The sequence below is a fragment of the Mycobacterium sp. NGS51 genome (assembly GCF_059812525.1).
In genome coordinates this window covers 1-57,386 of sequence record NZ_JCALCV010000027.1, presented here as the reverse complement: position 1 = coordinate 57,386, position 57,386 = coordinate 1, and the positions used below count along the sequence as shown (strand labels likewise).

44 protein-coding genes are annotated in these 57,386 nt (G+C 65.7%); 25 read left to right on the top strand and 19 right to left on the bottom strand.

Features of this window, described 5'->3' with window-relative positions; all coding sequences use genetic code 11:
* Positions 1–36 precede the first annotated feature (36 nt).
* The gene (locus tag AC5Y5W_RS23820; protein WP_500013485.1) at positions 37–1,434 is read right to left on the bottom strand and encodes an acyl-CoA synthetase; all 1,398 of its coding nucleotides are present in this window, start codon (positions 1,432–1,434) and stop codon (positions 37–39) included.
* A gap of 24 nt (positions 1,435–1,458) precedes the next feature.
* Complete coding sequence (locus AC5Y5W_RS23815) at positions 1,459–2,256, bottom strand: aminoglycoside phosphotransferase family protein (RefSeq protein ID WP_500013487.1); 798 nt, start codon at positions 2,254–2,256, stop codon at positions 1,459–1,461.
* Positions 2,257–2,356: 100 nt separating this feature from the next.
* Between AC5Y5W_RS23815 and AC5Y5W_RS23810 the strand changes: the two genes are divergently transcribed.
* The 3 genes from AC5Y5W_RS23810 to AC5Y5W_RS23800 all read left to right on the top strand — a co-directional run bounded on the left by AC5Y5W_RS23810 (position 2,357) and on the right by AC5Y5W_RS23800 (position 4,594).
* On the top strand, positions 2,357–3,031 hold the full coding sequence (locus tag AC5Y5W_RS23810; RefSeq protein WP_500013489.1) for a helix-turn-helix transcriptional regulator: 675 nt from the start codon (positions 2,357–2,359) through the stop codon (positions 3,029–3,031).
* Complete coding sequence (locus AC5Y5W_RS23805; protein ID WP_500013491.1) at positions 3,024–3,461, top strand: group III truncated hemoglobin; 438 nt, start codon at positions 3,024–3,026, stop codon at positions 3,459–3,461. Before AC5Y5W_RS23810 ends, AC5Y5W_RS23805 begins: the two co-directional genes overlap by 8 nt.
* Before the next feature lie 131 nt (positions 3,462–3,592).
* Positions 3,593–4,594: an Acg family FMN-binding oxidoreductase gene (locus tag AC5Y5W_RS23800; RefSeq protein WP_500013493.1), complete on the top strand. Its 1,002-nt coding sequence runs from the start codon at positions 3,593–3,595 to the stop codon at positions 4,592–4,594.
* Positions 4,595–4,624: 30 nt separating this feature from the next.
* Here AC5Y5W_RS23800 and AC5Y5W_RS23795 read toward each other — a convergent pair whose 3' ends face one another.
* Positions 4,625–5,422, bottom strand: a complete 798-nt coding sequence (locus AC5Y5W_RS23795) for a universal stress protein (RefSeq protein ID WP_500013495.1) — start codon at positions 5,420–5,422, stop codon at positions 4,625–4,627.
* Positions 5,423–5,663: 241 nt separating this feature from the next.
* Here AC5Y5W_RS23795 and AC5Y5W_RS23790 point away from each other — a divergent pair, with 241 nt between their 5' ends.
* The 8 genes from AC5Y5W_RS23790 to AC5Y5W_RS23755 all read left to right on the top strand — a co-directional run bounded on the left by AC5Y5W_RS23790 (position 5,664) and on the right by AC5Y5W_RS23755 (position 15,886).
* Positions 5,664–8,003, top strand: coding sequence for a nitric-oxide reductase large subunit (locus tag AC5Y5W_RS23790; protein ID WP_500013497.1), 2,340 nt, complete (start codon positions 5,664–5,666; stop codon positions 8,001–8,003).
* 2 nt (positions 8,004–8,005) lie between these two features.
* Positions 8,006–8,635 carry a hypothetical protein gene (locus AC5Y5W_RS23785; protein WP_500013499.1) on the top strand — a complete coding sequence of 210 codons (630 nt, stop codon included), beginning with the start codon at positions 8,006–8,008 and terminating at the stop codon, positions 8,633–8,635.
* Positions 8,632–9,429 carry a slipin family protein gene (locus AC5Y5W_RS23780; RefSeq protein WP_500013501.1) on the top strand — a complete coding sequence of 266 codons (798 nt, stop codon included), beginning with the start codon at positions 8,632–8,634 and terminating at the stop codon, positions 9,427–9,429. The genes AC5Y5W_RS23785 and AC5Y5W_RS23780 overlap by 4 nt, the downstream gene beginning before the upstream one ends.
* Before the next feature lie 98 nt (positions 9,430–9,527).
* On the top strand, positions 9,528–10,508 hold the full coding sequence (locus AC5Y5W_RS23775; protein ID WP_500013503.1) for an Acg family FMN-binding oxidoreductase: 981 nt from the start codon (positions 9,528–9,530) through the stop codon (positions 10,506–10,508).
* 59 nt (positions 10,509–10,567) lie between these two features.
* A complete protein-coding gene (dosR, locus tag AC5Y5W_RS23770) occupies positions 10,568–11,254 on the top strand; it encodes a hypoxia response regulator transcription factor DosR/DevR (protein WP_500013505.1) in 687 nt (228 codons plus the stop codon).
* A complete protein-coding gene (locus AC5Y5W_RS23765) occupies positions 11,247–12,935 on the top strand; it encodes a sensor histidine kinase (protein WP_500013507.1) in 1,689 nt (562 codons plus the stop codon). Before dosR ends, AC5Y5W_RS23765 begins: the two co-directional genes overlap by 8 nt.
* Before the next feature lie 120 nt (positions 12,936–13,055).
* Entirely contained in the window at positions 13,056–15,560 is a 2,505-nt protein-coding gene (locus AC5Y5W_RS23760; RefSeq protein WP_500013509.1) for a SpoIIE family protein phosphatase, read from the top strand.
* Positions 15,560–15,886 carry an STAS domain-containing protein gene (locus AC5Y5W_RS23755; protein ID WP_500013510.1) on the top strand — a complete coding sequence of 109 codons (327 nt, stop codon included), beginning with the start codon at positions 15,560–15,562 and terminating at the stop codon, positions 15,884–15,886. The genes AC5Y5W_RS23760 and AC5Y5W_RS23755 overlap by 1 nt, the downstream gene beginning before the upstream one ends.
* Before the next feature lie 27 nt (positions 15,887–15,913).
* On the opposite strand, the gene AC5Y5W_RS23750 is transcribed toward AC5Y5W_RS23755, so the two are convergent.
* The 4 genes from AC5Y5W_RS23750 to AC5Y5W_RS23735 form a co-directional block, all read right to left on the bottom strand.
* Positions 15,914–16,249, bottom strand: a complete 336-nt coding sequence (locus AC5Y5W_RS23750) for a cupin domain-containing protein (protein WP_500013512.1) — start codon at positions 16,247–16,249, stop codon at positions 15,914–15,916.
* A gap of 83 nt (positions 16,250–16,332) precedes the next feature.
* Entirely contained in the window at positions 16,333–19,131 is a 2,799-nt protein-coding gene (locus tag AC5Y5W_RS23745) for an aconitate hydratase (protein WP_500013514.1), read from the bottom strand.
* Between the two features lie 16 nt (positions 19,132–19,147).
* The gene (locus AC5Y5W_RS23740) at positions 19,148–20,563 is read right to left on the bottom strand and encodes a WS/DGAT/MGAT family O-acyltransferase (protein ID WP_500013516.1); all 1,416 of its coding nucleotides are present in this window, start codon (positions 20,561–20,563) and stop codon (positions 19,148–19,150) included.
* An 83-nt stretch (positions 20,564–20,646) separates the two neighbouring features.
* Positions 20,647–21,504, bottom strand: a complete 858-nt coding sequence (locus AC5Y5W_RS23735; protein WP_500013518.1) for a hotdog family protein — start codon at positions 21,502–21,504, stop codon at positions 20,647–20,649.
* A gap of 419 nt (positions 21,505–21,923) precedes the next feature.
* Between AC5Y5W_RS23735 and AC5Y5W_RS23730 the strand changes: the two genes are divergently transcribed.
* The gene (locus AC5Y5W_RS23730; RefSeq protein WP_500013519.1) at positions 21,924–22,379 is read left to right on the top strand and encodes a hypothetical protein; all 456 of its coding nucleotides are present in this window, start codon (positions 21,924–21,926) and stop codon (positions 22,377–22,379) included.
* Between the two features lie 175 nt (positions 22,380–22,554).
* Positions 22,555–23,817, top strand: coding sequence for a glycosyltransferase 87 family protein (locus tag AC5Y5W_RS23725; RefSeq protein WP_500013520.1), 1,263 nt, complete (start codon positions 22,555–22,557; stop codon positions 23,815–23,817).
* Positions 23,818–23,900: 83 nt separating this feature from the next.
* On the opposite strand, the gene AC5Y5W_RS23720 is transcribed toward AC5Y5W_RS23725, so the two are convergent.
* Positions 23,901–25,346, bottom strand: a complete 1,446-nt coding sequence (locus AC5Y5W_RS23720) for an aldehyde dehydrogenase family protein (protein WP_500013521.1) — start codon at positions 25,344–25,346, stop codon at positions 23,901–23,903.
* A gap of 27 nt (positions 25,347–25,373) precedes the next feature.
* A complete protein-coding gene (locus AC5Y5W_RS23715) occupies positions 25,374–26,219 on the bottom strand; it encodes an esterase/lipase family protein (RefSeq protein WP_500013522.1) in 846 nt (281 codons plus the stop codon).
* Between the two features lie 171 nt (positions 26,220–26,390).
* Here AC5Y5W_RS23715 and AC5Y5W_RS23710 point away from each other — a divergent pair, with 171 nt between their 5' ends.
* Positions 26,391–27,839, top strand: coding sequence for an MFS transporter (locus tag AC5Y5W_RS23710; protein WP_500013523.1), 1,449 nt, complete (start codon positions 26,391–26,393; stop codon positions 27,837–27,839).
* A gap of 239 nt (positions 27,840–28,078) precedes the next feature.
* Here the strand turns inward: AC5Y5W_RS23710 and AC5Y5W_RS23705 are convergent, their stop codons facing one another.
* Positions 28,079–29,089 (bottom strand): proline dehydrogenase family protein, encoded by a 1,011-nt coding sequence (locus AC5Y5W_RS23705; RefSeq protein WP_500013525.1) that lies wholly within the window; start codon positions 29,087–29,089, stop codon positions 28,079–28,081.
* Positions 29,089–30,717 carry an L-glutamate gamma-semialdehyde dehydrogenase gene (gene pruA, locus AC5Y5W_RS23700; RefSeq protein ID WP_500013526.1) on the bottom strand — a complete coding sequence of 543 codons (1,629 nt, stop codon included), beginning with the start codon at positions 30,715–30,717 and terminating at the stop codon, positions 29,089–29,091. Before pruA ends, AC5Y5W_RS23705 begins: the two co-directional genes overlap by 1 nt.
* Positions 30,718–30,800: 83 nt before the next feature.
* Here pruA and AC5Y5W_RS23695 point away from each other — a divergent pair, with 83 nt between their 5' ends.
* Positions 30,801–32,396, top strand: coding sequence for a PucR family transcriptional regulator (locus AC5Y5W_RS23695; RefSeq protein ID WP_500013527.1), 1,596 nt, complete (start codon positions 30,801–30,803; stop codon positions 32,394–32,396).
* 9 nt (positions 32,397–32,405) lie between these two features.
* Here the strand turns inward: AC5Y5W_RS23695 and AC5Y5W_RS23690 are convergent, their stop codons facing one another.
* Positions 32,406–33,332: a DMT family transporter gene (locus tag AC5Y5W_RS23690; RefSeq protein ID WP_500013529.1), complete on the bottom strand. Its 927-nt coding sequence runs from the start codon at positions 33,330–33,332 to the stop codon at positions 32,406–32,408.
* Between the two features lie 159 nt (positions 33,333–33,491).
* Positions 33,492–34,361 carry an oxidoreductase gene (locus tag AC5Y5W_RS23685; RefSeq protein WP_500013531.1) on the bottom strand — a complete coding sequence of 290 codons (870 nt, stop codon included), beginning with the start codon at positions 34,359–34,361 and terminating at the stop codon, positions 33,492–33,494.
* Between the two features lie 134 nt (positions 34,362–34,495).
* Here AC5Y5W_RS23685 and AC5Y5W_RS23680 point away from each other — a divergent pair, with 134 nt between their 5' ends.
* On the top strand, positions 34,496–35,497 hold the full coding sequence (locus AC5Y5W_RS23680; protein WP_500013559.1) for a diacylglycerol kinase family protein: 1,002 nt from the start codon (positions 34,496–34,498) through the stop codon (positions 35,495–35,497).
* A 21-nt stretch (positions 35,498–35,518) separates the two neighbouring features.
* Here the strand turns inward: AC5Y5W_RS23680 and AC5Y5W_RS23675 are convergent, their stop codons facing one another.
* Positions 35,519–35,809, bottom strand: a complete 291-nt coding sequence (locus AC5Y5W_RS23675; RefSeq protein ID WP_500013533.1) for a hypothetical protein — start codon at positions 35,807–35,809, stop codon at positions 35,519–35,521.
* A 701-nt stretch (positions 35,810–36,510) separates the two neighbouring features.
* Here AC5Y5W_RS23675 and AC5Y5W_RS23670 point away from each other — a divergent pair.
* The 4 genes from AC5Y5W_RS23670 to AC5Y5W_RS23655 are packed head-to-tail and all read left to right on the top strand — an operon-like array spanning position 36,511 to position 43,551.
* Complete coding sequence (locus AC5Y5W_RS23670; protein ID WP_500013535.1) at positions 36,511–39,750, top strand: thioester reductase domain-containing protein; 3,240 nt, start codon at positions 36,511–36,513, stop codon at positions 39,748–39,750.
* Between the two features lie 47 nt (positions 39,751–39,797).
* Entirely contained in the window at positions 39,798–40,718 is a 921-nt protein-coding gene (locus AC5Y5W_RS23665; protein WP_500013537.1) for a metal-dependent hydrolase, read from the top strand.
* Positions 40,718–42,466: an SDR family oxidoreductase gene (locus tag AC5Y5W_RS23660; protein WP_500013539.1), complete on the top strand. Its 1,749-nt coding sequence runs from the start codon at positions 40,718–40,720 to the stop codon at positions 42,464–42,466. Before AC5Y5W_RS23665 ends, AC5Y5W_RS23660 begins: the two co-directional genes overlap by 1 nt.
* The gene (locus AC5Y5W_RS23655) at positions 42,463–43,551 is read left to right on the top strand and encodes a PDR/VanB family oxidoreductase (RefSeq protein ID WP_500013541.1); all 1,089 of its coding nucleotides are present in this window, start codon (positions 42,463–42,465) and stop codon (positions 43,549–43,551) included. The genes AC5Y5W_RS23660 and AC5Y5W_RS23655 overlap by 4 nt, the downstream gene beginning before the upstream one ends.
* A 110-nt stretch (positions 43,552–43,661) precedes the next feature.
* Here AC5Y5W_RS23655 and AC5Y5W_RS23650 read toward each other — a convergent pair whose 3' ends face one another.
* The gene (locus tag AC5Y5W_RS23650; protein WP_500013561.1) at positions 43,662–44,912 is read right to left on the bottom strand and encodes an alpha/beta hydrolase fold domain-containing protein; all 1,251 of its coding nucleotides are present in this window, start codon (positions 44,910–44,912) and stop codon (positions 43,662–43,664) included.
* Positions 44,913–45,154: 242 nt separating this feature from the next.
* Here AC5Y5W_RS23650 and AC5Y5W_RS23645 point away from each other — a divergent pair, with 242 nt between their 5' ends.
* The gene (locus tag AC5Y5W_RS23645) at positions 45,155–46,519 is read left to right on the top strand and encodes an HNH endonuclease signature motif containing protein (RefSeq protein WP_500013543.1); all 1,365 of its coding nucleotides are present in this window, start codon (positions 45,155–45,157) and stop codon (positions 46,517–46,519) included.
* A gap of 95 nt (positions 46,520–46,614) precedes the next feature.
* A complete protein-coding gene (locus AC5Y5W_RS23640; RefSeq protein WP_500013545.1) occupies positions 46,615–48,072 on the top strand; it encodes a flavin-containing monooxygenase in 1,458 nt (485 codons plus the stop codon).
* A 6-nt stretch (positions 48,073–48,078) separates the two neighbouring features.
* On the opposite strand, the gene AC5Y5W_RS23635 is transcribed toward AC5Y5W_RS23640, so the two are convergent.
* Both AC5Y5W_RS23635 and AC5Y5W_RS23630 read right to left on the bottom strand, forming a co-directional pair.
* A complete protein-coding gene (locus tag AC5Y5W_RS23635; protein WP_500013547.1) occupies positions 48,079–50,409 on the bottom strand; it encodes an APC family permease in 2,331 nt (776 codons plus the stop codon).
* Positions 50,406–52,178, bottom strand: a complete 1,773-nt coding sequence (locus AC5Y5W_RS23630) for an acyl-CoA dehydrogenase family protein (protein ID WP_500013549.1) — start codon at positions 52,176–52,178, stop codon at positions 50,406–50,408. The genes AC5Y5W_RS23635 and AC5Y5W_RS23630 overlap by 4 nt, the downstream gene beginning before the upstream one ends.
* Positions 52,179–52,344: 166 nt before the next feature.
* Here AC5Y5W_RS23630 and AC5Y5W_RS23625 point away from each other — a divergent pair, with 166 nt between their 5' ends.
* Positions 52,345–53,187, top strand: a complete 843-nt coding sequence (locus AC5Y5W_RS23625) for a GmrSD restriction endonuclease domain-containing protein (protein WP_500013563.1) — start codon at positions 52,345–52,347, stop codon at positions 53,185–53,187.
* Between the two features lie 10 nt (positions 53,188–53,197).
* On the opposite strand, the gene dapC is transcribed toward AC5Y5W_RS23625, so the two are convergent.
* Both dapC and fdxA read right to left on the bottom strand, forming a co-directional pair.
* Complete coding sequence (dapC, locus tag AC5Y5W_RS23620) at positions 53,198–54,283, bottom strand: succinyldiaminopimelate transaminase (protein ID WP_500013551.1); 1,086 nt, start codon at positions 54,281–54,283, stop codon at positions 53,198–53,200.
* A gap of 23 nt (positions 54,284–54,306) precedes the next feature.
* Complete coding sequence (gene fdxA, locus AC5Y5W_RS23615; protein WP_500013553.1) at positions 54,307–54,633, bottom strand: ferredoxin; 327 nt, start codon at positions 54,631–54,633, stop codon at positions 54,307–54,309.
* A gap of 153 nt (positions 54,634–54,786) precedes the next feature.
* Between fdxA and AC5Y5W_RS23610 the strand changes: the two genes are divergently transcribed.
* Both AC5Y5W_RS23610 and AC5Y5W_RS23605 read left to right on the top strand, forming a co-directional pair.
* Complete coding sequence (locus AC5Y5W_RS23610; RefSeq protein WP_500013555.1) at positions 54,787–55,332, top strand: PadR family transcriptional regulator; 546 nt, start codon at positions 54,787–54,789, stop codon at positions 55,330–55,332.
* A complete protein-coding gene (locus AC5Y5W_RS23605) occupies positions 55,329–57,347 on the top strand; it encodes an oxidoreductase (protein WP_500013557.1) in 2,019 nt (672 codons plus the stop codon). The genes AC5Y5W_RS23610 and AC5Y5W_RS23605 overlap by 4 nt, the downstream gene beginning before the upstream one ends.
* Positions 57,348–57,386: the final 39 nt, after the last annotated feature.

Here is a 57,386-nt window from a genome sequence, read left to right as displayed (position 1 = left end):
GACGCATACCCGGTTTTGCGCACGCTCGCCGAGACGTCAGCCCCGGTTCAGCAGCTCCTTCTTGAGTACCTTGCCCATCGCATTGCGCGGCAGGCTGTCGACGACGCGGACCTCGCGCGGCCGCTTGTGCACCGAAAGTTGCTGGGCCACATAGTCGGTCAGCTCACCGGTGTCGGCGTCACCGACGACGAACGCGACGATACGCTGACCCAGGTCCTCATCGGGCAGCCCGACGACGGCCGCCTCACTCACACCGGGATGGCCCAGCAGCGCGGTCTCAATTTCGCCGGCCCCGACCCGGTATCCGCCCGACTTGATCAGATCGACCGACTCGCGGCCCACGATGCGATGCATCCCGTCGCCGTCGATCACCGCGGCGTCACCGGTGCGATACCAGCCGTCGGCGTCGAACGCCTCGGCGGTGGCGTCCGGCCGGTTCAGGTAGCCGCCGAACACTGTCGGACCGCGAACCTGAAGCCGCCCAATGGTTTCCCCGTCGCACGCCACCGAGCCGCCGGCGTCGTCGACCAGCCGGGTCTGCACGCCGGGCAACGGCAGGCCCACCCAGCCGGGGCGGCGTTCCCCGTCGGCGCGGGTGGACACCGTGATCAGCGATTCGGTAGCACCGTAGCGTTCGACGGGCGCGTGTCCGGTGAGTCCGACCAGTTGTTCGAACACCGGCACCGGCAACCCCGCGCTGCCCGACACCAGCAGCCGCGCCGGCCGTAGTGCCTCGGCTGCGGCGGTATCGGAAACGACCCGCGACCACACCGTCGGCACACCGAAATACAGCGTGCCTCCCGCTGCGGCGTAGCCCTCGGGTGTGGGTTTTCCGGTGTGCACGAAGCGGTTTCCGACCCGGAGCGAACCGAGCAGACCCAGCACCAGGCCGTGCACGTGAAACAGCGGCAATCCGTGCACCAAGACGTCGTCGGCGGTCCACTGCCAGGCCTGCGCCAACGCGTCCAGATCCGCGGCGATGGCGCGCCGGCTCAGCGGCACCCCCTTGGGCGGACCGGTGGTGCCCGAGGTGTAGATGATCAGCGCAGTGGCCTCGGGCGCCGGCTCGGGATAGCGGTGCCATGAGCGGGCGTGCAACCGCACCGGAATGTGTGGCAGGCCCTCGGGTTCATCCGGCGGCGGACCCAGCCAGGCCTGGGCACCGGAATCGGTCAGGATGTGGCGTCGCTCGGCCTGGCCGACGTCGGCGGGCACCGGCACCACCGGGACGCCGGCGAGCAGGCAGCCGGTGACCGCCAGCACCGTCGCCGCGGTCGGGGTGGCCAACACCGCAACGCGGCCGGCGCCGCCGACTCGCTCGGCCACCGACGTGGCGGCGCCGACCAGGTCGCTGCGGCTCAACGTCACGGCGCCGATGTGCACGGCGTCACCGATATCCGTGGCCGCTGCGGGGTTCAGCGAGGTCAGCAGCACGTGTGCGAGATTACCGGGCGCAACTCATGCCCGGTCCAGTCGCTCGAGGGCAAGGTCGGTGATGGAGTGCGGGAATGCCGCGAGCATGTCGTCACCGTCCTCGAGATGCCAGATGCCCGAGAGTGCAGACCACGACGCGATCCAGCGCAACAGGTCATCGCGGTCGATGTCGGCGGTGCCGGCCACGATATGCAGGCGCACGTCGAAGTTCGGGACGGCGTCCTCGGGCGTGAAGTTGGTGAAGATGTTGCAGTAGTCGAACTCTCGGGGGCCCACGATTCCCTTTGGGTCGATGGCCAACCACCCGCGATGCGCGCCGTCGAGCACGTTTTCGTGGTGTAGATCGCCGTGCAGGAGCACCGGCCTGGCGTCGCGTTTTAAGAGCTGGTGCGCAATCCGCCTGACCTGGTCGAACCGGGGGCTGGTATCGGCGAACAAGGACGCGAACCAACCACGCAGGGACGGGAATTCAGTCAAGCTCTCGGGAGTGTGGCTGTGGAGCCGGGCTGCTACCGCGCACAGCGCCCGTGTGGCAGCGATGTCGTCGATCACCCGCGAACGCAGCGTCGCCCCCACCCGTTCCAGCACCATCGCGTTGCCGTCGCGTGCGAGTAGCCGGACAGCGCCGCGCCCATCCCATTCCTCCAGTGCTCGCGCGCCGGCCAGTTCCTCCGGTTCGTTTGTCACCTTCAACAATGCCGGTCGTCCCTCGAAGGTGACCGGTGCGACCACCGATGCAAGAGATGGCCACGGCGGCCCGTCGGGACGTACCCCAAGTCGGATCAGCGCATCGTCGACCTCCGCGGTCGACGGCTTCGGCATCAGCGGCACCCGACCATGATTCCAAGTCGCGGCTACTGGCGTGGCGACTAATATTAATGAATAATATCCGTTAAATAGTCCCCGACGGAGAGGCACCGAGGTGAACGACGAGCGGCGGAGCCGCGGGCCACGTAACCGGCAGCGTGAGCGCGTGCTTCAGCTGGTCCGTGACCACGACGGACCGGTCGACGCGGCTGAACTCGCCGCGCAGCTGGAGTTGCACGTGACCACCGCGCGCTTTCACCTCGACGCGCTGTGCGACCAGGGCGTCGTCGAGCGCACCCGCATCGCCCCGACCGGCGTCGGCCGTCCCCGTACCGGCTACATCGCGGTGCAGGGCCAGCTGGACTACCAGATCCTCGCCGAAGTCCTCGCACTGGAGCTCGGCGACACGGCCGACAAACGCCGGCGCCGCGCCCAGCGCGCCGGGCGGCGCTGGGCCGAGGGCATCACCGCCCGCTCCGCGGCGGATCCACCAGCAGCACAAGCGGGTGATGTGCTCGATCGCCGGGCACAGCGAACGACAGAGGTTTTCCAGCGGATGGGTTTCGGGCCGGAGCTGATCTCTACCGCAAGCACCCATCGGCGCACGATCCGGTTGCACGGCTGTCCGGTGCGCGAACTGGCCGCCGCACACCCGGAGGTCGGCTGCGCGCTGCACCTGGGACTGCTCGAGGGTCTCGTCGCCGACCGGCAAAGTTCAAGGCTGCAGGCCGAACTGCAACCGTTTGTCGAACCGGAACTGTGCATCGCGCACGTGATCGCCAATGACTGACCTGCAGGTATTACCGGAGCAGGACTGCGCGGACCTGACGAATCGCGCCGATGTCGAGGCATTGCTGCGACGATTCTATGGCCGCGTGCTCGACGACGACGTTCTGGCTGAGCCCTTCAGCGAGGTGCGCGCCCGGGGTCTGGACACGCACATACCGAGGATGTGCGACTTCTGGGAGACGGTGCTATTCCGCGCCGGTCTCTACAAAGGCAGTGCGCTGCACGCGCACCGCCACGTCCACGACAGGACTGAGTTGTCCGGCGGCCACTTCGTCCGCTGGCTGACGACGTGGCAGAACACCGTCGACGAGATGTACAGCGGGCCGGTCGCCGAGCAGGCGAAGGTCCAGGCCACCCGGATCGCCTGGGCCATGCATCGGCGACTGACCGGCGCTGACGCACCGGACCTCGACGCCCTGCTGAAGCGTTGACGGAGCCGCCCGCACTGGGGTGGCCAAAAGTCCTTTCGACCTGAGGTCTTCCTGCTCTGGGCCGGCCGGTGAGCGCACGGCAGCCTAAGAGTGACACCAGTTTCTGCACTGCACCGAAGGTGGCACGGCCGATGAATGCGCACTTTCCCGATAGCGAGGCGATCCGGACAGTCCTCACGCTGGCCGGCCGGGCGCCGTCGATCTACAACTCGCAACCCTGGCGTTGGCAGGTCAGCGACGACGCGCTGGACTTGTTTGTCGACCCGGATTTGCAGTTGCCCGGCGCCGACCCGGACGGCCGGGAGCTGATTCTGAGTTGCGGTGCGGTGCTGAATCATTGCGTGATCGCGCTTGCCGCGCTGGGCTGGCGCGCCCGCGTGCACCGACTGCCAGACCCGGAGAACCCCGATCATCTGGCGCGGATCGAAGTGTGTTGCTGTGACGTCGATCAGGTCGATGTCATGCTGGCGGCGGCAATCCCGCGGCGGCGAACCGATCGGCGAATCTACAGCTCCTGGCCGGTGCCCGACGGCGACATCGCGCTGATGGGAGCGCGCGCCGCCCGGACCGGCGTGATGTTGCGCCGCGTCGACCCGGTGGACAAGCTCAACAAGATTGTCGCGCAGGCGGTCTGGCGCCACGTCAGCGACCATGACTATCTCGCCGAACTCACCGCGTGGAGCGGGCGGTACGGCTCGGTGGCCGGCGTGCCGGCACGCAACATACCGACGCCCACCTCGGCTGCGGTGATACCCGGGCGGCTGTTCGCCGGTCCTGCACTGGCGCAGCCGCCCGGCGTCTCCCCCGCCGAGGACAACGCGATCATTCTGGCGTTGGGCACCCAAGCAGACGACCGGTTGGCCCGCCTGCGCGCCGGCGAAGCCACCAGCGTCGTGCTGTTGACCGCCACATCGATAGGTTTGGCCAGTTGCCCGGTCACCGAGCCGCTGGAGATCGCCGAAACCCGCAACGCGATCCGCGCAGATGTGTTCGGCGCCAGCGGATATCCGCAAATGTTGCTTCGGGTCGGCTGGGCGCCGGTCAACGCCGATCCGTTGCCGTCGACGCCGCGTCGCGCAGTCAGCGACGTCGTCGAGTGGCGAAACGTGTGTGAGCAACCTGCTTTCGCATAGCAAGCCTCTTGGCATCGTGGTCGGCGCCGGCTACAGATGGCTTGCCCGCACGGTCAGCACTGGGCAGTCGACCGGCCTATCTGAATCGCAGCCCCGCATGCCGGTCACGAATACCTCTATCGAATCCGCGTTTTGGGCAAGGTAGCGGCGAAGGCTGCCACGCACGACGGTCGGTTCGATCGCCACGTCGGGGTACAGCCGTGTCCAGCGGGCGATTTGACGGCTCAGATGCGCTCGCGCCAAATGTTTTCCGTCGCCGATGTCTTCGGGTACCTCTGGACGCCATGCCGCGACCGCGCGCAGCGGCACTCCCCGTAGCTGCGCCTCTTCGAAGGCATGGTGCAGCGCTACCCCGTTGTCCACCTCGACCAGGATGCTGCGCTGCTCGAGGTTGACCGCCGGGCCGCGGGGCACACCGATGACGGCCACCGGGCATTGGGCCAGCGCGGGCAGGACCGCTGCGACGGAACCGGCACCGCGGCATGCGTGTTTAGTGCCGATTGAGCCGACGCAGACCATCGCAGCAGACCGCGACTCTTCGGCCAACTTGGCGAGCGGTTTGCCGGTCAGCGTCGCGGTTTCGATCTTGACCGGTTTTCCGGTGGCCTCAACGGCGCGCTGCGCGCGGTACAACACCGTACGCGCAGAAGCGAATTGACTGTGACCGGAACCAGCGGCAGACAAACCCGCCGGATCGACGACGTACACCAGACGCAGCGCGATATCCCGGCCGACGGCCTCGTCGACCGCCCAGAGCGCCGCCTGGATCGCGGCCCTGGATCCGTCGACGCCTACCACAACTGCAGGAGCTGAACAAGAGTCACACATCGCGATCACCTTTGGCCCGAAGGCTCAACGTATTTCCTGATGATCACGTTAGGGGCGCAGGGCGGGGCCGTTGAGGGCCGTTTGTCACTTCACGGTCGGCATTGGTCCTTCTTGCGAGGTTTGCTGTAGCGCAACCGACGTCGCAACGGCATGATCGGGCGAAACGAGAATCCGGCGCGGCGCAGGGCCGCAACTAGTTAAATACAGGGCATTCCGTCCACCGACCAGAAGGGTCTTCGGTATGGCAACCGAACCGGCAGAGGCGCAGCGCTCAACCGCGGCCACGTCAGAGCCGTTGATCGGCAAGGGCTGGGTCCAGGGTGTGGCCCTGGTGATGATCTTCGGCTTTCTGGTGATGGGCATCCTAGCCTACCGCACCTACACCGCCTCGATGCCGATGCCCGACAAGGTGGTCAGCGAATCCGGTCAGCCGCTGTTCACCGGTGCCGACATCACCCGCGGGCAGGAGCTGTTTCAGGCCCGCGGCCTGATGGAGTACGGGTCGGTGCTTGGGCATGGCGCCTACCTGGGACCCGACCGCACCGCCGAGTACCTGCGCATGGCGACCGATAAGGTCGCTGACCAGTGGCGGGCGCAAGGTATCACCGACCCGCACGACCGGGTGGTGACCGAGTTCCGGACCAATCGCTATAACCCCGACACCAAGACGCTGGTGTTCACCGACCGGCAGGCACGGGCATTCGACGACATTCAGCAGCACTACGCGACGTACTTCGGTGAGGACTCCACGAAGTACGGCTTTCTGCCGCACATGATCACCGACAAGGCTCAGATCCATGACCTCACCGCATTTTTCGCATGGACGGCATGGGCCGCGGCGGCCGAACGGCCAGGCCACAGCTACACCTACACCAACAACTGGCCGGCGGAGAAGCGCGTCGACAACGGCCCGACCGCTCAGGTCATCGTATGGTCGGCGCTGTCACTGGTCGCGCTGCTCGGCGGGATCGGGATCATGTTCGCGGTCTACGGACGCTGGAGCCAGAAGATCGGTTGGCACGGCGACGCAACCTCGTCCACGCTGTCGTTCCGCGAGCCGGGCGAGGTGAGCCTGACGCCGGCACAGCGCGCCACGATCTGGTTCTTCGCCATCGTGTCGGTGCTGTTCTTGGCGCAGACACTGGTCGGCGCCGCCGCCCAGCACTACCGGGCCGACCTGTCGACCTTCTTCGGTCTGGATCTGGCCCGGGTGCTGCCGTACAACCTGGCGCGGACCTGGCATGTGCAGCTGTCGCTGTTCTGGACCGCGGCGGCGTTTCTGGCCGGCGGCATTTTCCTGGTGCCGTTCATCGCCCGCCGCGAACCGCGACGACAGAGCTGGCTGGCTTACGGGCTGCTGGGTGCGGTCGCGGTCGTGGTGTTCGGGTCGCTGATCAGCGAGGCACTGTCGATCTACGGCGTGATCCCTCCTGGCGGCCTGCTCTCCCAACAGTGGGAGTACCTCGACCTGCCGCGGCTGTGGCAGATCCTGCTGTGCGTCGGCATGTTCCTGTGGATCGTGATCATCTGGCGCGGCATGCGAACCCGGCTGCGCACCGAATCGAAGATGAACCTGCCGTGGCTGTTTTTCTTCGCCGGCCTGGCCATCCCGGTCTTCTACACGGTCGGCCTGCTGGCCGGCAGCGCAACTCACTTCTCGGTCGCCGATTTCTGGCGGTTCTGGGTGGTGCACCTGTGGGTGGAGGATTTTCTCGAGCTGTTCACCACCGTGATGGTGGCCTACATCTTCGTGCTGCTCGGGGTGGTACGCGAACGGATCGCGCTCGGGGTGATCTTCCTCGACGTCATCCTGTACTCCGCCGGCGGTGTGATCGGCACGATGCACCACCTGTACTTCTCCGGCACCCCGGTCGAGCACATGGCCTTGGGTGCCTTCTTCTCGGCGGCCGAAGTCATTCCGCTGACCTTTTTGACGGTAGAAGCGTGGGCGTTCCTGCAATTGGGATCCCGTCAGCAGGCCGGTGATGCCAAGCCGTTCCCGCACCGCTGGGCAGTGCTGTTCCTGGTTGCCGTCGGGTTCTGGAACTTCGTGGGCGCCGGGATTTTCGGGTTCCTGATCAACCTGCCGATCGTGTCTTATTACCAGATCGGCACTGCGTTGACGGCCAACCACGGTCACGCGGCCATGATGGGCGTCTACGGCATGTTGGCCGTCGGTTTGGCGATGTTCGCGTTCCGATACGTGATTCCGGCCGACAAATGGCCGGAAAAGTGGGCTCGGATCTCGTTCTGGGGAATGAACCTCGGGTTGGCGTGGATGGTGTTCGCGACGCTGTTGCCCCTCGGGGTGCTGCAGCTGTACCACTCGGTCAACGACGGCTATTTCGAAGCGCGCTCGCTGGGTTTCATCGCCCAGCCCGGCAACGCGCTGCTGGAATGGCTGCGGCTGCCCGGTGACGTCATCCTCATCGTCGGTGGGGTGCTGCCGTTCGTCTACATCGCATTGCTGGCGTTGCGCCATTTCCGGTCCGGCTCGGTCGCCGACGAGTTGCCCGAGCATCCGCTCTACACCGAATTGACCACCGCGGCCAAAGAGCCCGCGGCACCGGCGAAGGAGTGACGATGACAACGCCGACGGGATCGGTGTGGCTGGTCGCCGGCTACGCGCTGGTGCTGGTGGCGATCGCCTGGGGCTTCGACACCATGGCGAAGCGGGTGTCGAAGCAGGCCGCGCGCTGGCGCACCGGGAACTTCGTGTACCGCCCCGACCACGACGCCTGGGTCTGCCCGCAGGATCACTGGCTGTGGCCGACGTCGTTCGATCCGCAACACCGGGTGATGCGGTATCGGGCGCTGCCCGTGGTGTGCAACAGCTGTCCGGTGAAGTCCACGTGTACAACGTCGGATCATGGCCGGGAAATCAACCGTGACATCGACCCGTGGCCGCACTCGGATGCCGGCCGCTTCCATCGTGGAATCGCCTGTTTTGTGGCCGCACTCGGGGTGATCATGCCGCTGGCGATGCTGATCGGCCGGCACAGCGCCTTCGATCTGCTGGTGCTGGGTGGCGCCGCTGCACTGGTGGTGACCGCTGGGCTGCCGCTGGCCCGACATTTGTGGAACTCGCCGTCAAACGCCCCGGAATACCTGCCGCACCGAACGGGCCTGGAAGATCAGGTGGCTGTCGCAATCGACCGGTATTCCACCCGGTGGGGCAGCGATTGGGCGCAGAAGGAGGACAGTCCCCAGTGACTGGTGTGGTGATCGTCGTGGTGTTGGCCGCGCTGGCAGCGCTGGTGGTGCTGGCGTTCTTTTCGCTGGTGGTGCTGCGCGAGTACGAGCGCGGCGTGGTGTTCCGGATGGGTCATGCCCGTCCGCTGTATCAACCCGGATTGAAGTTTCTGATCCCGTTGGCGGACAGGATGATCCGGGTGGATCAACGGGTCGTGACGCTGACGATCCCGCCGCAGGAGGTGATCACCCGGGATAACGTGCCGGCCCGAGTGAACGCAGTGGTGATGTTTCAGGTCGTCGACCCGTTGAAAGCCATCCTGGCGGTGGAGAACTTCGCGGTGGCGACCTCGCAGATCGCCCAGACCACACTGCGCTCACTGCTCGGCCGCGCCGATCTGGACACGCTGCTGGCCCATCGCGAAGACCTCAACAGCGACCTGCGCACGATCATCGAAAAGCAAACCGAGCCCTGGGGTGTCAAAGTGCGGGTCGTCGAGATCAAAGATGTCGAGATTCCCGAGTCCATGCAGCGAGCGATGGCGCGCGAAGCCGAGGCGGAACGTGAGCGTCGCGCCAAAGTCATCAACGCGCGCGGTGAGCTGCAGGCCTCCGAGGAGTTGCGCGAGGCGGCCGAAACGCTGTCGAAAAGCCCAGCGTCACTTCAACTGCGCTACCTGCAAACCCTGCTGGAATTGGGCGCCGACCAGAACTCGACGGTGGTCTTCCCGCTGCCGGTTGACATCATCACCCCATTCTTGAAACACCCAGAGGTGTTGTCGGACATCGCAGACTCCCTGGGCGAGCGTCACTGACCGGTCGGGCCTAATGGCTCCACTGGAAGGACCAATGGCCCTTACCTCGGCCGGATTTGCAGGGAATGCTTGAAGGCAGGTAGAGATCGGAGGTCCAGATGCCTGCCACGATGGTAGAAACCGAAGTCATCAAAGATGCGGTGCGCTTAGCCTGCCGCGCCCCGTCGCTGCACAATACTCAGCCATGGCAGTGGGTCGTCGACACTGACGAACTGCAGCTGTTCCTCGATCCGCGCCGGGTCATGCTCTCGGATCGCTCGGGGCGAGAAGCACTGATCGGCTGCGGGGCTGCGCTCGACCACCTTCGGGTGGCCATGGCTGCCGCCGGGTGGCAGGCGCATGTCGAGCGGTTCCCAAACCCCAACGACCCCAACCATCTGGCGTCTGTTCACTTCACCCCGATGGAATTCGTGACCGACGCACATCGTCGCCGCGCCGACGCCATCCTGCTGCGGCGCACCGACCGACTTCCGTTCCTCGGGGCAATCCGATGGGAATCGTTTGAGCCAGTGCTGCGCAACGCCGTCGACGGCGATGCCGTGTACCTCGACGTCGTGCCCGACGAACTGCATTCGTGCCTGGCGGAGGCTTCCCAGCTTGCCGAGTCACTGCGCCTCTATGATTCGCGGTATCACGCCGAACTGGGCTGGTGGACAGCGCCATTCGAGGCATCGGAGGGCATACCCTACAGTGCGCTGGTCTCCGCGGCCGAGGGCGACCGGGTCGACGTCGCTCGGGCCTTCCCGGTCACGCACCAAAGCGAACGGCGGACGGGAATCCCGGAAGACGAAGCGACGATTCTGCTGGTGTCCACCGATGACGACAGTCGGGCCGCCGCACTGGCATCCGGCGAGGCGCTCTCCGCGATCCTGCTGGAATGCACGATGGCCGGTTTGGCTACCTGCACGGTGACTCACATCACCGAAGTCCGGGCCACCCGCGAGATGGTCGGCGCGTGCATGGAACGCGAGGCGGTGCCGCAAATCCTGCTGCGGGCCGGCATCGCGCCCGCGATGGAAGAGGTACCACCGCCCACGCCGCGACGACCGCTCAACGAAGTCTTGCGGGTAGATGCCTGAGCAGAGCTTGCTATGAGCGGTCCTTGCGCCGGCCTGGTTTCCGACCCACAGTGTTGGATATGAGCCCGAGTAACCCAGATCAGCCGGCCGCCGCTGCCGCGGTCAAGATCTTTCTGGTCGACGACCACGAAGTTGTTCGGCGCGGCCTTATCGACCTGCTCAGCTCCGATCCGCAACTGGAGGTGGTGGGCGAGGCCGGATCGGTTGATGAGGCGCTGGCCCGAATTCCCGCGGCACAACCTGATGTCGCGGTTCTCGACGTGCGATTGCCCGACGGCAACGGCATCGAACTGTGTCGCGATCTGCTGTCCCGGATGCCTGATCTGCGCTGTCTGATGCTGACCTCATACAGCTCGGACGAGGCGATGCTCGACGCGATTCTGGCCGGCGCCAGTGGATACGTCGTCAAAGACATCAAGGGCATGGAGTTGGCCCGCGCCATCAAAGATGTCGGCGCCGGGCATTCGTTGCTCGACAATCGCGCCGCGGCGGCGCTGATGGCCAAGCTTCGCGGCGAAGCCGAGCGACCCGATCCACTGTCCGGGCTCACCCAACAGGAGCGCGTGCTGCTTGATCACCTGGCGGAGGGGCTGACGAACAAACAGATCGCGGACCGGATGTTTCTGGCCGAGAAGACGGTGAAGAACTACGTGTCCCGGTTGCTGGCCAAGCTGGGCATGCAACGGCGGACCCAGGCGGCGGTCTTCGCCTCCAAGCTCGAACGGCCGCGGCGTAGCGATGGATAGCACTCCCCCACTGCGCGACACCCTTTCTCAGCTACGGCTGCGGGAACTGCTGACCGAAGTGCAAGACCGCGTCGAACAGATCGCTGCCAGTGGTGACCGCCTCGACGGGCTGATCGAGGCAATGCTGGTGGTCACCGCCGGCCTGGAACTGGATGCCACCCTGCGCTCGATTGTGCAAACCGCCACCCATCTCGTCGACGCGCAATACGGCGCCCTCGAGGTGCACGACCAGTCCAAGCGCGTGTTGCAGTTCGTCTACGAGGGTATCGACGAGGAAACCTTCCGCAGCATCGGTCAATTACCCCAGGGCCGTGGCGTCGTGGGCCTGCTCATCGACGAGCCCAAACCTCTTCGCCTGGACAACATCGCCGATCACCCTGCGTCCGTGGGCTTTCCGGAGAACCACCCGCCCATGCGGACCTTTCTTGGTGTGCCCATCCGCATCCGCGACACCGTGTTCGGCAATCTGTATCTGACTGAGAAGGCCAACCGGCAACCATTCACCGAGGATGACGAGGTCTTGGTGCGGGCCTTGGCGGCGGCCGCTGGCATCGCGATCGCCAATGCCCGCCTCTACCAGCAGGCCAAGGCCCGTCAAGCCTGGATCGAATCGACCCGCGACATTGCCACCGACTTGTTGTCGGGCACCGAGCCGGCGGCGGTCTTCCGGCGCGTGGCCGAAGAGGCGCTCAAGCTGACCGGCGCCGACGCGGCGATGATCGCCGTTCCCGCCGACGACCACACCGCCGGCGACAGCGTGGCAGAGCTAGTGGTCGTCGAAACCGTGGGCGACGCCGTCGCAGCTACCGCAGGAGAGGCGATTCCGCTGGCGCACAATGCGGTCGGCGACGCTTTCATCAAGCGTGATCCGCAGCGCGTCGAACGGATCGAGTTCGACGGTGTCGACGGCGCGAGGCCGGCGCTGGTGCTGCCGCTGCGAGCCTCCGATACCGTAGCCGGTGTTGTCGTGGTGCTGCGCGAGGTCAAATCGACACCGTTCACCGAGGAACAACTCGACATGATGGCCGCGTTCACCGACCAAGCTGCGTTGGCGTGGCAGTTGGCTACCACCCAGCGCCGGATGCGTGAACTCGATGTACTGACCGATCGAGACCGCATAGCCCGCGATTTACACGACCACGTCATCCAACGGCTCTTCGCGGTCGGCCTGGCGTTGCAGGGCACCATACCCCGGACCCGCGATTCCGCAGTCCAACAACGCCTCTCGAGTGCCGTCGATGATCTGCAAGCGACCATCCAAGAGATTCGGGTTGCCATCTTCGACCTGCACGGTGGCCCGCCCGGAGCGACTCGGCTACGGCAGCGTCTCGACAACGCCATCACTCAGTTCGCGGATGCGGGCGTGCGCACCACAATCCAGTTCGTCGGGCCGCTTTCGGTTGTCGACGCCGGACTGGCCGATCACGCGGAAGCCGTTGTGCGCGAGGCGGTCAGCAATGCCGTCCGCCATGGCAGCGCTTCCGAGGTGTCCGTCGATGTCAAGGTCGAGGACGAGTTGGCGATCGACGTCGTCGACAACGGGAGCGGCCTGGCCGGGCCGGTCACCGAAAGCGGCCTGGCGAACCTGCGTCGTCGTGCCGAGGACGCCGGCGGCGCGTTTGCCGTTGACAACGCCGAAGGCGGCGGGGTCGCGCTGCATTGGTCGGCGCCGTTGCCGTGAGCACCTTCGTCCGGCCGGCTGGCCCAGACCGCAGCGGTCGCAGACCCGACCGATTAGGTTGACGTATGTGAACAGCGACCGACGTGGTTCCGCGTTCGCCGACCCGGCCGGTGTCGGCCGGTGACCGCAGAGCATTCGCAACTTGACGAGCTGCGGGCAGCTCGAGACCAGCTGGAACAGCTGGAGCAAATCATCGTCGAGATCGGTTCCGATCTGGACTTGGCCGCGACATTGCACCGAATCGTCAATACGGCGATGGAGTTGACCGGCGTTCGCTACGGAGCGCTGGGCATCCGCGGGTCCGACGGCGGCTTGTCGTTCATGCACGTGGGCATTGACAATGACACAGCGCGGCGGCTCGGGGACCTGCCGGTAGGCGACGGTCTTCGCGTCGATGATGTGGGTGGTCATCCGCAGACCGCCCGGCTGCACGCACACAATCCGCAGCTGCGGGCGCTGCTCGGAATCCCGATCACCGTCCGGTCAACTGACTTCGGAAACCTCTACCTGGCCGACGATCGGCCCGGCCGGGTGTTTTCCGCGTTCCAGGAGGGCGCCGTACGGGTATTGGCCTCGGCGGCAGCCGTCGCGATCGACAATGTGCGGCTCTTCGAGCGCGAACGCGAATCGGCGAAATGGACGAAGGCCAGTCGCGAGATCACCAGCGCGCTGCTGTCTGGCGATCCGCAGACGGGACCATTGCAGCTGATCGTGAGCCGAGCGCTGGAGTTGGCTGACGCCGAGCAGGCGATCTTGCTGGTTCCCAGCGAGCCCGATCTGCCGGCCTACGAAGTCGACACCCTGGTCGTGGCCGCTACGGCCGGCCGGTATTCCTCCGAGGTGATCGGTCGGCAAGTTCCGATGGACGGCTCCACCACGGGTGGTGTGGCGCGCCGGGGCATCCCGCTGATCACTGATTCGTTCCAATACCCGATCCAGGGATTCACCGATGTCGGTGAACGCCCGGCCGTTGTCATTCCGCTGATCGCGGACGAAGCGGTGCTCGGTGTCATCGCTGTGGCGCGCAACCCGCAGCAGCCGGGGTTCGGCAACGACTACCTGGAGCTCGTCAGTGACTTCGCCCGGCACGCGGCTATTGCGCTGGCATTGACGGCAAGTCGCGAACATGCGCTCAATCAGCAACTCGCCCAAGCCGACACCGTCGATGACGCAGTGCACGCCGCGGTCGATGAACTGCGTCGACTGTGGCGGGCCCGCCGGGTCCTGGCCGTCGCCTTCGGCACCCACACCACCGCCCCGGAAACCGCACCGGACGTGGTGTCCGTCGGCGAGCCCGCGCGTTGGGACGATCTGCCGTCACAGACAAGAGAGCTGCTCAGCTCGTTGTGCGACGGCGACCTACTCGCCCCCTACACCGCAACGCCGGGGGCTGCGGGTATCGCGCTGCAGCATCCCGAAGGTGTGCTCGTCGTGTGGATCGACCTGGCCGAAAACCGGCCGTTCACCCTCGAGGACCAGACCCTGCTCACAGTGCTGGCAGGCCGCCTGGGCCAGGCTCTGCACCGGCTCCACCAGGTTGACCAACAGCGCGAAACCGCGCTGGCGTTGCAACATGCGATCCTCGGCCCCGCCGATCTACCCGGCGGGTTCTCGGTGCGCTACCAGGCGGCCAGCCGGCCCTTACAGGTCGGGGGCGACTGGTACGACGTCGTCGATTTGGAGGACGGGCGCATCGCGTTGGTTGTCGGCGACTGCGTCGGCCATGGCCTTGCCGCGGCCACCGTGATGGGGCAGTTGCGCAGCGCCTGCCGCGCCCTCCTGCTCGACCAACCCAGCCCTGGTGCCGTTCTCGCGAAGCTGGACCGCTTCGCCGCGCGGCTACCCGGTGCCCAATGCACCACCGCCGTCTGCGCGGTGCTCAAACCCGACACCGGCGAACTGGTGTACTCCAACGCCGGGCATCCGCCGCCCATTTTGGTCCACGCCGATGGCACGAGCCGGGTGCTCGACGACGGCCACACCATCCCGTTGGGAATACGACCCGACCGGCCCCGCCCGGAAGCGCACATCACCATCCCCCCGCGTGCGACGCTGTTGCTGTACACCGACGGTCTGGTCGAACGTCGCCGCAGTTCCCTGGACGTCGGCATCGGCCGCGCCGCCACCCTCGTTCAAGACGGCCGCGCCGCCACGCTGGAAGAGTTGGCCAACCAGATCATGTCGCGTCTCGCGCCGAACGGCGGCTATCAGGACGACGTTGTGTTGCTGCTGTACCGCCAACCTGCCCCGCTGGAGATGAACTTCCCCGCGCACGTCAGCCACCTCGCGCATTCCCGCGCCGCCTTGCGCAGCTGGTTGACCCGAGCCCAGGTGGACCCGGACCAGGTTTATGACCTGCTCGTCGCCGCCGGCGAAGCCGTCGCCAACGCCATCGAGCACGGTCACCGCAATAGTCCGGAGGGCGAGATCAGCCTGCGCGCGACCGCACTGGTCGATCAGGTGCAGTTGACCATTACCGACACCGGCTCGTGGAAGACGCCACAGCCGGAGAAGAATCCCCACCGCGGCCGGGGCATCACGCTGATGCGAGCGCTTACACACGACGTCACCATCGTCCCCGACAGCGCCGGAACAACGGTTCACTTATCCGCGAGGATCACCTGATGCCCACATCGCTGACACTCGATACCGCGCGCGACAACGACGGCCGACTCGTGCTGGTTGCGGTGGGAGAAATCGACCTGAGCAACGTCGAGACATTCACTAGGGCGCTCACCACGGCCATCACCGAAACTGCCGGCAGCGCCGAGAAGCTGACTGTCGACCTCAGTGCGGTCGAGTATCTCGACAGCGCCGCGATCAACGTTCTGTTCAATTACGCCGAGCACATCCATCTGATCGTCCGGCCCCTGCTGATCCGGGTCCTCACCGTCAGTGGCCTCACCGAACTGACCACCGTGGAACCCGCTTCGCCGAAAGCAGAGCGCTGACGTCGGCGACTGTGACAGGGATGCCAGTCAGCGGTTCTTCTTGGCAACCGTGAGCAGGATCGACGAATCCTCCATTGCACTGAGTCCATGCACGGCATTCGGCAGGACGAGCAGGTCACCGGTGCGGCCGATCCAGTCACTTTGGTCGCTAGCGAGGCGGACCCGGCCACTCAGCACATAAATCGTCGCTTCGTCGAGGTTGTGGTGCTCGTCGAGCGCATGACCTTGCCGCAGCGCGATAACGGTCTGCCGCAAGACTTGTTCGTGGCCGCCGACCACGGTGGCCGCACTGCGCCCGCTGTTTTCGGACTTGGCGCGGTCCAGTTGATCACGAGCCAGCGCAGTCAGCGAGAATTTCATCATCTGGTGACACCCATCATCAGCGGGGCGCAGCTTCGGCACTGACCACTGTAAGGGCTACCGGCGACCAAGCGGAACGAAGTGACCTAGGCGCTGGGCTCGGCGGCCAACAGCGTGCGCAGCACGTACTGCATGATGCCGCCGTGCCGGTAATAGTCAGCTTCGCCCGGGGTGTCGATGCGGACCACCGCATCGAACTCGACACCGCCGGCTTTGACGTGCATGGTCTGCGGGATCGAGTCGTTGAGCGCACCGACGCCGGTGATCTCGAAGGTCTCTTCGCCGGTGAGGCCGAACGTGTCCGCGTTCTGGCCGTCGGGAAACTGTAATGGCAGCACTCCCATTCCGATCAGGTTCGAGCGGTGGATGCGTTCGTAGGACACCGCGACCACCGCGCGTACGCCGAGCAGTAACGTGCCCTTCGCCGCCCAGTCCCGCGACGAACCCGATCCGTACTCCTTGCCGGCCAGAATCACCAGCGGCGTTCTCGCGCCGGCGTAATGAACTGACGCGTCGTAGATAGTGGTCACTGGGCCGTCAGGTCGAGTGAAGTCGCGGGTCCACCCGCCTTCGGTGTCGGGGGCGAGTTGATTGCGCAACCGGATGTTGGCGAAGGTGCCGCGGATCATCACCTCGTGGTTGCCGCGTCGCGACCCGTAGGAGTTGAAGTTTTTGCGTTCAATCCCGTTTTCGGACAAATACTTTCCGGCCGGCGAGTCGACGCGGATGGACCCGGCCGGGCTGATGTGGTCGGTGGTGACGGAGTCGCCCAGTTTGGCCAGCACCCGCGCGCCGGTGATGTCGGACACCGGTTGCGGCTCAGGGTTCATCCCGTCGAAGTAGGGCGGTCGGCGCACGTACGTCGAATCGGGATTCCACTCGAAGGTGCCAGTTTCGGGTACCGGCAAAGAGCGCCAATTTTCGTCGCCGGCGAACACGTCGGCGTAACTGGCGGTGAACATCTCGGCCTGCAGATGGTTGTCGACAACCTCGGCGATGTCGGCTGTTGTCGGCCAGATGTCGCGCAGGTACACCGGTTCGCCGTCGCTGCTTACCCCCAGCGGCTGTGACGTCACGTTGATGCGCATGGTGCCGGCCAGTGCATAGGCGACCACCAGCGGCGGGGAAGCAAGGAAATTCATCTTGGTCTCGGGGTGGATGCGGCCTTCGAAATTCCGGTTGCCCGACAGCATCGAGCAAACCGTCAAATCGTTATCGGTCACCGCTGTGCTGACCTCTGGGATCAGCGGGCCGGAATTTCCGATGCAGGTGGTGCAGCCGTAGCCGACCAGGTTGAAGCCCAGTTTGTCCAGATACGGTGTCAGGCCGGCCTTTTCGTAGTAGTCGGTCACCACCCGCGAGCCTGGGGCCAGCGAGGTCTTGACCCACGGCTTGCGGCTCAGACCTCTTTCGACTGCGTTCTTCGCCAGTAGGGCCGCGCCCACCATCACCGACGGGTTGGAGGTATTCGTGCACGAAGTGATCGCGGCGATCACCACATGCCCGTTGTCCAACTCGACCGCGCTGCCATCGGCGAGTGTGACGTGCACCGGCGCCGAGGGCCAGTCGCCGTCCTGCGAGACAGCGGGTGGGTGCGGCTTGTCGTGCGGCCCATCGGCGCTGATCGCAATCGGGTCGCTGGCCGGGAAGGACTCCGCCGAGGCCTCGTCGAGGCCGTCCAGCGCTTCCTCGGTGGTTTGCGCGCCGGCAAGCAGCGCGCTCACCGCCTGTGGTGCGACGCGCAGCGGGATGCGGTCCTGCGGACGCTTCGGCCCGGCGATCGACGGCTCGACGGTGCTCAGATCCAGTTCGACGGTCTGGGAGAACGTGGGCTCGTGACCGGCCTCGTGCCACAGGCCCTGTTCTTTGGCGTAAGCCTCCACCAACCGGATCCGCTGCTCGGAGCGTCCGGTCAAGCGCAGATAATTCAGCGTCACTTCGTCGATCGGGAAGATCGCGCAGGTGGCCCCGTATTCGGGACTCATGTTGCCGATCGTTGCCCGGTTGGCCAACGGCACGTTGTCCACTCCGGGCCCGTAGAACTCGACGAACTTGCCCACCACGCCGGTGCGGCGCAGTAACTCGGCCACGGTCAGCACCAAGTCGGTGGCGGTGGTGCCGGGTGGGAGTTCACCGGTCAGTTTCAGCCCGAGGACCTGCGGGATCAGCATGCTCATCGGCTGACCCAGCATCGCGGCCTCGGCCTCGATGCCGCCCACGCCCCAGCCCAGCACGCCGAGGCCGTTGACCATCGGCGTGTGCGAGTCGGTGCCGACCAGCGTGTCCGGGTAAGCCTGTGGTCCGCCGGGCCCGTCGCGGGTGAATACGACCCGGGCCAGGTACTCCAGGTTGACTTGGTGGCAGATCCCGGTGTCCGGCGGCACCACGCTGAAGTCCGTGAAAGCCTGCTGGGCCCAACGCAACAGCTGGTAGCGCTCGGCGTTGCGCTCGAACTCCAGATCGGCGTTGACACGGAACGCGTCTGCCCGGCCGAAGACGTCGGCGATGACGGAGTGGTCGATCACCAGCTCGGTCGGGCACAGCGGATTGATCCGGTTGGTGTCGCCGCCGAGGTCGGTGATCGCGTCTCGCATCGCCACCAGGTCGACGACGCACGGCACGCCGGTGAAGTCCTGCATCAACACCCGCGCTGGTGTGTACGCCACCTCCCGCCCGTGCGCGGCCGTCGGATCCCACGCCGCCAGCGCCTCGACCTGTTCGGCGGTCACCAACCGCCCGTCCTCATTGCGCGCCAAGTTCTCCAAGAGCACCTTGAGGCTGTAGGGCAGGCGTTGCGTCCCGTCGATGCGGTCCAACCGATGGATCTGGTAACCGGTGCCGTCGACCGTGAGCCGATCGCGGGTGCCAAAACTGTTCGAGGTCAAGGTAACGTCTCCCGCCTTAGGCCCCCACCACCAGGGACAGACCGCGACGGTCACGAGCTGCCTTGCGTTTGCTGCTGGCCACCAAGCGAGCCACTGCGGTCTCGATACCGCGGGCGAGCTCTTCGACGTCGGGCACCGCGTCGAAGTCGGCAAGAATGCCAAAGAACAGGTCGTCGGCGTAACTGAGCATGGCTACCCCGGTCCGCAGTTGCATCGCGATCGGCGGCACCGGCATCACACCAACCACCGTGCGGCCCATGATCTTCAACGGCTCGCGCGGTCCCGGCACGTTCGTCGCCAGGGTGGTCACCCCGCGCTGCGGTAGCCGGGTCAAAAACCGTATCGCCCACGACGTCAACGCGAACGGAATGACGTTGGCCACCGACACGGCGGCGCTGCCGGCCTGTCGCTGGCCGTTCGACTTGGTGCGGGTCAACCGGGAATGCACCAGCCGCAGCCGACGGATCGGATTTTCCACCTCGACGGGTAGATAGGGCAGCATCACCGAGACGCGGTTATCGGTCTTGCCGAAGGCGTCGGCCGAGCGCATCGACACCGGGACCAGTGCCCGCAGCGAATCGGGTAGTGGCTCCTCGCCGCGCTGGGTCAGCAGCGCCCGGTAGCTCTCGGTCAGTGCGGCCAGCGCGACGTCGTTGATCGTGACGTCGAATGCCTGACACACCTGCCGGATGTCGTGAAGTGAGACGTGTGCCGCGCTGTAGCGGCGCAGGTTGCCCATCGGTCCGTTCAACGACGACGACGTCGGGCGCAACAGACCCGCGGCGATTTCAGTCGCCCCCCGAACGGCGCGGGCGGCAGCCACCGTCATTGCAGCAGACGTGTTCCACAGCCCGTTCATCCAATTCAACGGATTGACCACGCTGGCCAGTGCGGCTGCCCAATCGTCGACGGGCTCAGGCTCTTCCCTGGCGGCACGAATATGGCTGGCGAAGCTTTTGCCCACTCCGCCGTCGGACAGGCCGGCCAGCATGTGTGCGGTGGCGATCCCGTCGGCGATGCAGTGGTGGATCTTCATCAGCATCGCCCACCGATCGTCGGCCAGCCCTTCGATGACCCAGATCTCCCACAGCGGACGACTGCGATCCAGCCGCCTCGCCATCAGGTCGGCGATCAACCGAAACACCTCCGGCTCGTCACCGGGCCGCGGCACTGCAATACGCCGAAGGTGGTGGGCGAGATCGAAGTCGGGATCGTCGACCCATTCGGGCGCGCCGAGGTCGAGCGGCCGCAGTCGCAGCCGCTGCTTGAATCGTGGACAGGCGGCGATGCGCTCGGCCATGGTCGTGGTGAACGATTCTCGATCGGGTGCCGGCCCCTCCAGAACCGCGAGGCCGCCGATCGCCAGACTGACCCGCGGATCGGAATCTTCGGCCTTCAAGAAACCCGCATCGAGTGTTGTCAGTTGCTCCACGGCTCGGCCCTCCACGGCATGTGCTACGCGTAGTACAACTATCTCGCTGTCCATGCCTGCTGAGCAGGGCCATAAGTCCTCAGTTAAGCGGTCTGTGCCGTGCGAAAGACATATGACGCGACGGTGATGAGCTTGCCGTCGGCGCCCTCGTCGTACAGCAACACGCGTACAGCCACAATCCCGGTAGTGCCCGCGATCGGCTGACCTTCGGCCCTGAATGGACCGACCTTGCCGCGAGCGAGAAACATAATGTGCGACGAAAGCCCCTGCAGCCGATCGGTTCCGACGAGCTGTGCAGCACTGTCGAGCGCTGCGGTCTCCAGTGCCACGAACTGCGGCCCCACGTGCAGTGCGGCGTCCGGGGAGGCCACCTCCGCCGACAGTTCGGGTAGTGCCCAAAAGCCGTCCGCTCGCCGGTGCGCACCGAAAACCTGCCAGAGCGGCGGAAGGTCGGGGGAGTCGACGACCTCGATCGGTTCGACAGTCATCTTCCCCAGTCCCTCCGGCGGCACGCCGATACTGACGCCCTGGCCCTCTGTTAGCGCGAGGACCCGGTCGTGGTTGTCCGCGTCGACAATGCGGGAACGGCTGTAGGCCATTCGTTGTCCGCGTTTGAGGTCTTCGGTGATGACTTCGAAGCGCGAGACGTCGCTTCCCGGATCGAGCACCTGGCAGGAATGAATCACCGGGTTGGGCACCGCCTCCATGTCTGTGACAAGGCCACCTTCGGGCGCAGCAATGCCGAGAACGGCAAAGAGTATGCCCCCGGCGGGATTTCGCATGTCGTGTCGCACAGTGACGGTGTCGTCGCCTGGACCGAGGTTCATCGAGGCGTGGCCTCGCCCTATATAGCGATAGCTCAACAGGCCGCCCCAGCGCCGTTGCAGCTCCTGCGCATACGCGGCGGGATCCGAAGCCAGCTCACGGATATCTCGAAGCAAGTGTCCCGTCTCCCTTCAGCATGCCCACACTATCTGCCTTCGCCCGTGTTATCTGAACATCTGCGCTCAGTTCCACACCACGTCGAGGCGAGGCGTCGAACGGAACATCCCGAATCCCATGTGCGACTTGCGCTCCCGGAAGATGTTGCATGCCTCGGGATCCTCCCACCGGGTTTCGCCGAAATGGCTTGAAAACCTCGCGATGATGTGATAGTGGGCCTTAGGTTCAGCTACACCGGCTGCGAGATCAGCCGCTGGTGGGACTCATTGTTTCTCACGAGGAAGGAAACAATCATGAGGTCCCGCGGTTCGCCCGCCAGACCCCTTGGCGGGCACCAACTTACAACCCGCTGCCCAGCATTGCGGACACGCACTAACCATTCACCGCGGAAGGGCATCTGCGGTGCGGAAGGAACATCATGAAAACTATCCTGGCCGGGCTCACGGTAGCCGCCATCGCTCTACAGATGACCCCGGCTCACGCCGCTCCGTACTTCACGCAGAACTCCTTCGATAAGTTCACCGTCAACAACGGCGAGGTCACCGCGCAGGGTGCGGCCCACTGCGAGAACCCCCAAGTCGCGCCCACGTATCTGACCATCACCGCCGCCGACACCACCCCCACCGGGAAGCTCGCGACGGCTGAGCTGGACCCCTCCCGCACCCAGGTAACCAGCGTCGAGATCACCACCCCCCAAGGGCCCAAGTTCTGGCACTACCGGGTCGCCACCCCCGGTGTGGCGGGAACACCGGGCAGCGCCAGCGTCACCAAAGCCGCCAATGGCGGTTTCGCGGTGGTGGGCACCATCGCGGTCCAACAGGGTGCCGCCTCGGTGGGAGCGCCTGTGCCCTTTGAGATCGACGTGATGTGCTGATGAGAATTACTGTGCTGGCGTCACTGGCTGCCGTGACGTTTCTGACTTTCCCGCCGCTTGGCCGAGGGTCCCGGCGCCTGTCGTTACGGCCTTCACGATTTCAGTAGCTGCCCAGTCACGGGATGGTGACGTTCAGTCCGCACGTCAACAGCTCGACTTCCGGTGGTCGACGCTGGTGATCCTCCTCGTCGCGGCGGCCGTTTCCGTGGTACTGCTGACCACCCTCGTGAAGCTGCGAGCCCCCTTCGGCCTGCTGGTAGGTGGGGCGGATTTCTTGGTTTACCGCGACGGCGGTCGCCATCTTCTCCAAGACCTGCCGCTGTATGCCACGCCCCTCGGCTGCTGCAAGCTCTGGTACATCTACCCGCCGTTCTCCGCGCTTATTTTCGTGCCGTTTGGCTGGTTGCCCGATGGCGCAGACATTCAGATCTGGCTGGCCATCAACGTCGTGCTGCTGATTGCGAGCGTGATGCTGTGCTTTCGGATACTGGGCTACCGAATCACCTCGTACCTGGCCGGCGTCTCCGCGCTGCTCGCGCTTGCCTGCGCGTTTCTGGAACCGGTTCGCACCACGCTGTTCTACGGGCAAATCAACCTGCTGTTGATGCTGATGGTGCTCTGGGACGCCTCGCGCGGGGAGCGCAGCCAAGTCAAAGGGATCGGCATCGGCCTCGCGGCGGGCATCAAGCTCACGCCCGCCTACTTTGTGCTGTACTACTTGCTCTTACGCCAGTGGCGAGCCGCCGGGGTCGCCGTCGCCACGTTCGCCGCGACAATCGGGCTGGGATGGCTGGTGTTTCCCAACGACTCGTGGCAGTACTGGAGCGGACAGTTCCTCGACACCAGCTGGCTCGACTGGCTCGACAAGCACCTCTTCGACGCCGGCAACCAATCCGTCCGCGGAGCCATTGCCCGTCTCACCGGAGAGGCCCCCTCACCCTGGTTGTGGGGCCTGGCCAGTGCGTGCGTGGTGGCACTCAGCATGTGGATCGCCGTGCGCCTGTACCGCCGCGGAGAACTCCTGCTCGCGGTCACTGTTGCAGGGTTGAGCTCCTGCGCGGTGGCACCGTTTACCTGGCACCACCACTGGGTGTGGTTGGTACCGATGATCGTTTACCTCGTAAATCGGGCGTTGACCAACTCATGGTGGTGGGTCGGGGTAGCAACATTGCTCGCGGTGATGGGTGCATGGCCGTATTCATTTCCGGGTGACCGATGTCAACTTTGTGTACCTGCCGAGCCGCGCATCGGTCTGTTCCTATTCGCGCCGATGTTGGTTCGATGGCAGCCCCTGGTGAATCTGCACCTGATCGTCTATGCCGCCCTGCTGATCGTTGCGGCCCTCATCGCTAGCCGTCTGAAACGCGCCGGTCGCCACGGCCCGCCGCGGGCGGGAAACATTTCCGACGAGCCAGCCGGCACCGACAGCCCGCCTTGAAAGCTTGTCAGGGACAAGTCAGATCGATCTCGAAGGGTCCGACCCGGGCACCATCGTCACCGCGAGTTTCACGGAGAACGCCGTCAGCCCGGGAGCCCGATAGCTTTGGGCTCCATGTACTGGTGCAGGCCGCGGATTCCGCCGCCCTCGCGACCGAGCCCGCTTTGCTTGAAGCCGCCGAACGGCGCGTCGCCGGGTCCGCTGCCGTTGATTGCGATCTGGCCGGTGCGGATGCGGCGCGCAACGCCGACAGCGCGATCGACATCGGCGCCCCATACCGCACCAGAAAGTCCGTATCGCGAGTTGTTGGCGATCGCGACGGCCTCGTCGTCGTCGCGGTAGCGCAGCACGGTCAGCACCGGCCCGAATACCTCGTCCTGGGCGATGGTTGCGTCGGGGTCCACGTCGGTGAGGATGGTCGGCTCGAAGTAGAAGCCGGTGTCCAAGCCGGCCGGGCGCCGTCCTCCGGTCACAAGTCTGGCCCCGTCGTCGACGGCGGCGGCGACATGTGCAGCTACCCGGTCCAATTGCATACGGCTGATCAGTGGACCCATCTGGACTGCCGGGTCTGCCGGGTCACCCACCGAAACCGCGCGCGCAAGTGCCACCAGCTGCTCGACGACGTCATCGTGGACCTGTTCTGGTAGCAACAGCCGGCTCTGCAGGATGCAGGCCTGCCCGGCGTGAAATGTGCACGCATCGAAGAGGATTCGCTCTAGGGCGGCACGGTCGAGGGTCAGGTCGTCGAGCACGATATTGGCCGATTTCCCGCCGCACTCCAGCAAGATCCGGGTCATGTTGGCACCGGCGGCGGCCATCACCTCGCGGCCCACCGCCGAGCTGCCGGTGAAGCTGAGCATGTCCACCCGTGGGTCGGTGGTCAGCAACTTGCTCGCCTCGATGCCACTTGGCGTGACGACGTTGACCACACCGGGCGGGATGTCGGTGTGCTCGTCGATGATCCGTGCCAGGGCAAGGCCGGCCAGCGGCGTCAGTGGTGACGGCTTGAGCACGACGGTATTGCCCGCGGCCAGTGCCGCGCTCAGTTTCATCACATTGAGCATGTGCGGGAAGTTCCACGGCGTCAGGATCGCGACCACACCCAATGGTTCGTAACACAGCAGCGTGCTCCCGTTCTGTTCTTCGGTCAGCTGCAGCGCCAGTTCGGCAGCGCGAGTGGGCAAGTAGGCGGCGTTGTCGACCTGGATTTTTCGTTCGTTGGCGACGCAGCCCCATTCGATTTGTGCCAACGTGAGGAACTCGTCGGCGTGCTTGTGCAGCGCGTCGCCGAGCTGGACGAGGCATGCTGCGCGCTCCCCGGGTGCAGTGTCGGCCCACGGGCCCGAGTCAAACGCCCGGCGGGCAGCCGCAATCGCCTCCGTCACCTGACCGACACTGGCGTCGGGCGCGTGGGCAATCCTGTCTTCGGTGGCCGGGCAGATGTCGTCGTAGCGACCGTCTTCCGGGTCAACCCACCGGCCGTCGATGTAAAGCCCGTAGCTGTCGATCAGTGAGCGGGCGTCAGCCATCCGGGTTCCTTTCGGCGCTCCGACATCTCAAGCGGGATTCCGCCGCGTCCGCGAACTTTCCCGCGTGGACGGATCGCGTGCTGTGTCGGGTCGCGGGAACAGCGGCCGCAAGCCCGCCGGCGGCCGGAATGGCGCCCACTCGCCCAGTGGCTGCGCCAATCGGTCTGCGACAGCAAAGACCACCGCCGGGTTGTGGCCATACCCGAAGTGGCTGCCGATCACCGCGATGTTTTCGGCTTCTGCCGAGCGAAGATCGAGACACGCCTGCCAGGCGACCACCCCGTCGTATCGGGAATAGATCGAGGTCGCCGGCACGGGCAGGGCTTCGGTTTCCAGCTCCAGCGGCGCCGACGCCCGTTCGACATGCAGGTGTGAGAAACGGTTGAACGCCGCGCTGGCACGGGTTTGGTTTCTGTCGGTGAGCCGAAACGGCGTGCCGAAAGTAATGACCTGGCGCACCGACGATGGGCGCCGGCGGGCCATCGCGCGCGCATAGATGCCGCCGAGGCTCCAGCCGATCACGCTCACCGGGCTGCCATACCGGGTATGTAAGTCATCGAGGCGATCGCCCATGCCCGCGACCGCTTGGGCCGTCGGACCGATGTTTCGGCCGAGCCGCCAGCCGTGCACCCGGTAGCCGAGGTCGCGCAGCAGGCGCCGCAAGGCCAATGTCGATCCGTCACCGGCCAACAGGCCGGGCAGCACCAACACCGGATGCCCGTCCCCGGTCGGCAACATCCGCCGCAGTGGTAGCGAAGCCAGCAGCAGCCCGAATTCGGCCGCCGCACGGGCAGGATCGGTCAGCGACAGTGACCATGGCGGAGCGCCGGAGCGCCGCGGGCGCTCGACGGGTTCGAACATCGGCTCAGACATAACTGCGCTGCTCCTCCTCATCGCTTCGTCCCCAGCTTCGCGGGGACCCCGCTGCATCGTCGCCAGCGCGGCGCATAAATGTCAGCCTGCCACCACTTCACCGCTTCGCGCGGCCAGTTCGCCACTCACCCTTTCTGGGTATGCCGCCGCTTTTCTGGGTATGCCGCCGCGATGAGCAGCGACGTACAGACCGGGACCATCACCACGCAGGTGCCGTCCCGACTGGACCGGCTGCCCTGGTCGCGCTTCCACTGGCGGGTGGTCATCGGGTTGGGCGGGGTGTGGATTCTGGATGGCCTGGAAGTCACCATGGTGGGCAATGTCGCGGCCCGGCTCACCGAGCCCGGCAGCGGGATCACGATCAGCGCGGCGCAGATCGGGGTGGCAGCAGCCTGCTACATCGCCGGTGCGTGCACCGGCGCGTTGTTCTTCGGTCAGCTGACCGACCGCTTCGGCCGTAAGAAGCTGTTCGTCCTCACGCTGGTGATCTATCTGGCGGCCACTGCAGCGACGGCCTTCTCGTTCGCGCCGTGGTACTTCTTCGCAACACGGTTCTTCGCAGGCACCGGTATCGGCGGCGAGTATGCCGCGATCAATTCGGCGATCGACGAGCTGATCCCCGCGCGCGTCCGCGGCCGCGTCGATCTGGCGATCAACGGTTCCTTTTGGCTGGGGTCGGCGCTGGGCGCGGCAGGCGCGTTGCTGCTGCTGAACACATCTCTGTTCCCGGTCAACATCGGGTGGCGAATCTCGTTCGGCATCGGCGCGGTGTTCGGCTTAGCGGTACTGATGGTTCGTCGCAGCGTTCCGGAGAGTCCGCGCTGGCTGTTCATTCACGGTCAGGAAGAGGAGGCCGAGCGCATCGTCGCCGGCATCGAGGAGGACATCGAGCGCCAGCAGAACCAGCCGCTGCCACAGCCGGAGGGATCGCTGACGGTCCGCCAGCGCAAGACGATTTCGGTTGCAGAGATCGCCAAGGTGGCCTTCAAGCTCTATCCCCGCCGCGCGATCCTGGGCCTGGCGCTCTTCATCGGGCAGGCGTTCATGTACAACGGCGTCACCTTCAACCTCGGCACGCTGTTGCACGGGTTCTATTCCGTGACCTCCAGCATGGTCCCGGTGTTTTTCATCCTGTGGGCACTGTCCAACTTCGCCGGGCCGCTGCTGCTCGGGCCGCTCTTCGACACGGTCGGGCGCAAACCGATGATCTCGCTGTGCTACCTGGGTTCGGCCGTGCTGGCGGCGGTTCTGGCCGGCGTATTCGTGAGCCAGCTCGGCGGCGTGTGGACGTTCCTCGCCGTGCTGATGGCATGCTTCTTTTTGGCCGGTTCCGGTGCCAGTGCCGCATACCTGACGGTCAGTGAAGTCTTCCCGATGGAGACCCGTGCGCTGGCGATCGCGTTCTTCTACGCAGTCGGAACAGCGATCGGCGGCATCAGTGGCCCCGTGCTGTTCGGTCAACTGATCGGATCCGGAGAGCGCCATCTGGCTGTCCTGTCATTCCTGATCGGCGCGGTGGTCATGGCGATTGCGGGCGTGGTCGAACTGTTCCTCGGCGTCAAGGCCGAGGGCCAGAAGCTAGAGGACCTCGCGCAGCCACTGACGACCGCGGACGCGTGACGCCAATGTCGTGGACGTGCCGGCTGATGGGCCACCGACCGCGGTTCCATGCCGCGGGCTGCACTATGCACTGGGCGTGCGAGCGCGGCTGCGGCCAAGCCAGCGGCTACAAGACGTACCCGACCGCCCAGCAGGCGCAGCGATACGCCACTGCCTTTGATCGTCGCAACGAGTTAGGCAAGCGGGCACCGCTGATCGGGCTGCTGCCACTTCGGCTGTGGCACAGGTTTCGTCAGCCGTCAACGCTGCGCCAGCGCCCGCAGGAAGAAACCTAGGTTGGCCGGGCGCTCGGCCAGACGTCGCATGAAATACCCGTACCACTGGGTGCCGAACGGCACATACACCCGTACCCGGTTACCGGTGTGAGCCAGCCGAAGCTGCTCGCCATCGCAGATGCCATAGAGCATCTGGTACTCGAAATCATCGACGCCCCGGCCAGATTCGCGTGCCAGCACCGGACCCGTCTCGACGATCACGGGGTCGTGCGAAGCGACCATCGGGTAGCCCGTTCCTGCCATCAGCACCTGAAGGCAACGCAGATACGAATCGGTGACCGCAGCGCGGTTGCGGTAAGCCACCGACGCCGGCTCGTCGTAGGCGCCCTTGCACAATCGAACTCGGGCCCCAGCGGCCGCGCAATCTCGGCAATCACCCAGCGTTCGCCGCAGATACGCCTGCAAAACCACCCCCAGCCAAGGGAAGTCGGACCGCAGGTCAGCGATGATGGACAAGGTCGACTCGGTAGTGGTGTGGTCTTCGGCATCCACCGTCACCCACGCGCCGGCCTGTTGCGCGCGTGTGCAGATGGTGTGGAGATTTTCCCGCGCGATCTTCTCGCCGTTGCGCTCCAGGGCCTGCCCCAGCGCCGAAAGCTTGACCGACACCTCGAGCGGTCGCACACCGTCGAGCGTCGCATCGAATCGCCTGCCCAGTGCATCGAGTAGGTCAAGGTAGGCCTGCATGGTCGCGGTGGCGTCATCGGCATCGGCGACGTCCTCGCCCAGGTAGTCGACGGTGACCATGCGACCCGAAGCCCGCAGTCCGGCAACGCTGCCTAGCGCCTGCTCCAGCGTCTCCCCCGGCACAAACCGGTGCACCACCGTGCGAGTGAGCGATAGCCGCTCGACGGTGCGGCGCAACCGAGCTGATCGACTGGCGGCCAGGATCGCCGGGCGTACCGTGCCAAACGCACCGGTTTTGGGGCGACCCGCTGCGCCCGGCTCCGCCGCGCTGGCGATCGCCCCGGACATTATCCCGCCATGTGCGGATAGTTATGGTCGGTGGCCGCGACGAAGGTCTCCTTGATCGTGCGTGCCGATGTCCAGCGCAGCAGATTCAGCGCCGAGCCGGCCTTGTCGTTGGTCCCCGATCCGCGGGATCCGCCGAACGGCTGGCGCCCTACTACCGCCCCGGTCGGTTTGTCGTTGACGTAGAAGTTGCCGGCCGCGAACCGGAGCCGGTGCTGCGCGGCCAGCACGGCGTCCCGGTCCTCGGCGATCACCGCGCCAGTCAGCGCGTAGCGCGATCCGGTGTCGACCACGTCAAGGATCCGTTCGTAGGCGTCGTCGGGGTAGACGTGGACCGACAGCAGCGGGCCGAAGTACTCGGTGGAAAATGCCTCGTCGGCCGGGTCGTCGGACAGCAGCACTGTTGGACGCACGAAATACCCCACGCTGTCGTCGTATTCGCCGCCGACCGCGATCGTGACGGCGGCCGTGCCTTTGGCCCGCTCGATCGCGTTGACGTTCTTGGTGAAGGCCCGCCGATCGATCAGCGCGCCGCCGTAGTTGGCGAAGTCGGTGATATCGCCGTAACGCAAGTCAGCGGTCGCCGCCAGGAAGTCATCGCCCATCTTTTGCCACACCGAGTGCGCGATGAACGCCCGCGACGCCGCCGAGCATTTCTGGCCCTGGTAGTCGAACGCCCCGCGGATCAAGGCGGTGCGCAGCACCTCGGGTTGCGCCGAGGCGTGGGCGACGATGAAGTCTTTGCCGCCGGTCTCGCCGACTAGCCGGGGGTAACTGCGGTAGCGCTCGATGTTGGTGCCGACTTCACGCCACAGCTGCTGGAAGGTGGCCGTCGACCCGGTGAAGTGGATGCCGGCCAGCCGCGAATCTGCCAGCGCCACATCGGAAACCGGGTAACCGTCGCCGGTGAGCAGATTGATCACGCCCGGCGGTAATCCGGCGGCCTCCAACAGCTGCATGGTCAGATATGCCGCCAAGGTCTGGGTGATCGACGGCTTCCACACCACGGTGTTTCCCATCAGCGCTGGCGCGGTGGGCAGGTTGCCGGCGATCGACGAGAAGTTGAATGGCGTAATCGCGTAGACGAATCCGTCCAACGGCCGATAGTCGGTGCGGTTCCATTCGCCGTGCCCGCTGATCGGCTGCTGCGCCAGAATCTGGCGGGCGAATGCGACGTTGAACCGCCAGAAGTCGATCAGCTCACAGGGCGCGTCGATCTCGGCCTGGTAGGCGGTCTTGGATTGACCGAGCATGGTTGCGGCGGCGATCGTGTCCCGCCACGGCCCGGCCAGCAGATCGGCCGCACGCAGAAAAATCGCGGCGCGTTCGTCGAACGGGGTTGCCGCCCAGTGGGTCCGGGCCGCCATGGCAGCTTCGATTGCCGCCGCGGCGTCGGCGTGGGTGGCGTTGGTCAACGTGCCGAGCTTGGCGGCGTGCCGGTGCGGTTGAACGACGTCGATTCGCTCACCGGCGCCCAGCCGATGCGCGCCGCCGACGACATGCGGCAACTCGATGGGGTCGGCGGCCAGCGAGTTCAGTGCGGCGCGCAGCCGCACCCGTTCGGCGGAATTCGGCGCATAGTCACAGACCGGTTCGTTGGCGGGCAGCGGAACATCGGTAATCGCGTCCATGGTCTCAGGATGCTCGCCGACGGGCCCAACATGCTTGGTTGATCAGACAAGGAGGATGACTCCGAATAGTAGAATCGGACAACATGCGGGTGGCCGGACTGGCGCTGGGCCAGCTGCTGCTGGCGCTGGACGCGACCATGGTGAGCCTGGTCGACGCTCCGCGCGGACTGGATCTGCCGGTGGCCTCGGCGGCGCTGATCGATTCCGACGATGTCCGACTGGGATTGGCGACCGACGCGGATTGGGCCGACGTGTTCTTGTTGCTCGGTGTCGGCGACGAAGAGGCTGTCCGGTGGCTGGATGGGCAACTCAAGCAGGCAAGCGCGCCGGCGGCCGTCTTCGCCAAGGAGCCGTCCGACGCGCTGGTGGCCCATGCCGTCCGATCGGGGACGGCGGTGGTGGCGGTGGATCCGCGGGCCCGCTGGGAACGGTTGTACCGCTTGGTCAACCATGTCTTCGAACACCACGGTCCTTCGCCGGCCGATCCACACTATGACTCGGGCACCGACTTGTTCGGCCTGGCGCAAGCGGTCGCCGACCGTGTCCACGGCATGGTCAGCATCGAGGACGAGCAGTCGCACGTGCTCGCGTATTCGGCGTCCAATGCCGAGGCCGACGAGCTGCGGCGGCTCTCCATCCTCGGCCGCGCCGGGCCGCCCGAGCATCTGGAGTGGATCAGCCGATGGGGCATCTTCGACGCACTACGTAGCAACGACCAGGTGGTTCACGTCGCGGAACGCCCGGAGTTGGGGCTGCGGTCACGCCTGGCGATCGGGATTCATCAGCCGCCAGTCGACACCCGGCGCGCGCCCGGGTTCGCCGGTGCGATCTGGGTGCAGCGGGGTTCGACCGCGTTGGCCGACGACGCCGAGGAGGTGTTGCGTGGCGCGGCCGTGATGGCCGCGGGCATCATGTCGCGGCTGGCGGCCCGGCCGTCGGCGCATGCGCTGCGGGTGCAGCAGCTGCTGGGCCTGGCTGACGCGGATCGGCTGGATACCGGCGACCTCGCCCGCGAGCTGGGCATCGCCGCAGACGGCAGCGTCACGCTCATCGGGCTAGACGCCGCGGATCGCCATACCCGGCTGACTGAGATAGTCGCCTTGAGCGCCAGCGCTTTTCGGGCTGACGCTCAAGTCACCTCAAGCGGAGCACGAATATATGTGCTGTTTCCGCACATCAACAAGCCGGCGTCGCTCGCCTCGTGGATTCGCGGCATGATCGGCACCCTGCGTGCGGAGCTGGGTCTGCGTCTGCGGGCTGTCGTGGCAGCGCCGGTCCGCGGACTCTCCGAGGCGGCCGCGGCACGCGCCGACGTGGACCGGGTGCTGGACAGCGCTGAGCGCCATCCGGATTCGATCGGTTCGGTCACCTCGGTTGCCGAAGCGCGCACCACCGTGCTGCTCGACGAGATCGTCACGATGGTCCGCGCCGACGACCGGCTCATCGACGCGCGGGTGCGCGATCTGCGTGGCCGTCAGCCGGCGCTGGCCGAAACACTGCGGATTTACCTGGACGGCTTCGGCGATGTGGGTGCGGCGGCGCAACGGCTGCACGTGCATCCCAACACCGTGCGCTACCGAATCCGCCGGATTGAACAGGTGCTGTCGACGTCGCTGGCCGATCCTGATGTACGGCTGGTTCTTTCGCTGAGCTTGCGGGCTACCGAGCACTCGGGATGATCGTGCGGGTCAGCCGCTCACGTGCGGCGACGGCGCCTCCGGCCGGCCGGAAATTTGCGCGTCGTGCCCCGCGCCGGCCGCCATGCTGGCGGCCTCGCCGCGCGCCAGAGCCACCGTCGCGACGATCACCAACACCGCCGAAGCCACCAGCAAAAGCCACTCTGGCCCATCGGCCTCCAGCGTCTCCTTGAGCACGATGATTCCCAGCGTGGTGGCCACCACCGGCTTCGCGACGGTCATCGTCGGCAATGACGCGGTCAGCGCACCGGCACGAAAAGCCGACTGCTGAAAGATCATCCCGGCCACTCCGGCGAGCACCCAGGCGTACAGCTCAGGTGTTCGCACCAATTCGCCGGCCCCGTGTTCGAGTACGTCGACGACACCCTTGGTCAGCACCGCGAACAGCGCCAACGACGAACCCGACACCGCCGCCAGCAGCACCGCCGAGGCCGGGCGATCCGACCAAATCCGGGCAGCCAGCACACACAGCGCCAACGCCGGACCCATCACGACGGCCACCAGGATCCACGTTTCCATTGGGCCACGGGACTGGCCTTCCGTCGGATCCGCGACCGTGACGAGGACCGCCAACGCGGCGGCCAGCACTACCGCCCAGCTCCACTCCCGGCGGGTTATCCGATGCCGACTGAACCGCGCATAGATGGGCAGCGCGAACAGCAGCACCGTCACCTGCAGCGCCGTGACCAACATGACCGAGCCCTTGTCGAGCGCCGCAGCAAGCAGACAGTAGCTGGCGATGTCGCCAATGCCGCCCAGCCACCACCGGCCGTCGCGGACCAACATGCCGAACAGCTCCAGGTGTCCGACCTGTTTGTCGGTGATCTCCTGCGCGCAGCGCTGACGCACCACGCTGCCGATCGCGGCGGCCAGCGCAGCGCAGAGGGCAAGAAAGCCCGCGATATCCGTATTCGACATGGGTGACCTCCTCGCCGACATTCAGCCCGGGAAGCCGCTACGCCCACGCGCTGTTCACCTGGGCTGTTTCGTCCGCGGTGACTCTAGTGTGCAGAGAGTGCTCAACAGGTCTCGCGCCGAAACCACCCCAAATACTTACGGGAACAATCTAGACGCCGTTCAAAGCGGAAATTTGGTGCCCGTCAGCTCTTCGGACAGCTCCCACAGCGCCTCGGCGGTGGTGGCGCGTGTGGCCGGCCAGTTACGCCAGGTCGGCTGGGAGCGGCCATACAGGCCGAATCGCGGGCCGACGAAGGTGTTGCCGGGCAGATCCTGCGATACCGCGTACAGCGTCTGGCGGGCGCCGAAGTCGGCGTCGGTGGACACCACACGATCGACCGCCAAGACCGCCGCGTCGCCCAGCTTGCGGCCGGAGTTGCCTTGCAGGTTGGTGTGTGACCAGCCGGGGTGGGCGGCCAGCGCGCGCAACGAGCTGCCGGCGACATCCAGGCGGCGCTGCAGCTCGCTGGTGAACAGCAAATTGGCCAGCTTCGACTGGCTGTAGGCCAGCCACGCCGAATACGGCCGGGACTGCCAGTTCAAATCTTTGAGGCTGATGTAGCCGAAGTGGTGCATCAGCGAGGACAACGTCACCACCCGGTCGGCGAGCTTGGGCAACAACAGGTTGGTCAGCGCGAAATGACCGAGGTGATTGGTGCCGATCTGGCCCTCGAAGCCGTCGCCGGTCAGCGCGTACTTGGTGGCCATGATGCCGGCGTTGTTGATCAGGACGTCGACTCGGTCGATGCCGTCGGCGAAGCGCCGCACCGACGAGTGGTCCTGGAGGTCAAGTTGTCGAACCTCGACCTCACCCCCCATGCGCTCGGCGGCTTCGTCACCCTTTCCGGTGTTGCGTACGGCCAAGATGACGTGGGCGCCGACCCGGGCCAATTCACGGGCGGTCACCTCACCCAACCCGGCATTGGCGCCGGTCACGATGACGGTGCGTCCGATGAACGACGGCAGGTCTGCTGCGGTCCAGTCAGGCATGGCAGACACCCTAATCCGAGAGTTGTGCCGGGGCTCCGACGACGCGTGGCCTGTGACACCGGTCATGGGCTCGTCCGAGCCCGGGATACCGCGGGTATCGTGCTGGGATGACGCGCGGAGCCCGACCTGGGCGGATGTATCTAGGCGTCATCGTCAATCCGCAAGCACGCAGGAACCGGGGTGTGGCGGGTGCTCGCAGCGCCGAACTGCGTCGCATCCTCGGCCCGTGGGGCGAGGTGCACGAAACCGCGTCGATCGAGGATCTCCACAAGACCATGGCGGAGCTGCATCCGCGGGTCAGCCATCTCGTGGGCGACGGCGGTGACGGCGCACTGCACTGGTTGGTCAACGAAGTCCAGGACTGTATCGCCGATCCGGAACGCTGGCCGACCTTCGTGCCGACCAACGGCGGCAGCGTCAACGCCGTCGCGCGCAAGGCGCGGGTGCGGGGGCGCGCCGATGCGATTGTCCGGGCGCTGGCGGCCGCCGCGGCGAAGGACCAGCCGCCGCCCGAATGCCGCCTCGACACACTGCAACTCGACGGTGAGACCGAGGACGGCGCGGCGTTTCACCGGATTTGCTTCGGGCTGGCGGCCGGAGGTCTGGGCAATCGGTTCTACGACAAGTACTACGCCAATCCAGACCACAACCGAACGGCCGTCGCACGAACGATCGCTCACACGTTAGGCGACTACGTAACCTCCAAGGTTGCGCCCGGCCACTCCGACCGGACCAACTGGGCGTCGCATCTGTTCGCTCCCACGCACGCCCGCGTCGTGATCGACGGCGAGGAGGTCCCGACACGAACACACCGGTTGCTGCACGCCGGTGCGATCGACCTTCGGATCGGCGGTCCGTTCCGGCTCTTTCCGAAGGCCTCCGAACCCGGTGCGCTGCATTTCCAAGCCGGGGAGACCTCGCCTTCCCGAATCATCGTGCAGCTTCCCGCGGCCCTGACCAACGGCGGAATCAGAGGCAGCCGGGTACGCGATGTCAACGGTCGAGAGATGATCATCGAGGCCGAGGACGAGCCGCTGTCACCGATCATCGACGGCGAGCGTTTCACCGGCATCGTCAAGCTGGTGGCCCACGCCGGACCGAGGATCCGCGTCGCCCAGGTAACGACCAAGGCGTGACGCACCGCTAATTCGCCGGCGTCACCGCCGGGTCTGGATGGTGCGAGTGATCTGAGCGGCGAGTTTGGGGTCGGCCAGCAGTTGGTCGACGAGTGCGGCGAGAACCTCTTGGCCGGTGACGCGCGCGAATCCGAGCCGGTCGGCGGCGTCCCGCTGCCAGCGATCGAGGGCCCGGTGCTGGGCGGGTGAGAGGTCGACCGTTCGGCGAGTCTTTTGAACGCGCGCTCGGCCGACGGAGAAGCGCTCGGTCGGCGCGGCGGCGGCCGCGGCCGTCAATCGCGGGTGGGACCGTTCACCGTCAGCGTGGTTCATCGTGGGCCCTTACGTTCGGCTGAAGATTTCAGTATGTCAGTATATCAGTCTCAGTAGATGCGGAGATCATGAACTGTCCGCCCGCTGGTTCGACCGCCGACGACGCCATGGCCGGCGAGCGGTCTACCCGCCCCGCCGGCTCGCCGACCGTCTCGCCCAGAGCGCCGCCCTCCGCTCACGCCCGCTACGCCGGATGACGCGTTGCCCGTTGGCCTGGGAATGATTGCTGGACGACGAACCGATTGAGGCAAGTATGCGCGCTGTCGCTGTATTTGATGTTTGCCAACGAGCTGTTTGAATGGCCTCCAAATTTATTGCAATTTCTGATGCCGCGGCGCCCGGGCCGCGGGACGGTCATGGAATACGGATGTCCGGAAACGCGTATCTCAGTATCTACGTATCACATGTTTAGGCAGTTTAAAGCGATATCATACTTTACTGAGGTACTGATCGCAGTACCTACGGACATCGTCTCAGTACATCATCCGCTACTGGGCTACTGGGCACACAAGCCTCTCTGAGAATGCAACTTCTTTGATAGCTGTACGCATCCTGTGAGGTTGTTGTGCAAGAAGGAAAAAGCCTTCACGGGCTTTGCTTGAGATACGCTGACCGCGCTACGATCGGGTTTACCGATTCCGGTAAAAACAGTTGTTCTGATGATCTCGGCTAGGACTGACGTAGAGAGGGGTGCTCCTGCGATGGAGACGCTTATCGACTATTTGGACATGTGGGAAGCGCGCAAGCCAGACCAGACCCTCTACCGGTTCGTCGACGTCGACGGTCACGAACTCGAGCAGTACACCTACCACAGCTTCGCCGAGCGGACGCGTGAGCTGGCCGCCTACCTGTACGCAGAGGCCGGTCTTCGGAAAGGAGACCGGGCGCTGCTGGTCTACCCGCCAGGTTTGGAAATGGTGGCAGCTTTGTACGCCTGCGCACGCATCGGCGTGATCGCCGTGCCGGTCAGCCCTCCGCTGCCGATGGCTTTCGAAGCGGGGCTCGCAAAGCTCAGCTACATCGCGCGCGACTGCCAGGCCAAGGCGGTGCTGTCGACCAAGCAGTTCGAATACGACTTCCGATCCCTAGTCGGCAACCCAGAAACCGCCTGGCCCGACGCGGTCCACCCCCCTGAGCTGCCCTGGTACGCGACGGATAGCGCGCAGGACTTCGGCGGCGGGCCCGTGCCGAATACGCCGAATCCAGTGCTGTTCCTGCAGTACACCTCGGGCTCCACCAACGATCCCAAGGGCGTGATCGTCAGCCACGCGAACGCCATCGCCAATAGCGCGGGCTTCGACAACGAGGAACTGGTGTGCGTCAGCTGGCTCCCCCAGCATCACGACATGGGCTTGATCTCGGCGTACTTCTTCGTCCTTGTCCTCGGCGGCAGCACCCATGCAATGTCGCCGGCGGACTTTCTTGTTCGGCCGTCGTCGTGGCTGCGGCTCATCAGTCAGGTGCACGCTACCCACACACCGGCGCCGAATTTCGCGCTGGAGTACTGCCTGCGTGAGGATAAGCTGCCCAGCTCTGAGCTGGAGGGAATCGACCTGAGCAGCCTCGAGTGCATCGTGGTCGGGGCGGAGCCGCTGCGAGCCAAGAGCTTCACCCGCTTCCGGGAGCGGTTCGCGCCCTACGGTCTGGAGCCCAGCGCGCTGACCGGCGCGCATGGCTTGGCCGAAAACACTTTGTGCGTGTCGCTCAAGGGCCGCCAGACCCTGGCGCTGAACAAGCGCGCACTGGACAAGAACGTCGTCCGGATCGAAAAGGCCCTGCCCGAGAACAGCAACCAGGCCCCGGTCGTCAGCTGCGGCAAGCCGCTGGCGAGCAACGTCGTCCGCATCGTCGACCCCGAGTCACGCCAGGACCTGGGCGAGGGCCGGATCGGCGAGATCTGGGTGGACGGCCCGTCCAAGGGAGGCGGCTATTGGCGCCGCCCCGACAAGACCGAAGAGACCTTCGGAGCGCGCATCGTGGGCGATGCCGAGCACACCTACCTGCGCACCGGCGATCTCGGCTTCCTTTATGAAGGTGAGCTGTTCTGCTGCGGCCGGACCAAGGACCTGATCATCGTCCGCGGCGTCAACTCCTACCCCAGCGACATCGAGGTGGTCGTCGAACAGGCCGCCGAGATCCGCAGAGGCTGCGTCGCCGCCTTCGCGGTCGAGCGCGACGACGAAGAGGTGTTGGCCGTGGTCGCCGAAGTGCGGGACGAGCACAAGCTTCCGGACGGCAAGGCCATGGCTCGAGCGATCCGCAGGCAATGCCACATCGATCCGCACACCATCGTGTTCGCGCCGCAGCGCAGCGTTCCCAAGACAACGTCGGGGAAGATCAGGCGGGCCGAGACCCGCAAGCTTTGGCGCAGCGGCGAGCTGCGCGTGTTGGCCAGCTATACCAGTCCGGCCCAGGAGGGCCTGGACACCGACGCGGGTCCGTTGGATCGTTTCCGCTATCTCGTCGAGAGCTATGACCTGACCGGGGACGAGGACTGCTCGTTCGCCGATCTCGGTATCGACTCGCTGACGTTGGCGGAGCTCCGCACTGACCTGCAACGTCTTCTGGAAGAGCACGGTGCGGGCGAATTGGCCGACGAGGTCAACACGCGCCTGCTTCAGCGGCTGACGGTCGCCGAGTTCTTCCAGCTCATGCGGCAGTTCGGTGAGGGGTCCGAACTGCCGCTCCAAGCCGTGCGGGAACAGCTGGATCAGATTTCGGCTGAGTATGAGGCGTACGAGGCCCAGCAGATGCGCGCCGACGCGCAGCTGCCGTTGCCGGAGCTTCCGCCGGCGCGGCCGGGCGCGCCCACCGACATCCTGTTCACCGGCGCTACCGGGTTCCTGGGACCGTTCCTGCTGAGCAACCTGCTCGGCCAGACGGCCTACACCGTCCACGCGCTGGTCCGCGCTACCGATGCGGCACACGGACTGGACCGGATCCTCGCGTCGTTGCGTCGAGCTCAACTATGGTCACCGGAGCTCGAAGCCGACGTCCGGTCGCGGGTGAACGTGGTCTGCGGGAACCTGGCCGAACCCAACCTCGGCATCGGCGAGGCGGAGTTCCGTCGACTGGCCGACAACGTCGATGCGATCGTGCACAACGGCGCGCTGGTCGACTATGTGCGGACCTACGACGGCCTGCGGCCCGCCAACGTGCTCGGTACCCGGGACCTGCTTCGGCTGGCCATGACTAGCCACCGCAAGGCCTTCCACCTGGTCTCCAGCACGTTCATCTACGGCTGGAGCACCCTGCCGGTGGTCGGCGAGTGGGACGCGAACACGGAGATGAGCGGGCTGGATTTCGGTTACTCGCAGACGAAGTGGGTCGCCGAGCAGCTCACGCTGGCCGCCCAGCAGAAGGGCCTCGACGTGCGCATCTACCGGCCGTCGCTGATCTCTCCGACCAGCGCAGGATTCGGCAGCCAGGAGGACATCTTGGTGCGGCTCACGGCGTTCATGATCCAGCACGGCATCGCCGCCGAAGCGTACAACCAGATCAGCCTGCTGCCGGCCGACCTGATCGGCGAACACATCGTCTCGCTGATGGGTCTGCCGAAGGATGACACGGTCTCCGGTGTCTTTAATATGACCGCGGATGGTTACTACAACCTGATGGACGTCACCCGGATCCTGTCCGAGCGGTACGGCTACCGGTTCGACTACCACGACATCGCGTCCTTCACCGAGCAGGTGAATCAGCGGTGCGGTCCACGCGATTCGCTGTATCCGCTGGCCGATTTCCTGACCCGCTCGGCCGACAAGATCTCGGCGATGAAGGACAAGCGCTATGACAACGCCCAATACCAGTACGCTCGGGCACTGGCCAAGGCTCGGCTACGGGAGCCGGCGCTGACCGACACGGTCGACCACCTCGTGCAGTTCCTGCGGCAAGAGCGTCTGATCACCGAGTCGGAGGCCGAGGCGCAGTGCAGCGCCTGACCGCCGTCTAGATTTAAGTATCAGGATGTTGAGGCAAGGGGTTCACGATGTTTACCGTCGATGACCAGGCAGCCGGTCCGCACTATTCTCGTGGCGGAGCCGCGCTCGATCACGAGCGACTCGTGCTTCAGCCTCGTGACGTCGAGTTCGACTGGGTGAAACTGCCGTTCTATTACGTGCCCAACGAGCCCTTCGCCACCCACTTCTGCAACGTCTTGCACCTGCTGCTGCCGGCGGGCGAGGAGTGGATCGTCGACGTGTTCAAGAAGTCGTTGCCGCTGATCCGCGACGACCAACTGCGGCTGGACGTGCAGGGCTTCATCAGCCAGGAAGCCATGCACTCCCAAGCACATTCGGGCGTGGCCGAGCACTTCGCGGCCAAGGGCGTCGACCTGACACCGTTCACCGACCAAATCCGCTGGCTGTTCAACAAACTCGTCGGTGACCGGCCCCGGTGGAGCCGCCGGCGACAGCAGAGCTGGCTGTTGGAGCGGGTGTCGATCGTGGCGGCCCTCGAGCACTACACCGCGATCCTGGGTGAATGGATTCTCGACACACCTCAGCACGACGCCCTCGGCACCGATCCGGTGATGCTGGACCTGCTGCGTTGGCATGGCGCCGAAGAGGTTGAGCACAAAGCGGTCGCGTTCGACACGATGAAGCATCTACGTGGCGGGTATTGGCGACAGGTACGTACCCAGCTGCTGGTGACGCCGGCGATGCTGTGGTTGTTCGTTCGCGGCGTGCGGTTCATGTACTCGGTCGACCCGTACATGCCGCCCGGCAGCAAGCCACGCTGGCGCGATTACTTCGGCGCGGCACGCCGGGGTTTGGTGCCAGGACCATTCGAATTCCTGCGCGTCATCCTCGCCTACTACACGCCTGGTTTTCATCCGTCCCAGTTGGGCGGGGTCGGTCGAGCGGTCGACTACCTGGCTCGATCACCTGCTGCCCGCGCCTCGCACTGATGACTCACACCATCACCGCCTCGGACGGCGTTTCGCTGGCGGTCCACGCCTACACCGATATCGATCAGCGACGCCCAACCATCCTGGCGATTCACGGCTACCCGGATAACCACCATGTCTGGGACGGGGTGGCGCAGCACCTTACGGACCGATACAACGTTGTGGCCTACGACGTGCGCGGCATCGGTGAATCGTCCGCGCCGGCTGACCGGTCGGGATATCGTCTGCCCCAACTTGTTTCGGACACGGGCGCGGTGATCGACAGCCTCGGGGTCGACGAGGTTCACCTGCTGGCCCACGACTGGGGGTCGATCCAGGCCTGGGCGGCGGTCACCGACGAGTCGGTGATGGGCAAGATCGCCTCGTTCACCTCCATCTCGGGGCCGCACCTGAATTACGCGGGCAGGTTTCTGCGGTCGGCGCGTACACCACGGGCCGTCGCCGATGTCGCCAGGCAATTCCTGGCCTCGACCTACATCTGGTTCTTCTTGTGCCCGGGCGCCCCGGAGCTGGCGATCCGGTCCCGGGCGACGGCGAAAGTGTTTGAGGCGGTTGCGCGTATCGGCCGATCAAGCACCCGCAGCCAACGTGGTGCGGTGCCTCGATCGACACACGACTACCTCAATGGCCTGAACCTGTACCGCGCCAACATGCCTGGACCGCTGCTGTCCCCCGGCGAGCAGTTGCCGCAGACCCGCGTCCCGGTGCAGGTACTCGTACCGCGCAAGGACTATTTCGTGTCGCCTCCTCTGCAACGGTTCACCGGCGCAATTCCGGACGGCAGCCGGGTCATCACGATCGAGGGCGGACACTGGGTGGTCAGCTCGCGTCCCGACGTCATCGCCCGGCTGACCAGCGAGTGGGTCGACTTGGTCACCGAGGGCGCAGCTCCGGTTGGGCAATCCGTTGCCGGCGCCGGCCGTCGTGACGTGCGCGGCAAACTCGTACTGGTGACCGGAGCGGGCTCCGGGATCGGCCGGGCCACCGCGGTGGAGTTCGCCCGTCAGGGCGCAGCCACCGTCGTGCTCGCCGACCGAGATCACGCTGCTGCCAACGACTCTGCAGAGATGGTCCGGGCGGCCGGCGCCGAGGCCGCGGTCTATCAGCTCGACGTCACCGACGAAGCGGCGATGGACGACCTTGCCGCCCAAGTACACAACAAGCACGGCGTGGTCGACATCCTGGTCAACAATGCCGGCATCGCGATGGCGGGCCGGTTCCTGGAGACAACGTCGGAGCAGTGGGACACCATTATCGGAGTCAACGTGCGCGGCGTCATCAACGGCAGCCGGGCGTTCGGCGATCAGATGGTCGAGCGCGGCCAGGGCGGCACGATCATCAACATCGCGTCGGCGGCGGCGTTTCTGCCGTCGAAATCCATGGTGGCCTACGGAACCACCAAGGCTGCGGTGTTGGCGTTGAGCGAATCGATGCGCGCGGACCTCGCCGACGACGGCATCACGGTCACAGCGGTGTGCCCGGGTTTCGTCAACACCAACATCGCCAAAAGCACCATCTACGCCGGTATGTCGGCCGACGCGCAAGAGCGGGCCCGGCAGAAGGCCGACGCGGCTTACCGGCGGCGCAACTACACGCCGGAGGCCGTCGCGAAGGCGATCGTCAAGTCCGTGCGGACCGGGTCGCCGGTACTGCCGATCGCGGCCGAGTCCCGCATCGGTTACGCCATGCGGCGCATCAGCCCCTCGCTGGTCCGGCTGGTCGCGCGATTCGACATCAGGCAGACATGAGAGACAAAGCGACGCAGAGCGTTTGGGCCAGTAGACCGCAAGACCTCTACGGCCGCCGGAAGCGCGACCGAATCTACACCGCGCTGGTCGGCGTGGGCGCACTGTTCGGCGGCTTCGCGTCGGCGTCGCGCTGGACGCCATCGCGGGTATCGCCGGTGCAGCGCGCCAACACCGCGGTAATCACCGAACGCCACTTGCTTTCACCCGACGTCGTCGGTTTGACATTGACTGATCCCGACGGTGGATTGCTGCCGTCCTGGACGCCCGGCGCGCACATCGACGTTCGGCTGTCCTCACAACGCCGCCGGCAGTACTCGCTGTGTGGGCCGCCCGGGCGGCGCACCGACTACCGGATCGCGGTGCGCCGGATCGCCGACGGCGGTGGCGGTTCGATCGAGATGCATGACGCTTTCGACGTCGGCGACACCCTGGTTTTCGAAGGCCCGCGCAACGCGTTCTACCTTGTCACCGACGAACGTGAGGTGTTGTTCGTGATCGGCGGCATCGGGGTGACGCCGATCCTGCCCATGATCCAGCTGGCTGCGCAGCACGGAATCAATTGGCGCGCCGTATATGCCGGGCGTAGCCGCCAGTACATGCCACTGCTCGACGAGGTGGTGGCAGTGGCGCCGGATCGGGTCACGGTATGGGCCGACGACGAGCGTGGCCGGTTCGCCACCGCGGAGGAGTTGCTTGCCGACGCCGGACCCACGACGGCTGTCTACGTGTGCGGTCCGACCGGCATGCTGGACTCGGTGCGCACCGCGCGCGACAAACATGCCAATGCGCCACTGCACTACGAACGGTTCAGCCCGCCGCCAGTCGTCAATGGCGTCCCGTTCGAGCTGGAGCTCGCGCGCTCGCGACGGGTGCTCAGCATTCCGGGCAACCGGTCGGCGCTCGACGTCATGCTCGACCACGACCGCACGACCGCGTATTCGTGCCAGCAAGGGTTTTGCGGGACCTGCAAGGTCAAAGTACTGGCCGGAGACGTCGATCGCCGCGGGCGCACCGTCGAGGGCGAGGACGAGATGCTAGTCTGCGTGTCGCGAGCGAAAAGCGACCGCGTCGTGATCGACGCCTAGCGGCGATCGCAAGCGCGGCCGTGGCGATCGCGAGCGCGGCGGAGCCGGGCGCGGCGGGTCGCCACAATTGGCGAAGCCGGGCGCCGCGGGTCGCCGGCTGATCAACCTGATCAACCTGCTTGCCGGATTTCCGCGCGGCTATAGATTTCACCGAGGAACTGCTCGACGGCCACCGCCGCATGTGCGGCACGCGCGGACCCGAAGATATCGAAAGCATGCTGTGCGAACGGCAATTCGGCGTAGACCACCGGGTTGCGGCTGACTTCACGCAGCCGCGAGCTGAAGGCGCGGGCCTGCTCGACCGGGATCAGCGAGTCATTGCGTCCGTGCAGCACGAAAAACGGTGGCGCGTCCTGCGAAACACAGCTGATCGGTGAGGCAGCACGGAATGCATCGACGGTCTCGTTGCGCGACAGTTTGAACACGTACTTGGCCAGTGACGGCACCATCAGCGGGTGCATCGACGTATCGGTTGCGGTGAAGTCGTAGACGCCATAAAACGGGACCGCTGCCCGCACGCTGGTATCGGCACCCTCGAAACCGGGTTGAAACTGCGGATCATTCGCCGTGACCGCCGCCAGCGCGGACAGGTGCCCCCCCGCGCTGCCGCCCGTGATCGCGATCCAGTCAGGGTCGCCGCCGTATTCCGCGATGTGCTCCCTGGTCCAGGCCAATGCACGTTTGACATCGATCAAGTGGTCGGGCCACGTCGAGCGCGGACTAAGGCGGTAGTTGATCGCGACACACACCCAGCCCAGCTCTGCCAGATGGCTCATCAACGGATAGGCCTGTTGCCGTTTACTGCCCACCATCCACGCGCCGCCGGGAACCTGCAACAGCACCGGTGCCCGACCATTCGGGTCCAGATCGGGGCGCCGCCAGATGTCGAGGTGGTTGCGCGAGCCATAAGGGCCGTAACTGATGTCGGTGTCGTGCGCATAGTCGCCGTAGACCCGCATCATCCGGAGCAGACCGGGGGTTTTGGCGGTGCCCGCGCCGGCCGGCAGCTTCCACAAGTCACCCGAGTCGGTGCGACGGCCCACGCCCAGTCCCGCGTCCAGAGCGGCGGTCAGTGGCCGGTCAGCTTGACGGCCGATGCGATGCAGCCCCACCAGGCCCAGCCATGACAACGCGGATACCAGCCAGGCGAACCAGCGCAGCCGCGGAGTGAGCCAGCGGGTTGCAGCGGCCAGCAGCGTCGCCTGGCTGCCCACGATTGGCAGCGGAAGCTCCGACGCGAACACTCCGTAGCCGAACGCAAACAGCGAGGGATAGCCTCGCTTGCTCAGCGGCTGGTACCCGTTGAGCGTGAATGCCAGTCCGGTCAGCGGAGCCAGTACGGCGAGCAATCGCTTCACAATTGTCCTTCGGTCGGCGGCGCAAATCACTTAACCACCCGCTGGTCTGTTCATTGATGAGTGGGGGGACCCCGACAACCTGAGACACAGATCCACGGTTGCTGGCGGTCTCGGGGCCCGCCATGACACGATCCGCGCCAACCAACGAGTGAAACCTCTCAAACCACTGAAACCACTTCCGCCACTGTGGCTTCAGTGGTCCCGTCTCGCGGATTGTTGTCGGTGCCCAGCGGTACTATTCAAACATGCGTTCGAGTAGCCGGGAAGAGATCGACGAGGTCTTCGACGGGCTGTCCGCATACCTCAAACGCGCCCAGGACCTGTGCTTTGACGGGCTGACCACTCCCGAGCGGCTGACCCTGCTGCAGCGCACCGAAACGCTGCGCCGCCAGCTGCCCGCCGTCGAACATCCGCTGATCAACCAGCTCGGCGAGCAGGCCGACGAAGCCGAGCTGGGTGGCAAGCTGGCGTTTGCGTTGGCGGAGCGGTTGCAGATCACCCGTGCGGACGCCTCGCGGCGTATCGGTGAGGCCGCCGATCTGGGGCCGCGCCGCGCCATCACCGGCGAACCGTTGGAGCCGCTGCTGCCCGCGACGGCCGAGGCGCAGCGTGCCGGACGTATCGGGGCCGGGCATGTGGCGGTGATCCGCAGCTTTTTTCACCGGCTGCCCGACGCGGTGGATGTAGAGACCCGCCAGCGCGCCGAAGCCCACCTAGCGCAGCTGGCCGGCGAGCATCGCCCCGATGACTTGAGCAAGTTGGCCGACCGACTCACCGACTGTCTGAACCCTGACGGCGATTTCACTGACAATGATCGGGCACGGCGGCGCGGCCTGATCTTGGGTAAACAAGACGTCGATGGGATGAGCCCGATCACCGGATATCTGACCCCCGAGGCCCGCGCCACCCTCGACGCGGTGTTGGCCAAGCTGGCCGCTCCGGGCATGTGCAACCCCGACGACCCCGCCCCATGTGTGAGCGGCACCCCGTCGCAGGAGGCGATCGAGCGCGACACCCGCAGCACCGGCCAACGCAACCACGACGCGCTCAACGCTGCCTGTCGCGCGCTGTTGGCGTCGGGTGAGTTGGGCCAACACAACGGCCTACCGGCCACCATCATCGTCTCCACCACCCTCCAAGAACTCGAAGCCGGCGTCGGCAAAGCCCTCACCGGCGGCGGCACCCTGCTACCCATGATCGACGTGATTCGGCTGGCCGCCCACGCTCATCACTACCTGTCGATTTTCGACAACGGCAAAGCCATCGGGCTTTACCACACCAAACGCCTGGCCTCCCCCGGTCAGCGCATCGTGCTCTACGCCAAGGACCGCGGCTGCACGTTCCCCAACTGCGATGTGCCCGGCTACCTCACCGAAGTCCACCATGTCACCGACTACGCCCAATGCCGCGAAACCGACATCGACGATCTCACCCTGGCCTGCGGACCGCACCACAAACTGGTCACCTCCGGCGGCTGGAAAACCCGCAAACTCAAAAACGGTGATACCCAATGGATTCCACCATCCCACCTGGACCACGGCCAACCGAGAACTAACAGATTTCACCACCCCGAAAGACTGCTCCGGGCAGACGACGATGAGGTGCCGTAGCCAGCGCCGAACTAGGGTTGCGGGCTCGGCCGCGGCAAGCATAGGGTTCGAATACCCAATGCATTACTGGTCGGCATTGTGTTCGGAGCAGCGTGATGACCCAAACTCGCCAACGGGAACCTCGCATCGTGATCATCGGGGCCGGCATGGCGGGGATCGCCGCCGCCCACACCTTCAAGCAAGCTGGCTTCAATGACTTCGTGATCCTCGAAAAGGGTTCCGACGTCGGCGGGGTTTGGCATTGGAACCGCTACCCCGGGTTGCGATGCGACATACCGTCATACGCCTACCAATTCGCATTTTTGCCGAAACCCGACTGGAAGCATGTATGGGCCACCGGCGAGGAGATCCAGCAATACCACCGCGATGTCCTCGAGCGCCTCCAACTCGACCAACAGGTGAAATTGGGATGCGAGGTCACTTCGGCGATCTTCGTCGGCAACCGATGGCGGGTGTCCACGGCCGGCGGTGATGAGATCGACGCCGACTTCGTCGTGGCCGCTACCGGCGTCCTGCACCACCCGTTCATCCCGGACATTCCTGGCTTGGACTCCTTCACCGGACCCGTTATCCACACAGCCCGTTGGACCGACACCGATACTGTGGACAAACGTATCGCGGTGATCGGCACCGGATCGACCGGCGTTCAAGTCTTTTCCGCGCTGCAACCCGACGCGGCACAGATCACTCATTTTGCACGCACGCCTCAGTGGGTGACCTGGATGCCGATGCGACTGCGCCAACCACGCCTAGTCGGCCGGCTGCTGCGGGCACTACCGCGCTTTGAGCGAACGGTCGACTGGGCGCAGCGCCTCGGCTCCGACCAATTCGTCGACTTAGTGACCCGGCAGACTTGGCGGCGACGACTGGCCCAAGGCTATGCGCGGTTGTGTCTTCGGGTGTTGGTGCGGGACAAGGACCTTCGTGCCCGACTCACCCCTGAATATCAACCATTCTGCAAGAGGCAGGTGGTTTCCGGCGACTACTACCGACGGATCTGCCGCCCCAACGCTCGTTTCGTGAGTGAGCCCATCACCGAGATCACCGAGACCGGCCTACGAACTGCGGACGGTGTCCAGCACGACCTCGACGTCATCGTGTTGGCCACCGGCTTCCAGGCGCACAACTACATGCGCCCGATGAACCTGCGCGGCCGCGATGGACTGTCCATCGACGACGCGTGGGAAAAGGGCCCCCGCGCCTGGGCGATGACGGCGATCCCCGGATTCCCCAACCTATTTACGGTCATGGGCCCCAACTCACCGACCGGCGTGATGTCAATGCAACTCGTCGCCGAATTGACGGCCCGCTACATCATTGAATGGCTGCGGCGATTCCGCGTCGGAGAAATCGTGACGGTTGAAGTCACCGAGGAAGCCACCAACCGGTTCGCCGACGACGTCACCGAAGCGATGGTGCCGACCGTGTGGAATTCTGGTTGCAACTCTTGGTATTTCGCCGATGACAACCACATCGACCTCTGGCCGTTCACCCGCAGACGCCTCACTGGCATGTTGACCCGGCTCCGCGACGAGGATTACCTCACCACGTGACGGCGGCTAGTGCACTTCCTCCGGCTGCTCCAGCACGACGTACCTCGGGTCGACCATTGACACCGGCCCGTTGCCGCTCTGCCGCGCTTTCCCGGTGATGCGCAACAGTTGTCCCGGCTGGATGTCGGCGCCTCCTCCCCCGGGACGGAACGTGACGCGGACGTCGCCGCTGTCGTCACCGACTACGATCCACCGCAACGTCCGTCGCCGCTTGGCGATGTCTTCGACCTGGCTGACCCGTCCTTCGATGGTGGCGCGTTGCCCGGGAATCAAGCCCTCCACGGCGATCACCGCCGACGGCCGCTCCGGATGCTCGTAGTCGTCGACATTCTGTTGCTCACCGCGTGACACCCGCGCCTGCAGCTTGTCGACCTCGCGCGCGATGCGCTGCTCGAGCGAGTCAGGAAAGGCGTCCCTGATCCGGGATTGCACGTCGTAGGGGACGATCGTCGCGGCCGCGTCCGGGATGCGGCTGACGGCCCGGGCGATCTTGTCGGCGGTGCGGTCGTGCAGCAGTCGTCCCAGCAGCGGCGCGTACGTGCGGCGCGGCAACAGCACCGTCACGTTGGTATCGGGGTGTTCGTTGCCGGCTTTGGCAACCAGTACCTGTGCGGCGCGGGTGATCTGCCGGTCCGGGCAGTCCACCACCCGCAGCCGGGTGTCGAGATCGAAGTGTTCCCACCGTTTGCGTAACTGCGCGGCAAGAGCAGCGTCGACCATGAAATGTACCGCGATCAGCTCGTCGGACCGCAATCCCCGGCCATATCGCAGCGCCTCGATGACCGCAAGGTCGACGGAGTTCACGAAGACGAACACCCGGTGACGGGCGTATTTGACCAATTCCGGTCGGTCGGTGCGAAACATCTCGAGAATGGCTGCCTCGGCGCGGTATTCGCGGTTCAGACGGGTCAACGCGAACACCAGCAGTGGGAAGACCACCACCACCATCCAGGCGCCCTCGGTGAATTTCGCCACCGCAAAGATGCCCACCACCACTGTCGACAGGATTCCCGCGGAAAGATTGATCGCCAACTTATGACGCCAACCGGTCTGCCGGTGCGTCAGGTGGTGCTTGGTCATTCCGTAGCCGGCCATCGAGAACCCGGTGAACACCCCGATCGCGTAAAACGGCACCAGCGCGTTGACCGAACCGCCGGTCACGATCAGCAGCGCCACCGACAGCGCGGTGAGCGCGATGATGCCGTTGGAGAACACCAGACGGTGACCACGTTTCATCAGCTGACGCGGCAGAAAGCGGTCCTCGGCAACAAAACTGGCCAGCGCAGGGAAACCGTTGAAACTGCCGTTGGCGCCGGTGAACAGGATGGTGGCGGTCGCGGTCTGCACGAGCAGATATAGCCCGTGCCCGAGCAGTCCGTTGCCGAATACCGCACGAGCCACCTCCGAGAGCACCGACGGATACTCGTCAAGGTAGGGAGTGGCATGCGTGGCGTGGGCGAGATAGGCGACACCGGCCAGTAAGAAACCGAGGATGCAGGCCATGGCGGTGAGCACCCGGCGCGCGTTGTGGCCCTGCGGCTTACGAAAGACATTGACCGTGTTGGAGATCGCCTCCACCCCGGTCAACGATGATCCGCCGTTGGCGAACGCGCGTAGCAACACCAGAATCGTCGCACCCATCACCAGCCCGTTGGTGTGGTGGACCGGGACCGCCCCGGCAAGATGCTCAGAATCGTAAACGGGTAATCCCCAGAAGATCTTTCGCACCACACCGGTGACAATCGTCAGCGTGATCATGATCACGAAGGAGTAGGTGGCCACCGCGAACGGCCGTCCTGCTTCCCGCAATCCGCGCAGATTCGCATAACAGATGGCGATCACCACGCCGACAGTGATTTCCAGGCTGTAGGGGCCAAGGGACGGGATCGCCGAGACCACCGCAACCGTCCCCGCCGCTGACTGCACCGCGACCGTGACCACATAGTCGATCAGCAGTGCAGCGGCGGCGACCTGGGCGACCCGTGGACTGAAGTTCTCCCGGGCCACCACGTAGGAGCCGCCGGCCCGGGTGTAGGCCATCACCACCTGGCGATAGGACGCGGCCACCAACACCAGTATCAGCAGGATGACGCCGGTGATCGGGAGCAACAGCACGAAGGCGGCCAGTCCGGCATGCGGCAGCAGCTCCACCAGGATCTGCTCTGGCCCGTAGGCGGTCGACGAGATCGCGTCGGGTGAAAGAGCGCCGAGCGCAACGGGATTCGATAGCCGCTCGGAGCTCAGCTCCTCGGTGATCAAGGGTTTGCCGAGGAAGAGACGCTTGCCCACGTCGCCGATCGACAGCGGGATGCGCAGCGGGCGAGCCGGTGTCGTCACGTGACCAGGGCGCCATCGACGAGTTCGTCGAACCGCTCGATCGCCTCGTCTCCCTCGGCGTCGATTCCTCGCAGCGGGCCGCGGTCGGCCAAATAGCGCTGGGCGTACAACCGGGCGACCAGCGCTTTGCGTTCCGCCCCACGGGATTCCCGCTCCCAGGCTGCCTGCTCGACGAGCAGGGCGCCCGCGTAGACGTCGCCCATGAACTGGGTGAGCGGGAACAGCCGTGCTTCGGCCACCCCGCCGTCCAGTTTGGTCCAGGCGGTGATCGCCGCGTCGAGGTCCTCCACACGGCGTGATACCAACCGCGTCGTGTCGTCGTCGTCCGATACCGACACCGCATCGTGCAGCCGCTCGAGCAGCGGCGTCTGCGCTTCGATGCGCTCGATGCCGCGCCGCACGTCCAGGCACAGGATATTGTCCGGGCCCTCCCAGATGGTGTTGACCTGTGCGTCGCGCAGCAGCCGTGCCACCGGCCAGGACTCGATATAGCCGTTGCCACCGTGGATTTCGATCGCATCCGAGGCCATGGTGATGCCGAGCCGGCAAACCTTGAGCTTGGTGACGGGCACCGCGATGCGCTGACGCACCGGTCTGGGCTGGCGATGGTTGACGGCGCCGGTGCCGTCGAAAACCATCGCCTGGGCGGCTTCGACGTCGACGATCATCTCGGCCAGCTTGCGGCGCATCAACGGCTTGTCGATGAGCGCGTCGCCGAACGCCTGTCTTCGCCGGGCATAACAGAGTGACTCGACCAGCGCGCGGCGGGCGTTGCCGACCGCAAACAAGGCGATGCCCAGCCGCGCGGCATTGGTCAGCTCCATCATCCGGCCGAGCCCCTTGCCGTCGTGCGAGCCTTCGCCGGGCGGTTCGCCGGAGAGCAAAAACGCTTCGGCGTCGACGAACTCGACCTCACCGGAGGCCACCGAGCGGGTGCCGAGCTTGTCCTTCAGTCGGCGGATGCGCACGCCGTTGCGCGACCCGTCGCGCCGCGTCCGCAACACCAGGAAGGTGGCCACCCCACGACTGGAGTCGGGCGCCCCTTCGGGTTTGGCCAATACGACGAAGACCTGGCCGTCGCAATTGGATGCGAACCACTTGAACCCGTTGAGCAGCCAGCTGTCGCCGCTGGTGCGCCGAGCCGTCGTCTCCAGCGCGCCGAGGTCCGAGCCGCCGGTGCGCTCGGTCAACAGTTGCGCGGTCTCGCCCTCCCACTCGCCGGTCTCGAATTTGGCCAGCACGTGCTCGCGCACGTCGGCCGGCGCGTACGCCGCGACCAGTGACTTGACCATGCCGCCGCCGGTGCCCAGCGCACAGCCCATCCCGATGTCCGCCTGGTTGAGCAGATAGTTGGCCGCGAACAACGGCAGCGACGGGTTGACACCGGCTTTTCGGGCGTCGTCTTTGAGAGCCTGGTTCGCGTCCAGGACCGCGCGTTTGGACTCGGTGAACGACGTCGGCTGGAGCACGTTGCTGACGTCATGTCCCCAACGGTCGTAACGCTCGAGCCGCGCCGGGTTGCGGTCGGTCTCCTCTGCCCACCGCGCCACCGGTCCGCCCATCAGTTCGCCGATGCGTGTCAGGTGCTTTTCGGCGACGGCCAATGCATCGGGCTGCAGGTAAGAGGCCATGGTGAACTGCAGGCTCGGATCGGTTTTGTACCAGTTGAGCCCGACGGCTCCTCGGTAGTTCTCCGTGCGGTACCGGTCGGACTTCTCGGGCGTGGCGAACGGCAACCGGTCCACGGCCTCCAGGTCGTACTGGGTCATGGTGTGACGGTATTACACGGCGCTGGAATTGAGCCTCGCAACAGCCAAGAGCTGATAGCCTCCGCCACGATCCCTCGACGTGACTAAAGAGGCTGCTGTGGTGAAACAGTCGTATCCGGTCAAGGCTGCCGGAGCGGTCATCGGTGCGCTGATCGTGATCGGCCTTATGACGCTCGGCAACGCCTCCAGTCCGCCAGTGCTGGCGCTGCCGTCGACGCAGGTGCCGTCGCCCGTTCCGAACCGGCCCGCGGGGGCTCCTGGTGTCGAGGCAGACACCTCGGCGAAGCTCGACTCGTTGGCCATCAAGGGGCGTGCACCCAAGACCGGCTACAACCGCGACCTGTTCGGGCAGCGGTGGAGCGACGACGTGACGGTGGCCGACGGCCACAACGGCTGCGACACCCGAAACGACATGCTGCGCCGCGACTTGATGGACAGCACGATCAAACCGGGAACGCACGGATGCGTCGTGCTGGCCGGGACGCTGAACGATCCCTACACCGGCACGACGATCGCGTTCCAACGTGGCCAGGACACCTCCCGGCAGGTGCAGATCGATCACATCGTGGCGTTGTCGGATGCGTGGCAGAAGGGCGCCCAGCAATGGGACGAGGACAAGCGCCGCAACTTCGCCAACGACCCGCGCAACCTTCAGGCCACCGACGGGCCGGCCAACGAGCAGAAAGGCGACGGCGACGCGGCAACGTGGTTGCCACCCAACAAGTCCTACCGGTGCACCTACGTGTCGCGGATCGTCGACGTCAAAGCCGCCTACGGGGTCTGGGTCACCCAGGCAGAGCACGATGCCATGGACCGGATTCTGGCGAGCTGCGATGGGTCCGTCGACGCAACCTCGATCGCCCCAGTTGCGCCCGCGGCTGCACCGTCGTCGGTCTATTACCCGAACTGTAAAGCCGCCCGGGCCGCCGGCGCGGCGCCGTTACACATCGGCGAACCGGGATATCGGCCGGGGCTCGACGGCGACAGCGACGGCGTCGCCTGCGAGTAGCGGGCTGGGCCTAACCCAGCCGCGCAACCGCGGCGGCGATCCGTTCATCGGTGGCGGTGAGCGCCACCCGCACATGGCGGGTGCCGCCGCGGCCGTAGAACTCGCCGGGTGCGACGAGGATGCCGCGCTCTGCCAGCCATGCCACGGTGTCCCGGCACGGCTCGCCGCGGGTCACCCACAGATACAGCCCGGCCTCGGAATGGTCGACGGTGAAGCCGGCCGAGCGGAACGCGGGCAGCAGCGCGCTGCGCCGACGCTGGTAGCAGTCGCGCTGCTCGCGCTCGTGACCGTCGTCGTCGAGCGCCGCGACCATCGCCGCCTGCACGGGCGTGGGCACCATCATCCCGGCATGTTTGCGCACGGCCAGCAGTTCGCCGACCACCAGCGGGTCTCCTGCGACGAAACCGGCCCGGTAACCGGCCAGCGAGGAACTCTTGGACAGCGAATGCAGCGCCAGGAGACCGGTGTGGTCGCCGTCGCACACCGACGGATGAAGAATCGACAGTGGCGCGGCGTCCCAGCCCAGACCGAGGTAGCACTCGTCGGACGCCACCAGCGCGCCGCGTTCACGGGCCCACTCGACGACGGTCCGCAGCTGGTCTGCTCCGAGCACCCGGCCGGTGGGGTTGCTCGGCGAGTTCACATACACCAGCGCCGGCGACTGCGAGCCCAGTTGAAACACCGAATCAGCGTGCAGCACTTCCGTCCCGGCCAGCCGGGCACCGACGTCGTAGGTGGGATAGGCCAGCTCGGGCACCACCACCAAATCGGCTGCGCCCAACCCCAACAGCGTCGGCAGCCACGAGATGAGCTCTTTGGTGCCGATCACCGGCAGCACGCCCGCCTCGGTCAATCCGGTGACGCCGAAGCGGCGGCTCAGCGCGTCGACGGCCGATCGCCGCAACCGGGGAGTGCCGGCAGTGGTGGGGTAGCCCGGCGCCGCGCTGGCCGCGGCCAAGGCCTCGCGGACCAGCGGCGCCACCGGGTCGACTGGGGTGCCGACGGACAGGTCGACGATGCCGCCGGGGTGAGCGTTGGCCAGCGCGCGCGCTTCATCGAGGGTGTCCCAGGGGAACACCGGCAACGACGCCGACACCGGCCGCCGGCGAGTGATCTCGCTCAGGCGTCCTCGCCCTGTGGCGGCAGATCTTTGACCACCTGCGGGTCGTTCTCGGTCATGCCGACCTTGGCCGCACCGCCCGGTGATCCGAGCTCCTCGAAGAAGTCGGCGTTGAGCTGCGTGTAGTTACTCCACTGCTCGGGCACATCGTCTTCGTAGTAGATGGCCTCGACGGGGCAGACCGGCTCGCAGGCGCCGCAGTCCACGCATTCGTCAGGGTGGATGTACAGCATCCGGGCACCCTCATAGATGCAGTCGACCGGACACTCCTCGACGCATGCCTTGTCTTTGATGTCGACGCAGGGCTCGGCGATCGTGTACGTCACGAAGGTCTCCTCCATGTGCTGTTCAATGACGCGGACCTGTTGGTTACTGATACTAGACGTTGCATATACAAAGCAACTTACCGCCACCCACTATGCGCCTAGGTGCAGTGCAACTAGTTGCATATTGAGGCCTGTCGCTCCTATGCTGCCCGAGTGGCATTGCCGCACGCGATCCTGGTGTCTCTGTCCGAACAGTCCGGCTCCGGCTACGAGTTGGCGCGCCGATTCGAGCGCTCGATCGGGTATTTCTGGACCGCCACCCATCAGCAGATCTACCGCACCCTGCGGGCGATGGAGGACGACGGCTGGGTGCGCGTGACGCCGGTGGCCCAGCAGGGGCGGCCGGACAAGAAGGTTTACACGGTCTCCGATGCCGGACGCGCAGAATTGGCCCGCTGGATCGCCGAACCGCTGGCGGGGCGGGGCAGTGCGTTGTCCGACACCCGAACCCGTGATGTCGCCGTCAAACTGCGCGGCGCGGCCTATGGCGACGTGTCGGCGCTGCGGGCCCAGATCGCAGCGCTGCGCGCCGAGCATGCCGAATTATTGGACACCTACCGCGGATTCGAGAAATCCCAGTTTCCCGATCCGTCCGCGTTACGCGGCACCGCACTTCATCAGTACCTGGTGCTGCGCGGCGGCATCCGCGCCGAGGAGAGCGCGATCGATTGGCTCGACGAGGTGACGAAAGCGCTATGACGTATCCAAACCTGTTGTCTCCGTTGGATCTCGGCTTCACGACGCTGCACAACCGGGTCGTCATGGGATCGATGCACACCGGGCTGGAAGACCGGTCGCACCACATAGACCGGCTCGCCGAGTACTTCGCCGAGCGCGCCCGCGGCGGTGTCGGCCTGATCGTCACCGGCGGTTACGCACCCAACCGGACCGGGTGGTTGCTGCCGTTCGCCTCGGAGTTGGTTTCCTCTGCGCAGGCACGCCGCCACCGTCGCATCACCAGTGCCGTGCATGACGCCGGCGGCAAGATCCTGCTGCAGATCCTGCACGCCGGACGCTATGCGTATCACCCACTGTCGGTGAGCGCTTCGTCGATCAAAGCGCCGATCAATCCGTTTCGGCCACGTGCGTTATCGTCCCGCGCCGTCCAGAGCACGATCGCAGACTTTGTCCGCTGCGCTGCGTTGGCGCGCGAAGCCGGTTACGACGGCGTGGAAATCATGGGCAGCGAAGGCTATCTGGTCAACCAGTTCCTGGCGCCACGGACCAACAAGCGCACCGACGACTGGGGCGGCACACCGGAGAAGCGCCGCCGCTTCCCGGTGGAGATCGTCCGCCAGACCCGCGCAGCCGTCGGCCCCGATTTCATCCTCTGCTACCGCATGTCGCTGGCCGACTACGTCGAGGACGGCCAGAGTTGGGACGAAACCCTCGCGCTGGCAACCGAAGTCGAAGCCGCTGGCGCTACTCTGATCAATTCCGGTTTCGGCTGGCACGAGGCGCGGATACCGACGATCGTCACCTCGGTGCCGGCCGGCGCGTTCGTCGACATCAGCCATGCCCTCGCCGGACACGTCAGTATTCCGGTGGTGGCCTCCAACCGGATCAACATGCCGCAGGCCGCCGAGCAGATCCTGGCCGACACTGACGTCGCACTGATCTCGATGGCGCGACCGCTGCTGAGCGACCCGGAGTGGGTGCTCAAAGCCGCTGCCGATCGCGCCGACGAGATCAACACCTGCATCGCGTGCAACCAAGCATGTCTGGATCACGCGTTCGTGCACAAAAAGGTGTCGTGCCTGCTGAATCCGCGAGCCGGCCACGAGACACAGTTGGTGCTGTCGCCGACGCGGCACGCCCGCTCGGTGGCGGTCGTCGGGGCCGGCCCGGCCGGGCTGGCCACCGCCGTCAACGCCGCGCAGCGCGGCCACGCCGTCACTTTGTTCGAGGCCGGTGCCGTTATTGGCGGCCAATTCGACCTCGCCCGGCGGATTCCCGGCAAGGAAGAATTCAACGAAAGCATCCGGTATTTCAGGGCAATGCTGGACCGGCACGGCGTCACGGTGCGGCTGCGCACCCGGGTGTCGGCCGACGAATTGGCCGGCTATGACGACGTCGTACTGGCTACCGGGGTGGCGCCGCGGGTCCCGGCGATCCCCGGCATCGACCATCCGATGGTGCTGACGTATGCCGAGGCCATCAGCGGCGCAAAACCGGTCGGCAAGCGCGTCGCGGTGATCGGCGCCGGCGGTGTCGGCTTCGACGTCAGCGAATTTCTGGTCACCGATTGCTCGCCCACGCTCAACCTCAAGGACTGGAAGGCCGAATGGGGTGTGGCCGACCCGCACGACGGCCGCGGCGGGTTGACCACGCCGATTCCTGCGCCGCCGGCGCGCGAGGTCTACCTGCTGCAGCGCAGCAAGGGCCCGCAGGGCAAAGGGCTGGGCAAGACCAGTGGTTGGGTCCACCGAGCGTCGCTGAAATCCAAAGGCGTGCACCAACTCTGCGAGGTCAACTACGAACGCATCACCGACGATGGCCTGCATATCAGCTTCGGGCCGAACCGGCGGCGCCCACAGCTGCTCGCGGTGGACAATGTCGTCGTTTGCGCGGGCCAGGAGCCGGTACGTGACCTCGAAGAGGGGCTGCGGGACCGCGGCGTGGACCCGCACATCATCGGCGGGGCAGCCCTGGCCGTCGAGCTGGATGCCAAGCGCGCGATCCGCCAGGGCACCGAGCTGGCCGCGCGGTTGTAGCCCCGCCTCTGCCGCGAGCGTGCGTGTCCCCGTACGACG

Excerpts from the sequence above, each read along its gene's own strand:
- AC5Y5W_RS23815 (WP_500013487.1), bottom strand. The coding sequence starts at position 2,256 with ATGCCGAAGCCGTCGACCGCGGAGGTCGACGATGCGCTGATCCGACTT.
- AC5Y5W_RS23805 (WP_500013491.1), top strand. The coding sequence starts at position 3,024 with ATGACTGACCTGCAGGTATTACCGGAGCAGGACTGCGCGGACCTGACG.
- AC5Y5W_RS23800 (WP_500013493.1), top strand. The coding sequence starts at position 3,593 with ATGAATGCGCACTTTCCCGATAGCGAGGCGATCCGGACAGTCCTCACG.
- AC5Y5W_RS23795 (WP_500013495.1), bottom strand. The coding sequence starts at position 5,422 with ATGTGTGACTCTTGTTCAGCTCCTGCAGTTGTGGTAGGCGTCGACGGA.
- AC5Y5W_RS23790 (WP_500013497.1), top strand. The coding sequence starts at position 5,664 with ATGGCAACCGAACCGGCAGAGGCGCAGCGCTCAACCGCGGCCACGTCA.
- AC5Y5W_RS23785 (WP_500013499.1), top strand. The coding sequence starts at position 8,006 with ATGACAACGCCGACGGGATCGGTGTGGCTGGTCGCCGGCTACGCGCTG.
- AC5Y5W_RS23775 (WP_500013503.1), top strand. The coding sequence starts at position 9,528 with ATGCCTGCCACGATGGTAGAAACCGAAGTCATCAAAGATGCGGTGCGC.
- dosR (WP_500013505.1), top strand. The coding sequence starts at position 10,568 with ATGAGCCCGAGTAACCCAGATCAGCCGGCCGCCGCTGCCGCGGTCAAG.
- AC5Y5W_RS23765 (WP_500013507.1), top strand. The coding sequence starts at position 11,247 with ATGGATAGCACTCCCCCACTGCGCGACACCCTTTCTCAGCTACGGCTG.
- AC5Y5W_RS23755 (WP_500013510.1), top strand. The coding sequence starts at position 15,560 with ATGCCCACATCGCTGACACTCGATACCGCGCGCGACAACGACGGCCGA.
- AC5Y5W_RS23750 (WP_500013512.1), bottom strand. The coding sequence starts at position 16,249 with ATGATGAAATTCTCGCTGACTGCGCTGGCTCGTGATCAACTGGACCGC.
- AC5Y5W_RS23730 (WP_500013519.1), top strand. The coding sequence starts at position 21,924 with ATGAAAACTATCCTGGCCGGGCTCACGGTAGCCGCCATCGCTCTACAG.
- AC5Y5W_RS23720 (WP_500013521.1), bottom strand. The coding sequence starts at position 25,346 with ATGGCTGACGCCCGCTCACTGATCGACAGCTACGGGCTTTACATCGAC.
- AC5Y5W_RS23715 (WP_500013522.1), bottom strand. The coding sequence starts at position 26,219 with ATGTCTGAGCCGATGTTCGAACCCGTCGAGCGCCCGCGGCGCTCCGGC.
- AC5Y5W_RS23710 (WP_500013523.1), top strand. The coding sequence starts at position 26,391 with ATGAGCAGCGACGTACAGACCGGGACCATCACCACGCAGGTGCCGTCC.
- AC5Y5W_RS23705 (WP_500013525.1), bottom strand. The coding sequence starts at position 29,089 with ATGTCCGGGGCGATCGCCAGCGCGGCGGAGCCGGGCGCAGCGGGTCGC.
- pruA (WP_500013526.1), bottom strand. The coding sequence starts at position 30,717 with ATGGACGCGATTACCGATGTTCCGCTGCCCGCCAACGAACCGGTCTGT.
- AC5Y5W_RS23695 (WP_500013527.1), top strand. The coding sequence starts at position 30,801 with ATGCGGGTGGCCGGACTGGCGCTGGGCCAGCTGCTGCTGGCGCTGGAC.
- AC5Y5W_RS23690 (WP_500013529.1), bottom strand. The coding sequence starts at position 33,332 with ATGTCGAATACGGATATCGCGGGCTTTCTTGCCCTCTGCGCTGCGCTG.
- AC5Y5W_RS23685 (WP_500013531.1), bottom strand. The coding sequence starts at position 34,361 with ATGCCTGACTGGACCGCAGCAGACCTGCCGTCGTTCATCGGACGCACC.
- AC5Y5W_RS23680 (WP_500013559.1), top strand. The coding sequence starts at position 34,496 with ATGTATCTAGGCGTCATCGTCAATCCGCAAGCACGCAGGAACCGGGGT.
- AC5Y5W_RS23675 (WP_500013533.1), bottom strand. The coding sequence starts at position 35,809 with ATGAACCACGCTGACGGTGAACGGTCCCACCCGCGATTGACGGCCGCG.
- AC5Y5W_RS23670 (WP_500013535.1), top strand. The coding sequence starts at position 36,511 with ATGGAGACGCTTATCGACTATTTGGACATGTGGGAAGCGCGCAAGCCA.
- AC5Y5W_RS23665 (WP_500013537.1), top strand. The coding sequence starts at position 39,798 with ATGTTTACCGTCGATGACCAGGCAGCCGGTCCGCACTATTCTCGTGGC.
- AC5Y5W_RS23660 (WP_500013539.1), top strand. The coding sequence starts at position 40,718 with ATGACTCACACCATCACCGCCTCGGACGGCGTTTCGCTGGCGGTCCAC.
- AC5Y5W_RS23655 (WP_500013541.1), top strand. The coding sequence starts at position 42,463 with ATGAGAGACAAAGCGACGCAGAGCGTTTGGGCCAGTAGACCGCAAGAC.
- AC5Y5W_RS23645 (WP_500013543.1), top strand. The coding sequence starts at position 45,155 with ATGCGTTCGAGTAGCCGGGAAGAGATCGACGAGGTCTTCGACGGGCTG.
- AC5Y5W_RS23640 (WP_500013545.1), top strand. The coding sequence starts at position 46,615 with ATGACCCAAACTCGCCAACGGGAACCTCGCATCGTGATCATCGGGGCC.
- AC5Y5W_RS23630 (WP_500013549.1), bottom strand. The coding sequence starts at position 52,178 with ATGACCCAGTACGACCTGGAGGCCGTGGACCGGTTGCCGTTCGCCACG.
- AC5Y5W_RS23625 (WP_500013563.1), top strand. The coding sequence starts at position 52,345 with ATGACGCTCGGCAACGCCTCCAGTCCGCCAGTGCTGGCGCTGCCGTCG.
- AC5Y5W_RS23605 (WP_500013557.1), top strand. The coding sequence starts at position 55,329 with ATGACGTATCCAAACCTGTTGTCTCCGTTGGATCTCGGCTTCACGACG.